Genomic DNA, 55,916 nt, shown 5'->3' with positions numbered 1-55,916 from the left:
GTAGTGGGTTCCCATCGCCTAGCCTCAACCGGGTGATGCACTTGAGGTTAGACAGTGCCAACCAAAGAAAACGCCATAACCGTTTCGAATCAAAAGCCACTATGGGACGGTGCTTGCGCGGGGCTGCTCCGCACAGGCCATCCCTGGCCTGGCTGCGCACGGCCCGCATCCTTGCGGGCCGCCCTTCGGGGCTTCAGGGTGTTCTCGCGAGTTCGATGTGGCGCCTAGCTCTTTACGGCAACGGCAACGGCAACGGCAACTGGCGCCACGGTGGCGACCGGGGCCGCTTGCCGATTTCAAGCCGACCCTCGCCCTTGCTTGCAAACCTGAACGGAAATTCATCCCCGTGCGTGCTATCGTGCCGGCCAGAAGGGGAGTAGCTCCCGCTGTCGTATCGTCATTACGGGTCCACGACCCCGGTGCGACAGGCGTCCCGGCCCATGGCGGCCAGGATGCGAGCAAGACCTTCGCCGCCAGCGGCGAAGGTGCGTCCCCGATCTTTCCGGACGACGTTTCGCGGCTGCGGCCGCGCCGTCACCACTTTCCGGGAGAACCACATGCAAACCATCGGCAGCCCGATGCTCTGGGGCGTCTTTCTCGCCTTCGTCGTCGCCGCGCTGCTCGTCGATCTGGTGCTGATGCGCCATGGCGGGCCGCACAAAGTCACGTTCAAGGAAGCCGCCTGGTGGAGCGCGGGCTGGATCGTCCTGGCCTTGGTGTTCAATGCGGGCTTGTGGTGGTACGTGAGCCGCGAATCCGGCGCTGAAGCGGGCAACCAGATCGGGCTTGAATTCCTCACCGGCTACCTGGTCGAGAAATCGCTCGCGGTCGACAACATCTTCGTGTTCCTGATGCTGTTCTCCTACTTCGCCGTGCCCGAGGAGCAGCGCCAGCGCGTGCTGGTGATCGGCATCCTCGCCGCGATCGCGTTACGCACCGTGCTGATCTTCGCCGGCGCCCTGCTGCTGGCCAAGTTCCACTGGGTGTTGTACGTGTTCGGCGCGTTCCTGGTGATCACCGGCATCAAGATGCTGATGGCCGCAGGCAAGGCGCCCGACCTGGAACGCAATCCGGTGCTGCGCTGGATGCGCGGCCACCTGCGACTGACCGACGAGTACCACGGCGACCGGCTGTCGATCCTGCGCGACGGCAAGCGCTGGTTCACCCCGCTGTTCGCGGTGATCATGCTGATCGGCGTCACCGACGTGATTTTCGCGGTCGACTCGATCCCGGCGATCTTCGCCATCACCTCCGATCCCTTCATCGTCCTGACCTCGAACGTGTTCGCGGTGCTCGGCCTGCGCGCGATGTTCTTCCTGCTGCAGGGCATGGCCGACCGCTTCCACCTGCTGCCCTACGGCCTGGCGATCGTGCTGGTCTTCATCGGCGCGAAGATGCTGCTGATCGACGTGTACAAGATCCCGATCCTGGTCTCGCTGCTGGGCGTGGCGCTGATCATCGGCAGCTCGGTGGTGGCCAGCCTGGTGCGGCCGCCGAAGCAATTGCCGGGTCCGGGCTGAGGCGCGGGCCATGGCGGATCGCGGCGTCGGCCAGTACATTGGCGCCGCGGCCGTCCGGTGACGGTCGCGCAAACCTGACGCCATGGCCAAGACCGCGACCAAGCCAACTCCCGCGTGCAGCGTCCTCCAGCCGGCAGGCGGCGAACGAGCCGCGCGCAAGGCCGCGCAGGCCGCATTCGCTGCGTTGCCCTTGCCGCAGCGGCTGGCCCAGGCGCTCGACGCCTTGCGCGCCGCCGGCAGCGCCGACAACCGCGCCGGCATGGCGCGTTTCGGGATTCCCAGCGAGCGCGCCTTCGGCGTGCCGATGGGGCAGATCCAGGCCCTGGCCAAGCGCCTGGGCCGCGATCGCGCGCTTGCCGCCGCGCTGTGGGACAGCGGCTGGCATGAGGCGCGCCTGCTGGCGGCCTATCTCGACGATCCCGCCGCGCTGAGCTCGGCGCAGATGGATCGCTGGGCGCGCGAATTCGACAACTGGGCGCTGTGCGACACCGTCTGTTCGCAGTTGTTCGAGCCCAGCCCGCTGGCCTGGGGCAAGATCGCGCAATGGGCGCCGCGCCGCGACGAGTTCGTGCGCCGCGCCGCATTCGCCCTGCTCGCGGCCAAGGCCGTGCACGACAAGACCGCAGGCGACGAGACCTTCCTGCGCGGACTGGTCCTGGTCGAGGCGCAGGCCGGCGACGCGCGCAACCTGGTCAAGAAGGCGGTCAACTGGGCCTTGCGCCAGACCGGCAAGCGCAACCCCAAGCTGCGCGACGCGGCGATCGCGGTCGCGACGCGGCTGGCGCAGTCGCCCGACCCCGCGCCGCGCTGGATCGGCAAGGACGCATTGCGCGAACTGCGCAGCGAAGCGGTCGCGCGCCGGGTCGCGGCCAAGGGCTGAGCGGGACGAACGCATTCGGTATGACAGCTGTCGCTGGCGCAGCGGCTGCCGATCCGGTTAGGTTCGAAGCCCCTTGCCGCCGCGTCCGCCATGCACGCCAGCCTCGTCGTCGCCCATCCCAGCCCATCCAGTTTCAGCCATGCCCTCGCCGAAACGGCGCGCCGCGTGCTCCAGGCGCGCGGCTACGCCGTCGCCTGGCACGACCTGTACGCGCAAGGATTCGATCCGGTGCAGCGCACCGGCGAGAGCGGCAACACCGCTTCCGACGACGCTCTGGTCGAGCGGCACTGCGCCGAACTCGCCCGCGCCGATCTGGTCCTGATCTTCCATCCGAACTGGTGGGGCCAGCCGCCGGCGATCCTGAAGGGCTGGATCGACCGCGTGTTCCGGCTCGACACGGCGTACGGCTATCCGCCCGGCACATCCTGGGACGGCGTGCCGGTCGGACTGCTGCGCGCGCGCCATGCCTTGATCTTCAATACCTCCAACACGCCGGCCGAGCGCGAGGCCGCAGTGTTCGGCGATCCGCTGCAGGCGATCTGGGCGCGCTGCGTGTTCGGCCTGTGCGGCGTCGACAGCGTGATCCGGCGCATGTACGGCCCGGTCGCGGCCAGCGACGCGGCGCAACGCGAGGCATGGCGGGCCGAAGTCGAGGCCCTGGTCGCGCAAGCGGCGGACGGGCCGGCCTGAGTCGGAGAATCGGCACCGCAGCGGCGGCGCGGCATCGGCATCGGCAGCGAAGCCGCGTCCGCGCTCAATCGGCCGCGGGTTCGGCGAGCTGGTCGTCCTTGAACAGCGCCACCTGCGGCTCGCCCTTAGCGCCGATCCAGCCGCGGTACATGCCCTCGGTATTGAAAGGCAGGGCGAAGCGGCCGTCGGCGCCGAGCACGATCGCCCCGCCGTTGCCGCCGGCGGCGGGAATGTCGCGGTTGATCACCGTCTCGGCCGCCTCGCGCAGGTCTTGCTTGGCGTAGGCGACGCGGGCGCAGATGTCGTGCGCGGCCACGGCGCGGATGTAGTACTCGCCCCAGCCGGTGCCCGACACCGCGCAGCGCGCGTCGGCGTAGGTGCCGGAGCCGATGATCGGCGAGTCGCCGACCCGGCCGTAGCGCTTGTTGGTCATGCCGCCGGTCGAGGTGCCGGCGGCGAGCCGGCCCTGGGCGTCGAGCGCGACCGCGCCGACGGTACCGAAGTGCTTGGCGGTTTCCACATCGGCATGGGCCTGGCCGGCGTCTTCTTCCTTGAGCGCTTTCTGCAGCTGCTGCCAGCGCTTCTCGGTGCGGAAGTACGACGGGTCGACCAGGGTCAGACCCTGTTCGCGGGCGAAGGCCTCGGCGCCGTCGCCGACCATCATCACGTGCCTGGACTGGTCCATCACCGCGCGCGCCAACGCGATCGGGTTCTTGACCCGATGCACGCCGGCGATCGCGCCGGCGCGCCGGCCGCTGCCGTCCATGATCGCCGCGTCGAGTTCGTTCTTGCCGTCGTGGGTGAACACCGCGCCGCGGCCGGCGTTGAACATCGGCGCGTCCTCGAGCACGGTGATCGCCGCGACCACCGCGTCCAGCGCCGGCTTGCCGGCGGCGAGCTCGGCCTGGCCGGCGCGCAGCGCCTGGGCCAGGGCGGCGCGCGCGGCGTCTTCGTCGGCGCGGTCCATGCCGGCGCGGATCACTCCGGCGCCGCCGTGGATCACCAGCACCGGCCGCACCGGCGCGGGCTCGGCGGCATGGGCCAGGCCCAGCCAGGCGGCCGGAGCCAGCATCAGGGCAAGACAACGGCGGCGGACAGCGGGCTTCATCGGCGGCTCCGGACGGCGCGGGCGGGGACGGCCATCATAGGCCGCCGCGCGCGCTCAGTCCGCGCCGGTGCGCGCGACCGCGAACACGCGCCGGAATTCGAACCAGGTGCTGCCGTCGGCGCGCGCGGGATAGGCCGCGCGCAGGCGCGGCGCCAGTTCGCCGCGGAAGCGCTGCCAATCGGCTTGCTCCAGCGCATTGCGGATCGGCCGCAGCGCGGTGCCGCTGATCCATTCCAGCACCGCGTCGGCGCCGCTCAGGCGCTGTACGTAAGTGGTCTCCCAGGCGTCGACCTCGCAACCGGCGTCGGCCAGCAGTTCGGCGTAATCGCGCGGCGCATCGACCGTGCCGTCGCCGCGCAGGGCCAGGCCGCCCAACCGCGCGGCCCAGGCCGGGCCGGCGGCCACCTCGCGCACCAGCCGATGCGAGGGTGCGTCGAAGTTGCCCGGCATCTGCACCGCCAGCCAGGCGCCGCGCGGCAGTTCGCGCGCCCAGCGCCGCAGCAGTTCGCGGTGTTCCGGCACCCACTGCAGCACCGCATTGGACACGACCACGTCGGTATCGGCCTGCGGCCGCCAGTCGCGCAGGTCGAGCCGTTGCGCGGCGACCCCGGCCGCGCGCGCCGCCGCCACCATCTCCGGCGAGCTGTCGCTGGCTTCCAGTACCGCCTGCGGCCAGCGCGCCGCCAGGGCCAGGGTCAGGTTGCCCGGCCCGCAGCCCAGGTCGACCACCCGCCGCGGTCGCTCGGCGCCGATCCGCCCGATCAGGTCGAAAAACGGCCGCCCGCGCAGGTCGGCGAAATCGAGGTACTTGTCCGGATCCCACATGCGGCGGCTCCATCGGCGGTTGCTTGGCACTATACCCAGACGCTGCCGCGACGCTGGGCCGATGCGGTTGGCCGCTGTGGCGGCCGTTGTCGCGCGCGCTTCGCGTTCCTGCTTACGGACCAGCTCAGGAGTACGCCCATGGAACGGGACGCAGCGCAATCGCAAGCAACCGCCGATGCCGTGGACGGAGCCTGGAGTTCGGTCGCGGACCGGTCGCGGCCGGGTCCGGCGCAACCCGGGATCGGGCACTGGCTGCAGCGCTGGAACGCCGGCGACCGCGATGCGCTGGACGCTCTGTTGCCGCATATCTACGCCGACCTGCGCGCCATGGCCCGGCGCGAGCTGAGCGGCCACCGCGGCCACGACACCTTGCAGGCGACCGCGCTGGTCCACGACGTGCTGCTGCGCCTGCTCGACGCCGAACGCGCGCCGCAGTTCAGCGACCGCCGGCATCTGTTCAATGCTGCGGCGCGGATCATGCGCCAGTTGCTGGTCGATCGCGCGCGGCGGGCGGCCTGCGACAAGCACGGCGGCGGCTGGCGGCGCGACGAGTTCGTCTGCGCGCTGGATCTGCCGATGCCGCAGGACACCGGCTTGCCGGACCTGGACGAAGCTCTGCAAGCGCTGGAGCGGCTGGAGCCGCGGCTGGCGCAGGTGGTGGAACTGCGGTGTTTCGCCGGGCTGACCGTGGCCGAGGTCGCGCGCCTGCTCGAGCTGGAAGAGCGCACGGTGTACCGCGATTGGGCGGCGGCCCGGGCCTGGCTGCGCGATCGCCTGGCCGACTGAGCGACCCGGGCTTGGCCGGTCGCGACGCGGCAGCGCGTTGCCTGCGGCACGTCCCCCGATTCGCGCACTGCGTCCGCCCTCATGTCCGCCGCTTCCGACGATTTCGAACGCCAGGCCCTGCAAGGGCTGCGCGTCTTGCTCGATACCGACCCGACCCAGCGCGCCGCGGCGGTCGAGGCCATCGCCGATCCGGCCTTGCGCGCGCGGGTCGCGGCGCTGCTGGCGCGGGCCGAGACCCAGGCGGCCGCCGCGCGCAACGGCCCGGTCGGAGCGGATCTGGATCCGCTCGGGCCCGGGCATCGGCTCGGCCCGTATCGGTTGCTGGAGCGGATCGGCCGCGGCGGCATGGGCGAGGTGTTCCGGGCCAAGCGTTGCGACGGAGCATTCGAGCGCGACGTCGCGTTGAAGTGTATCTGGGGCGGCCTGGCGCCCTTGGCCGAACGCTTCCAGCGCGAGCGCGAGCTGTTGGCGCAGCTGCAGCATCCGGGCATCGCGCAGTTGTACGACGGCGGGATCGCCGCCGACGGACGGCCGTGGTTCGCGATGGAGCTGGTGCGCGGCGAGCCGATCACCGATTGGTGCGATGCGCGCGAGACCACGCTGGAGCAACGGATCGAATTGCTGATCCAGATCTGCGCCGCGGTCGATGCCGCGCACCGCGCATTGATCGTGCACCGCGACCTGAAGCCGGCCAACGTGCTGGTCGACGAAGCCGGGCGGGTCAAGTTGCTAGATTTCGGCATCGCCAAGCAGTTGCTGCCGGGCGAGGCGGAGCAGGCGCCGACCTTGGCGATGACCCCGGCCTGGGCCGCGCCCGAGCAGCGCGCCGGGCGTCCGATCACCACCGCCACCGACGTCTACCAGCTCGGCCGCCTGCTGCGCGCGTTGCTGATCGGCGTGCCGGAGGCGACTGCGGGCGATGCGTCGCGGCTGGCCGCGGCGTTCCACGCGCTGCGCCAGCGCGACCCGCAGGCGGCGGCGGCCCTGGCCGCGGCGCGGGCGACCGTGCCGGCGCGTTTGCAGGCGCGCCTGCGCGGCGATCTGGACTGCATCCTCGCCCGCGCCTGCGTGGAGGAGCCGGCGCAACGCTACCGCAGCGCCGCCGCGTTGGCCGACGACCTGCAGCGCTGGCTCGCGCATCGGCCGGTGGCGGCGCGCGGCGAGGACCGCGCTTACCGCCTGCGCCGGCTGTTGCGACGGCAGTGGCCGGCGTTCGCGGCCAGCGCAGCCGGCTTGGCCCTGGCCGTTGCAGGCGGCGCCTATCACCTGCACCGGCTGGACCGCGAACTGGCCCAGACCCGCGTCGCCCGCGACGCCGCGGCGACGGCGCAGCGGCGCGCCGAGGCCACCGCCGAGTACTTCGTCGACCTGTTCAAGCAAGCGCGGCCGCGCCAGACCGACGGCGGCGAGGTCTCGGCGCGAGAGTTGTTGTCGGGCAGCCTGGAACAGTTGCTCGGCGATCGCGATCGCGACCCGCGCGTGCGCGCTTCGTTGCTGGCCGCCAACGGGCGCGCCTGGTCCTATCTCGGACGCATGGAAGAAGCCGACCGCGCCGCGGCCGCGGCGATCGGCCTGATGCGGTCCGATCCGGGCGCGGACGCGGAGGCGCTGGTCAAGACCCGCATGCGCCGGATCGGCTACCTGCACCACCTGCATCGCTCCGACCAGGCCCGCCAGGAACTGGACGCGGCCCTGGCGCTGGCCGGCGCGCGGCCGTTGCGCGATCCGGACCTGCGCACCCAGTTGCAACTGTGGCGCGCCAACCTGGCCAGCGAACGCGACGACGCGCCGACCGCGCGCGATGCCTACGGGCAGGTGCTGAAATTGACCGAAGCCGCGCTGCAGCGCCCGGCCGCGTGCCGCCTGCATTACGGCGCGCTCGGCAACCTGGCCATGCTCGATATCGACCAGCACCGTCCCGCCGACGCCGAACGGCGCCTGCGCCGGGCGCTGGAGATGATCGGTCCCTGCGGCATCCGCGACCGCGCCGACGGCTTGATCCTGCGCCGGGTGCTGAGCGTGGCCCTGATCGATCAGGCGCGCCTGGCCGAGGCGCGTACCCTGGCCGATGAGGTGGCGGGGCAGTCGCGCGCGCACTTCGGCGCGGACGACAGCTTTCTGCGCCATGCGCTGTACGTGCAAGCCTTGGTCGAACTGGCCGACGGCCGGCCGCAGGCGGCGCTGGCGCGCCTGCCCGAGGTGATCGGCGGCGACGCCGCGCACTTGCCGGCGCAGGCGCCGGCGCGTCGCGATGCGCAGGGCTTGCAGGCGCTGGCCTGGATCGCGCGGGCGGATGCCGGCGGGCGCGATGCCGGCGAGCGCGCCGCCGCGAGACCCGAGGCCATGTCCGGCCCGGCTGCCGCCGCGGACCTGGCCGCCGCGGTACGCGCCTTGTCGGCCGTCGCCACCGACGCGCCGGGGGCGAAATCCGATCCGGCCACGCGCTTCCATGCCCTCGCGCTGGCGTATGCGCAGTGCCGCCGCGAACCGGATGCGAGCCATCGTGCCGCCTTCGCCGCCGCCCATACCGCGGTCGGCGAGTTGCGCCCCTGGCGGGCGCGTCTGAGTCGCGACTGGTCCCGTCGTTGCGGTACCGCGGGGTAGCAGCGGCGCCAGCCGCGACCGTTGCGGCCGATCGCGCGGCAACGCCAATGGCTGATGACCTCGTCGGCTCCATGCGATGGCGCCGCGGCGGACGCATCGCGGTCGCGGCTCGTGCCGCTGCTACCCCTTGTCGGTCAGAAAGCGGCTAGGCGACCGCCATGTCAGGTTCCGCCGCCTGCGCTCGTACCCCTCGATGCCGCGGCCGGATGCCGCGGTCATCCAACCGAGGAGTCACGATCATGAATCTCAAGCCTACCCCCGCCCCCGTCATCGCTACGCCACCGCGCTGGCGCCGCCAGCTGCCGCTGGCCGCCGCCGCGTTGGCCCTGGCCTGCGCCGCAGTGTGCGCCCCGGCCGCCGCACAGGAGCGTTCCACCTTGTCGTCGTTCGCCCCGGCGGTCTATGCCGACGGCCTGCTGCGCCAATACCTGGTCAAGAACGGCCGCATCTACCTGCGCACCGAGCCGAACTGGAACGACTGGCAGAACATCTCCGCCGCCTTCAACGGCAGCCGCCTGGTCGGCTCGGGCGAGATCACCGCGTTCGACGCCGAGCGCTACGGCGACGGCCTGCTGCGCCAGTTCCTGACCCGCGGCGGCCACGTCTACCGGCGCATCCAGGCCGGCGTCGACAGCTGGCATGCCTGGGAGAACATCGACAGCGCCTTCCCGGGCACCGGCGACGCGCGCATCACCTCGTTCTCGGTCGCGGTCTACCCCGACGGGCTGCAGCGCCAGTTCCTGGTCCGCGGCGGCAGCCTGTATCGCCGCACCCAGACCGCGGCCGGCGGTTGGCCGGCCTGGGAAGACATCAGCTCCGCGGTGTACGCCGCCTGCGGCTCGGAGAGCCCGATCACCTCGTTCCACTCGGCCCCGTACCAGGACGGCAAGCTGCGCCAGTTCGTGGTCTGCGGCAACCAGGTGCTGCGCCGCACCGAGCCGAACTGGAATACCTGGGAAAACGTCAGCGGCCTGTTCGCCGGCGTCGGCCGCTCGGCCGATCCGCGCGTCGACGAGCCGATCCACAAGCGGGTGATGGTGATCGAGTACAACCCGACCATCGAGTACCGCCTGAGCGGCGAGCGCATCGACCTGCCGCTGAACCTGGCGATGGGCTGGCGCGACCCGCGCGTGCTGGAGCAGCAGTACATCGAGTTCCTGGAGCAGGCCAGCGATCGGGTGGTGCAGTACACCGTCGCCGAGCACCTGCGCCTGGACGCTTTCCCCAAGCGCACCGCCAACCCGGTCTATACCGACGAAAGCTACCAGCGCTGCATGGCCGACCGCCCGCACAGTTGCCCGCGCCAGGAGGACTTCGACTATGTCGCCGCGCTGCGCGAGCACGGCGTGTGCGAGCGCGCCAACCGCTACGAGATCGACGAACTGTGGCTGTGGGGCGGACCGTACTTCGGTTTCTGGGAGGCCAACATGACCGGCCCTGGCGCATTCGACACCAACGGCGCGCCGATCCCGCACACCCTGACCGGCTGCAACGTCAAGCTCAACATCATGGGCTTCAACTACGAGCGCGAGCCCGAGCGCATGCTCGAGGACATGGGCCATCGGGTCGAGGGCACGATGGAGCACCGTTTCGGCCAGTGGCGCAACACCTACGGTCCGCCGCCGCAGCAGGCGATCCCCGGGCCGAACCCGCTGGAGCGTTTCACCATGCGCGGCTTCGACGTCGGTACCGCCGCCTGCGGCAACATCCACGGCAGTCTCAACACGCCGGTGTTCGATCCCAACAACTGGTGGGGCTACGACTTCACCAATCCGCATCGCGAGCCGAACACCTGCGACGACTGGGAGCGCTATCCCGATCTGACCGGCGCGACCACGACCAACGACTGCAGCAAGTGGGGCGGCCCCCGCTGCAGCTTCCCCGACGGCTACGCCGCCGCCGACCGCGGCTGGCACCTGTACTGGCTCGGCAAGATCCCCAACTTCGTCGGCAGCTACGGCGGCGCGCACAACGACTGGTGGTGGTACGTGCTGGACTGGGACGCGGCGGTGGCGACCCCGCCGGGGCGCTGAGAAACGCGCCAAAGCGCTTCATCGATCCGGTCCCCGGTCCGGTCCCCGATCCGGCTGCTGCGGCAGCCGGTTCGCCGGCGCCGAATGCATTGCGTCTTCGCATCGGCGCAGCTTGTGCCGATGCGAAGACTGGGATGGAATACCGCGATGGACATCGAGCCCGTCGCCCTTGCCTCCGAGCGAACCGCGCAATCCGCGGCGGCTTCTCGCGAACGCCGCATCCTGGCGCGATTGGCGGGCGTGCTGCGAGCGTTGTGCGAAAGCGAGCCGCAGTCGAAGCCGGACCTGGCGCCCTGGCAGCAGCGAAGCAAGCGCGCCGCGGCCTTGCTGGCGCTGGCCGGAGGCGCAGCCCCGCATTGGCTGTGGCACTACCTGGCCGACGCGGACATCCGGCTCAAAGACGCGGACTACGCGGCGATCCAACGCGAACGGCTGATGGATTGGCTGCGCTCGGTCGAAGGCCACGCTGCGGCCTGAGCGGTTTCGCCGCCTCAGCCGCGCTCCACCAGCGCCGCCAGCTTCTTCGGCGCCAGCGCGCAATAGCTTTCGGCGAGCAGGTCGGCGACCTCGTCCCAATCGGTGCCGGCGTCCAGGGCCAGGCCGACGATGTCGGCGAACCAGACCGGCCGGAAGAACGGCGCGCGCCGGAAGCGCGGCGCGTCGGCGCGCGCCTGCGGCAAGCGGAAGGTCAGCACGGTCAGCGGCCCGGGATGGCCGGCCGCCTGCGCATAGGCCGGCGGCCAGCCGTCGGCGATGGCGACGACATGGGCGAAATTCTTCTTGCCGACCATCCAGCGCGTACCGGTCCAGGCGGGTTCTTCCCAGGCTTCCGGCAGGCCCAGGCAGATCGCCGACAGGCGGGCGACGGTGGCGGCGGCGACTTGCGGGCGCTCGGCCATGGCGGCAGGACCAGGGACGGGGAGTTGGGCGAGCTTAACTCCCTGCGTCCTTGTGGGTGTCGCTACAACTCCTCGGCGGTCGCCTCGCGCGCGCAGCAGTAGCTGTAGAAGCCGGTGCTCATGGCCTTGGTGTACACCAGGTGGCCGTACTTGAGCTGGCTGCCGCCCGCGCAGGTGTAGGTGAACCTGGCCAGCAACTGCTCGTCGCTACCGCGCAGCGTCTGCGTCGATGTGAGTTCCTGCAGCCGGCACCCCGGATAGAGGCGGCCGATGTCCATGTCGACGGCCTTGGCGTCGACCCGGGCGCAGCCGGCGAGCAGGCAGGCGCAGGCGAGCGGTACGAGCATTCGGTCCATGAGTCTGTTCGCTGACGTCGGGCAGGACCGTCGCTTCCGTAACGGCCGCTGGCGAGGGTAGCAGACGGAGTCGCGCACGCGGGCGGCCATGGCGGCCGACCGGGCGCCGCCGGGCCGCGTGGACCGGCGCCCCGGCCGATGCAGGCCGATGCGATTGCGACCGCGGCCCCGCCGGACGCGCGACGCCGCGCGCACAACGCCGCAGGCGGCGCCGGCGCCGATTGTGGTTGCCGCAGGTGCGTGTTCCAGTCGCCGCATGCTCTCCATTCCGGAGGGCTTTCAAGGAGGAAACACGATGAATCGGACGATTCCGACCGCGCTGGCCGCGGCGATGCTGGCAGCGGTTTGCGGCGCGGCCCAGGCCGGCCTGAAGTCCAACGTCCCGGTCACGGTCGAGAACAACGCCCAGGGCAACGCATTCCGCGCCTACGGCATGCTCGGCACCGCGCGCAACAGCGCCGACGGCAACCAGGTGATCGGTTGCGGCATCAGCGTCGTCGGTACCGGCAGCGCGGGCGCGGTGTGCGAGGCGCAGAACTCGGGCGGGCGCTACGTGCGCTGCATCACCTACAACGCCGCCATGATCTCGGCGGTGCAGAGCGTCGAGGCGGATTCCTATATCGAATTCACCTTCGATACCCAGGAAAACTGCACCAGCCTCTATGTCGCCAACAGCTCGTCCAACGCGGTCAAGCAGCCCTGATCCGTGCCGGCGCCGCCGTCCGGCGGCGCCGGCCTTGGCTGCGCTGCCGGCCGCTGCGGTCGCCGCATCCGGCCCGCACGGATGCCGGGCGGAGCCCGTGTCGCCCGCATCAGCACGGGTCGTAAGTCCTCACCTCGATGTTGTGGCCGTCGAGGTCGTGGAAATACAGCGCCTCGCCCCAGCCGCGCGCGCCGTACTGCGCCGCGGTCCGGCCGTCGCGCACGAACGGGCCGCCGCCGTGACCGATGCGCAGCGTGCGCAATCGCGTGCGCACCGCGTCGAAGCCGGCGCGATCGGTGTGCAGGGCGAGAGCGGGGTCCCTGGGCGCCTGCGGCAGCAGATCGATCACGCAGTCCGGCGCCAGGCGCAGGGCCAGGAATACGTTCAGAAGCGGCGACTCGCCGCGCGCTGCGGTCAGCCCCAGCGTGCGCCGGTAGAACTGCGCCGACGCCTCGGGCTCGGCGACGCGCAGGATCAGATGGTCGAGCCGCAACCGGCCGGCCCCATGGTTTTTGTCGATAGAAGCGGACATCGGTCGCATCGGCGGCTTGGTCGGGAGCCGCGGTCGTGACAGTCTAGGAAGCGGCCGCCGCGATCGCAGTCGACGACGCGGCATGCCGGGCCTACGCAAACGCATGAGCGGGTTGGACGATGTCGATCGATTGGGACGACCTCAAGACCGTATTGGCGATCGCGCGCCACGGCACGCTGAGCGCGGCCGCGCGTGCGCTCGGCACCAGCCAGCCCACGGTCGGGCGGCGGCTGGAGGCGCTGGAGCAGCGCCTGGGGGCGAAGCTGTTCGATCGCGAAGCGATCGGGCTGCGCGCCACCGCGCTCGGCCATTCGCTGCTGGAGGGCCTGGAGCAGATGGACTCCGGCGCGTCGGCGGTGCAGCGCCAGGTCGCCGCGCGCGACACCGGCCTGTCGGGCGAGATCCGGGTGACCAGCCTGGACTGGCTCGGCGACGAGGTGGTCGCGCCGATGCTGGCGCGCTTCGGCGCGATGCATCCCGGGCTGGAGATCGAGCTGAGCAACGACACCCGGGTCTACAACCTGGCCCGGCGCGAAGCCGACCTGGCGTTGCGCTTCGGCGCCTTCACCCAGGAAAACCTGATCGAACGCCGGGTCGCCGATGTCGCCTATGCCTTGTACGCCAGCGACGACTATCTGCAGCGCCACGGCCGGCCCGAACCCGGCGACGGTTTCGCCGGCCATGCGCTGGCCTATCTGGACCGCGCCGCCGGCGAGGTGCCGCACGAGCAGTGGTTGCCGCCGCTCGCGCATTCGGCGCGCACGGTGCTGCGCTGCAACGGCCTGCGCGCGCATCTGGCCGCGGTGCGCACCGGCGCGGCGATGGCGGTGCTGCCCTGCCTGCTCGGCGAGCGCGAACCGTCGCTGCAGCGCGTGGCCCTGGCGCAGGCGATGCCGCTGCGCCCGGTGCGGCTGGGCTTCCACTCCGACTTGCGCGACACCCCGCGGATCCGCGCCCTGGTCGACTTCATGGTGGCGCAGTTCGCGGAGCTGGCTGGCGAACTGAATCCCGCGAGCAAAGACGGCACGCAGGGGACCAAGCGCGCTTGACCGCCTGCGCTGCTATGGACGAGCCGATGACCCCGATCGATTTCGGCCCCGACGATCTGGCGCTGCTGCGCGCGCTCAACCGCCTGCGCGGCCGCGGCGCCGCGGCCGAGCGTGAGGCGCTGGAGCAGCGGCTGGAACGCCGCTACGGCGCCGATACGCGCCTGGCGGTGTACGGCACGCTGGCGCCCGGCGAACCGAACGAGCATCAGCTCAGCGCCCTGGCCGGGCACTGGTTCGGCGGCGGCGCGGTGCGCGGGCGCTTCGCCGCGCAGGGCTGGGGCGCCGCGCTCGGCTATCCGGCCCTGGACTGGTCCGAGGACGGGCCGCCGGTGCCGGTGCAGGTGTTCGTCTCGTCCGACTTGCCGCAGCACTGGCCGCGCCTGGACGCGTTCGAGGGCGAGGAATATCGGCGCATCCTGGTGCCGGTGCACGGCGCCGGCGGAGTAGTGGCGGTGGCGAACCTGTATGCCGTGGGGGACGCAGGGAGTTAAGCGCGCTTAGTCCTTCCGCCCTCAGGCCATTGCACTAAGATGGTGCAATGCCCTCCGACCCCCAGCCCGCCCCCGACCTGAGCCTGGACGGCCTGACCACGCCGATGGCCTGGACCGATCCGGCCGGGGCGATCGCCGGCTGCAACCTGGCGTTCTCGCGCTGGTTCGGGATCGGCGCGCGGCGCTTGATCGGCTGGCCGCTGTCGGGCCTGGACGCCGACGACGACGGCCGCCTGGCGCGGGCCCTGGCGCGCGCGGGCGGCGACGAAGCGCCGCTGCGGATGCGCCGGCTGCGCCTGCGTTACGCCGGCGGCGAGGACCGCTTCGCCGATCTGTGGCTGAGCCGGCGCGAGAGCGGCGGTTGGCTGCTGGAGGCGCACCCGGTCGACGAGTTCCCCGGCGACGACCCAGCCCTGCTGCTGCCTTCGGCGCTGTCGGCCTCGCTGAAGGGCCTGGCGCACGAATTGCGCAACCCGCTGGCCGGCTTGAAGGGCGCGGCCCAGTTGCTGGGGCGGCGCATCGACGACAGCGAGGGGCGCGAACTGGTCGAACTGATCGACAGCGAGGTCGAGCGCCTGGCCGCCCTGGTCGACCGGCTGCTGATCGCGACCCCGCCGCGGCCGCACGCGCCGCTCAACATCCATGCGGTACTGGAACGGGTGCTGCGCCTGGCCGAAGCCGATGCCGGCTGGGCGGTGCGGCTGGTGCGCGACTACGACCCCAGCCTGCCGGAGTTCTTCGGCGACGCCGACCGCTTGATGCAGGCGGTGTGGAACCTGGTGCGCAACGCGATCGAGGCCGGCGCCAGCCACGTCCATCTGCGCACCCGGATCGAGCACGGCGTGCGCATCGCCGACGCCGTGCATCCGATCGCCCTGCGCCTGGAGATCGTCGATGACGGCCGCGGCGTGCCGGAAGAACTGGCCGAACAATTGTTCCTGCCGCTGGTATCCGGGCGCGCCGAAGGCAGCGGCCTGGGCCTGGCGCTGGCGCAACTGGTCTCGCGCGAGCACCGCGGTTCGCTGGCCTATCGCTCGCGACCGGGCCATACCGTATTCACCCTGCTGCTGCCGATGCAGATCGACGGCGGCGCCGAGGAGACGCGCCCGTGAGCGCCGCACGCATCTGGGTCGTCGACGACGACCGTTCGGTCCGCTTCGTTCTCGCCACCGCCCTGCGCGCCGCCGGCTACCGCGTCGACGAGTTCGAGAGCGCCGCCGACGCGCTGGACGCGCTGGAGCAACGCGGCGCGCCGCAGCTGTTGTTCACCGACGTGCGCATGCCCGGCGACGGCGGCCTGGTGTTGCTGGAGAAGCTCAAGGCGCGCGCGCCCGCATTGCCGGTGGTGGTGATGAGCGCCTATACCGACGTCGCCAGCACCGCCGGCGCGTTCCGCGGCGGCGCGCAGGAGTTCCTGTCCAAGCCCTTCGATCTCGACGAAGCGGTGGCGCTGGCCGCGCGCACCCTGGCCGCGAACGGCGCGCCGGAACCGGCGCCGGCGGCGGCCGAGGAGACGCCGGCCGACACCCTGATCGGCGACACCCCGGCGATGCTCAACCTGTTCCGCGCGATCGGCCGCCTGGCGCAGGCGCCGCTGTCGGTGCTGATCACCGGCGAAACCGGCACCGGCAAGGAGCTGGTCGCGCGCGCGCTGCACCGCGAATCGCCGCGCTCGGCGCGGCCGTTCGTGGCCCTGAACACCGCGGCGATTCCGTCGGAGCTGCTGGAGAGCGAGTTGTTCGGCCACGAGGCCGGCGCCTTCACCGGCGCCCAGCGCCGCCACATCGGCCGCTTCGAGCAGGCCGACGGCGGCAGCCTGTTCCTGGACGAGATCGGCGACATGCCGTTGCCGTTGCAGACCCGCTTGCTGCGCGTGCTGGCCGAAGGCGAGTTCTTCCGCGTCGGCGGGCGCGAGCTGATCCGGGTCGACGTGCGGGTGATCGCCGCCACCCACCAGGACCTGGAGACGCTGGTCGCGCAAGGCCGCTTCCGCGCCGACCTGCTGCACCGGCTCGACGTGGTGCGGCTGCGCCTGCCGCCTTTGCGCGAGCGCCGCGCCGACGTGCCGCAACTGGCCGAGCGCTTCCTGGCCGCGGCCGCGGCCCGCTTCGCCGCGCCGGTCAAGCGCCTGTCCAAGCCGGCGCTGGAACGCCTGCTGGCCCACGACTGGCCGGGCAACGTGCGCGAGCTGGAGAACGTGTGCTGGCGCTTGGCCGCGTTGGCGCCGGGCGAAACCATCACCCGCGCCGATCTGGACGAGGTGCTGGACGTGGCCGAAGCGCCCGCGCCTGGCGCGGCCGAATGGGAACACCAACTGTCGGCCTGGGCGCGCGCGCAACTGGCCGAAGGCCGCGCCAACCTGCATGCCGACGCGCGCGAGCGTTTCGACCGCGCCTTGCTCGAGGCGGCGCTGGCGCATACCGGCGGACGCCGCACCGAGGCGGCGGCGCGGCTGGGCCTGGGGCGCAATACGCTGACCCGCAAGCTCGGCCCGGGCCGGCGCGGGGCCTGAGCGCGCGCGTACCGCTCCGGTGGCGGATCGCGCACGCGGGTTTACCGTGCTTGGCGGAATGCGAACCGGGTCCGGCCCGGCGCGGCGCGCGCCGACATAATCCAGCCAACCGTTCCGCCGCGGTCGTTGTCGTCGCCGGCAACGCCGGCGTGGCTCCGATGCCTTGTTTCACCGGCGCTGAACCCGGCCGGGACTAGCGTCGGACCTTCCTCTCGCACGCGCGCCGTCCGCGACGGCGCCGACAGGAGCCATTGCATGTCGCCTATCCTGCGTACCGCCACGATCGCCGCCGCCGTCCTCGCGCTCGCCGCCTGCGGCGGCCAGACCGCCAAGCCCACGCCGCCGCCGCCGGGGCCCAAGCCGGTGTCGACCGCGCAGTCGGCGGTCGCGGTGATGGCTTCGGCCTCCGGCAGCCTGGTCAGCGGCAAGCTGAGCCTGCGCCCGATGGGCGACGGCGTGCACCTGACCGGCGAGATCGGCGGGCTCGGCGCCAACAGTACCCACGCCATCCACATCCACGAGAAGGGCGATTGCAGCGCGGCCGACGCCAGCAGCGCGGGCGGCCACTTCAATCCCTCCGGCCAGCCGCACGGCCGGGTCGGGCACGGCGCGCACCACGCCGGCGACATGAACAACCTGGTCGCCGACGGCGAAGGCGTGGCCAAGGTCGACGTGCACGCCAGCGGCGTGACCCTCGGTGGCGGCGCGGCCAACGACGTCGCCGGCCGTGCGGTGATCGTGCACGCAGCCGCCGACGACTACGCCAGCCAGCCGGCCGGCAACGCCGGCGCGCGCCTGGCCTGCGGCATCATCAAGGTCGCGCGCTGAGCGGACCGCGCGCGGCCTCCGCGCCGCGCGTTCGTCGAACCGTCGAGCCGACGGCTGCCGCGGGTCGCGCCGTCGTTCGCCATGCCGTCTTGAGCCTGCTGGCCCGAACATCCCGTCCTGAGCCGCCCGTCCTGAGCCGGTCGTCTTGAGCACGTCGTCTTGAGCACGTTGTCTTGAGTCCGCTATGTTGAGCACACCGTTCTGAGCCTGCCGCCATGAGCCGATTGCGCATTCGCGACGCCGTCGCCGCCGACCGCGACCTGATCGCCGACTGGATGGTCGCGATGGCCTGGGAAACCGAGCACAAGCGGCTCGACCCGCCGACCGTGCAGGCCGGCGTCGGCGCCGGCTTGGCCGATCCGGCCAAGGCGCGCTACTTCGTCGCCATGCGCGAGGCCGAAGTCGCCGGCCGCGAGACCATCGCGGTACCGGCCGGCACCCTGATGCTGACCCGCGAGTGGAGCGACTGGCGCAACGGCGACTGGTGGTGGATCCAGAGCGTGTACGTGGCCGAGGAGCACCGCCGCCAGGGCGTATACCAGGCCTTGCACCGCCACGTCGCGGCCTTGGCCCAGGCCACTCCCGGGGTGGTCGGCCTGCGCCTGTACGTCGAACGCGGCAATGCCGCGGCGCAGCGCACCTACCGGGCGATGGGCATGGACGACGCCGGCTACGACATCTACGAGCAGCACACCTAAGCGCTCGCCGGAGCCGCGGCGTTGCTTCCTGTAGGAGCGGCGTGAGCCGCGACAACCGATGCGATGCAATACCACGCATCCTGCCGAAGACCGTCGCTCCATCGCGTAGCGAACAAAACCGCCGCAGGTCCGGGCTTCGGCTACGGCGCTCGCGTACGTCGCTGCGGTTGTCGCGGCTTACGCCGCTCCTACAGGAGGGTGTGCTTCAGGAGGGCGTGCTTACAGCGCCTCGCGCTCGGCCGGGCCGTCGCAGTGGACGAAGGTGACCGGGACGGCGTGGGCGCCGAGCACGGCCGAGATCTGGCGCAGGCGCGCTTCGAAATGCTGGTAGCGGCGGTTGAGTGCTTGCCGGCATTGCTCGGTGTCGCACGGCGCCTCGGGCGCGTAGCGGGCGTGCCAGGCGGCCGGGGAGAACAGGGCGATGCGCGCCTCGCCTTCGCTGTAATGCACCAGCGGCTCCGGCGGCGCGTCCAGCCACTCCTCGCCTTCCGGCGCCAGCAGGGCGGTTTCCAGCACCGGCCACAGCGGGCCCAGGCCGGCGTGTTCGTACTGCATCGCCATCATCGCGGCCAGGTCGTGCACGGTCAGGTAGCGCGCGTGCTCGACCTGCAGGCCGAACGCGGCCTGCGCGGCCAGGGCCGTGTCGGCGCCGGCCATGCCGCGCTCGAGCAGGTGGCTTTCCAGCAGGTCGCCGACCCGGGCCACGCGCTCGGCGTCGCCGCCGAGCAGGAACGGCACCAGCCGCAGCGGGCCGCCGGCGTAGTCGGGCGAGGGCGCCAGCGCGCCCGGCAACTGGGCGTCGTGGGCGCCGAAGGCGATCACCCGACCGGCCTGCGCGTCGGCGAGGCGCTCGCGCGGCGCGTTCGCGGCCAACTGGTCGAGTTCGCGGTGCAGCGGCCAGCCCGGACGCAGCAGTTCGACCGGGTCGTAATGGGCGCCGACCGTGATCAGGTCCAGCCCGGCGGCCTCGGCGGCGAAGCCGGCCAGGTCGCGCGCGATCTTCTCCGCCAGGGCCCCGGCGTCCTGGCGCGGCAGGGCCGCGCGGTCGACCGCCGCGTCGCCGCGGAGTTCCAGGGCGAGGGCGCCGAGGACGTGCAGGGGCGCGGATCGACCGCTGGCGGAAGGGCTGGCAGGGCTCATGGTCACCGAGGATACGCTGGCGTTTGGTGGAGCGCGTGTGCGGCGCTACACTGAGCCCCATTATGCCCGCTCCGCCACGGCGGGCTGTCCCGAATCCCCCCGCGAGGTGTGCCGATGCGTCCAAACCGTCCCGTCGCCGTGCTCGGTGGCGTGCGTATTCCGTTTTGCCGCCAGAACACGGCCTATGCGGACGTGGGCAACCTGGGCATGTCGGTCCGCACCCTCGGCGCGCTGGTCGAGAAATTCGGCCTGCACGGGCAGCAGCTGGGCGAAGTCGCGATGGGCGCGGTGATCAAGCACAGCAACGACTGGAACCTCGGCCGCGAGGCCGCGCTGTCCTCCGGCCTGTCGCCGCTGACCCCGGGCATCACTCTGCAGCGCGCCTGCGGCACCTCGCTGGATTCGATCATCACCATCGCCAACAAGATCGCGGTGGGCCAGATCGAGGCCGGCATCGGCGGCGGCTCGGACACCACCTCCGACGTGCCGATCGTGTACGGCAAGCAGCTGCGCCGGCGCCTGCTCGAAGCGGCGCGGGCCAAGACCACCAAGGACAAGCTGGCCGCGTTCAAGGGCTTCCACCTGCGCGAGCTCAAGCCCGAGTTCCCCGGCGTGGCCGAGCCGCGCACCGGCAAGAGCATGGGCGACCACTGCGAGGACATGGCCAAGCAGTGGAACATCTCGCGCGATTCGCAGGACGAGTGGGCGCTGTCCTCGCACCAGAAGCTGGCCGCGGCTTACGAGCGCGGCTTCTTCGACGACCTGGTGGTGAGTTTCCGCGGCGTCTCGCGCGACAACATCCTGCGTCCGGACAGTTCGCTGGAGAAGCTGGCGACGCTGAAGCCGGCGTTCGACAAGACCTCCGGCCGCGGCACCCTGACCGCGGCCAACTCGACCCCGCTGACCGACGGCGCCGCGGCCTGCCTGCTGGCCTCGGACGAATGGGCCCAGGCCCATGGCCACGAGGTGCTGTGCTATCTGCGCGACGCGCAGGTCTCGGCGGTCGATTTCGTCCACGGCGAAGGCCTGCTGATGGCGCCGACCGTGGCCGTGCCGGAGATGCTCAAGCGCCAGGGCCTGAGCCTGCAGGACTTCGACTTCTACGAGATCCACGAGGCCTTCGCCGCGCAGGTGCTGTGCACGCTGCGCGCCTGGGAGAGCGAGGACTACTGCAAGAACCGGCTCGGCCTGGACGCGCCGCTGGGCCGGATCGACCCGGCCAAGATCAACCCGAACGGTTCCTCGCTGGCGGCCGGCCATCCCTTCGCCGCGACCGGCGCGCGCATCGTCGCCACCGCGGCCAAGGAACTGAAGCAGCGCGGCGGCGGCCGCTGCCTGATCTCGATCTGCACCGCCGGCGGCATGGGCGTGGTGGCGATTTTGGAGCGTTGAGCCACGGACCACCGGTTTCGCGCCGGATCGATCGCGCAACGCCCCGCCATCGCGGGGCGTTTTCGTATCCATCGCGATGGCCCCGCCCCCTGTAGGAGCGGCGTGAGCCGCGACCGCCGAAGCGGTGCAATACCACGCAGGGGCCAAAGCCGTTGACCTGCATGCGAACGGCGAAGCGCCGCATATCCGTGCTTCGGCGGGCGACGCTTGCGCACCTCGCTGCGGTTGTCGCGGCTCACGCCGCTCCTACAGCTGGGGTTTGGCTTCGCTCGATGACGAAGGCTCAGGGGTCTTCTGCGCGCCCCTAGGTCGCGGCTTACGCCGCTCCTACAGGCGGTCGCCTCGGCGACGCGCTACGCCGGCCCGCCGCGGCTGCGCCCGGGCACGTAGCTCGGCGGCCAGTTCGCCGGCAGCGTGCCCTTGGCCTGCATCTGCGCGACCAGGGCCTGTTCCAGCAGCGACTGCTGCGCGCGGTACGCCGGATCGCCGGCCAGGTTGCGGTCCTGCTGCGGGTCTTGGCGGTGGTCGTACAGCTCCCAGTCGCCGCCCTGGTCCGGCTGGTTTTCCGGCGGCAGGTAGACCGCATAGGTCCATCGCTCGCTGCGGATCGCGCGGATCGTGCTCGGGCCGTCGCCGCCGATGTCGTCGTAGGTGAAATGCACCTCGTCCTGCACCGAAGCCTCGGGATCGGCCAGCACCGGGCTCAGGTCGCGCCCGACCAGGTCGGGGAACTGCTCGGCGACGCCGAGCAGGGCGGCCAGGGTCGGCAGCAGGTCGACCGAACTGGCCAGGGCCTGGCTGCGCTGCGGCCGCGGCCAGGCGACCGGGTTGGAGAACAGCAACGGCACGTGCAAGGCCTCGTCGTAGGCGTTGACGAATTTCTCCACCAGCCCGTGCGAGAGGCCGAGCTCGCCGTGGTCGGCGAAGCGCACGATCAGGGTGTTGTCGAGCTGCTCGCGGCTCATCGCGTCGAGCAACTGCAGGATCTGCGAATCCACGTATTCCAGCAGATAGGCGTAGAAGTCGACGAAGTCCTGTTGCTGCGCGCCGGCCGCCGCCATCGCGCTCCAGGCGTAGCTGGCCTGCGCGCGCGGCTTGCCGGCCAGGTTTTCGTTGGCGTTGTCCGGCAGCGGCGCGCCGCTGGCGCCGTAGACGCAGGCATCGTAGTAAGTCGCGGCCAGGTCGAGAAAGCCCAGGTGCGAGTCGTGCGGATTGACCAGCGACACCACCAGGCAATACGGCGAGGGCGGCGGCGCGGCGAGGAACTTCAGCGCGTCGGCCAGATAGCGCTGGTCGTTCTGGTTCGGCGCCCCCGGCGAGGGTGGGGCGCTGGCCAGGGTGCCGCCGCCCAGGTAAGTCGGGCCCAGGCTGAGCCCGGCGTCGTTCGGGTCCCAGTCGGAAAAGCCCCAGCGGCTCAAATCGTTCGGGCTCCGGCCGGGCTCGTTGCCGCCGAGCAGATGCCACTTGCCGATCCAGTAGCAGCCGTAGCCGGCGGCCTGGGCGACCGTGGCCAGGTTCGGCAGCACGTCGGGCAGGGGCAGCGAATCGGCGCCGGTGGTGGTGCAGCCGGTGACCGCGGGGTACTGGCTGGTGAGGAAGGTGGCCCGGCTCGGCGTGCACATGCAGGCGCCGGTGTAGGCGCGTTCGAAGCTCAGGCCGTTGCCGCTCAGGCGCCGCATCGCCTTGAGCCGGGCGCCCAGCTCGGCGCGGTACGGCGCCGGCCACTGCGCCAGGCTGCGTTCCTGGTCGGTGATGATGAGCAACAGGTTCGGCTGCGCGCCGTAGCGGAACAGATCGCTCAGGGCCATGGGGGCATCGCCTCGGGGAATGTGGGATCAAACGCAGCGGCGCGCGCCAACGGGTCGCCGGCGGGCTGGGGCGGGCCCGGTTTGCGGCAATATGTGCGTGCCGTCACGGCCGGGCGAGGCGCCGTGGGGCGGGCCGCGATGCCGGTCGTCGCCCGACCCCGGTCGGCCCGCTCGCGCGTTTTCTGACCCGTCCACGTCCACTCGCACGACCACGACAAGGAGTCGTCATGTCCCGTCCGTTCGCCCTGTTGTTGCTGGTCCTGGCCGCCGCGCCGGCGCAGGCCCTGACCTTCGCCGACCAGACCCTGGTCTGCCCGATCGACGGCAAGCCTTTCACCAGCCGGGTGATGAGTTCCGGCACCTCGTTCGGGCGCTACTTCGACACCCGCCCGTTCGGCCCGATCGCCGCGCCGGCGCCGCTGCCGGCCTGCCCGGGCAACGGCTTCATCGTGATCGAGCAGCGCGACTACGGCGCCGAGGAACTGGCCAAGCTGCGCGCCTTCGTCGCCTCGGCCGAGTACCGCGGCTGGATCGCCGAAGAAACCCCGTATTACCGCCTCGCCCGGCAGATGGCCTTCGCCGGCGCCAGCGCCGATGCGACCGCCAACGTCTGGCTGCAGGCGACCTGGGAAGCCGGCCCGGAGCGCTATCCGCGCTACGCCGAGCAGGCCCTGCAGGCTTGGCAGCAGCGCGCGCAGCGCCAGGCCGGCAGCGAAGACGGCGTGCATGCGCGGCTGGTGGTCGGCGAACTGCAGCGGCGCCTGGGCCGTTTCGACGCCGCGCGCGCGACGTTCCTGGCCGTGCGCGCCGACCCGGCGCTGGCCGCGCTCGAAGACGTGGAGACCCGCGACTACCTGGGCAAGATCGTCGACGCGCAACTGCAACTGGTCCAGGCGCGCGATCCGAGCAACGCGCGCCTGGACGACGACGGCAAGATCGTCCACTTCTGAGCCAGGCCGCGGCCGCCGAACCGCGCGCCCCGGATCGCCAGGCCGCGGTCGGGTCCGCCGCGCAGGCCAACGCCGCCTGCGCAGCGCGCCGCTTCGGCCTGGGCGCAGCGCCGGCGCACTCGGTCCGTCCTGCCTGAGCGGGGCCGACGCCGTCTTCGGCGGATCGGACAGCACATCCTCGACGCCAGGCCGGACACCGGTTCCGTGACCCGCATCGCGCAGGTTCACGAAAGTCGGTTTCGCAGCCGTTGTAGCGCTTCCATGCGCGATGGTACGGTCGTCCGGCAACACACCATACGCAAACGTATCTATTCGTGCTGGACGGTCCTTGGGAGGGGACGATCTCATGCGCGCAATCCGGTCGTGGCTGTTGTGTCTGTTCCTGTGCGTCGCGGTTTCGCCGGCCTGGGCCGGCGGTTTCACCGGTTCCTACCAGCGCATCGCCGGTTGGGACGGCGCCGAACTCGGCGCCTTCGTGATGGTGCCCAAGGACCAGGGCCCGGGGCCGTTCCCGCTGCTGGTGATGCCGGCCAGCTGGGCGGTGCCGAACCTCGAATACGTCGGCCGCGGCGGCCTGCTCGCCAGCCGCGGCTACGTGGTGGTCAGCTACACCTCGCGCGGGTTCTGGGATTCGCAGGGACTGATCGACATCGCCGGGCCGGGCACGGTGGAGGACGTCAGCGCGGTGATCGACTGGGCGCTGGCGCATACGCCGTCGAACCCGCAGCGGATCGGCGCCAGCGGCATTTCCTACGGCGCCGGAATCAGCCTGCTCGCCGCCGAGCGCGACCCGCGGATCAAGGCGGTGGCCGCGCTCAGCGGCTGGGCCGACCTGGAAGCCTCGCTGTACGCCAACCGCACCGTCAGCAAGCAGGGCACCAGCCTGCTGGTGCTGGCCGGCGCGCTGACCGGCCGGCCCGGACCGGAACTGGCCGGCGCCACCGCCAAGATCGCGCTCGGCGATCACGACGGCGCGGTCGCCGACCTGCTGCCGGTGGTGCCGCAGCGCAGCCCGGCCACCGACGTCGCCGCGCTCAACCGCAACGGCACCGCGGTACTGCTCGCCAACGCCTACAACGACAGCCTGTTTCCGCCGGGCCAGTACATCGATTTCTACGGCCGCCTGACCGGGCCCAAGCAATTGCTGTTCAGTCACGGCGATCACGCCACGGTCGAGGCGCCCGGCGCGCTGGGCCTGCCCAACGACATCTACGATGCGGTCGGGCGTTGGTTCGATCGCCATCTCAAGGGCCTGGACAACGGCGTCGAACGCGAACCGCGGGTGCGGCTGAAATCGCAGGACGGCGATTGGCGCGGCTACGCCGACTGGAACGCGGTGCAAAGCGGCGCGACCGTGTTCGCGCTGACCCGGCCCAGCGGCCTGATCGCGCCGACCGGCGAGCTCAGCGCCGCGCCCAGCACCGGCTGGCGCCACTCGATCCTCACCGGCCTGCCCACCGTCGCCGACTCCGGCATCGCCATGGTCAGCGGCTTCCTGCAATCGCTGCAGGTCGCGCCGCAGGCCTCGATCCCGTTGGTCGCACGCGCCGGCGCGGCGGTCTGGGAGAGCCCGATGCATTGGCTGCCGCGCCAGCTCAGCGGTATGCCGCAGTTGCGCGTCACCGTAACCCCGAGCCAGCCCGACGTCAGCCTGTTCGCCTACCTCTACAGCGTCGACCTGCTCGGCAACGGTTCGCTGCTGAGCCACAAACCGTACTCGTTGCGCGGGGCGACGCCGGGCGTGGCCCAGACCCTGGACCTGCGCCTGGAAGCGACCAGCTGGGACATCCCGGCCGGGCGCCGGCTGGTGCTGGTGATCGACACCGAAGACCCGCGCTACGCCTCGGCCAGCCGCCTCGGCGGCACGGTCAGTTTCAGCTCGCCGGCGGCAAGTCCGTCGACCTTGAGCCTGCCGCTGCGCTGAGCGCATCGCCGGGCCGCGCAAACGAAAACGGCGCCGACCGGCGCCGTTTTCGTTCCTGCCCGTTCGGGTGCGCGCTCACCCGCGCAAGCGCGGCATGCCGAACTCGTCGCGTTCCTCGACCACCGCTTCGTCGAACAGCTTCTGGCGCAGGTCGCGGCCCGGCAGCTCGGTCGCGGTTTCGCCGCGCGCGGCGCGCAGGGCGTTGACGTAGCTGAGCCGGGCGCGGTTCTCGTCGCCGGCCTGGGCGAAGCCGTGGCCGAGTTCTTCCCAGGCCTCGGCGTTCGCGCCCTGGGCCAGGGCGCGGTGCAGATACGCCTCGGCCTGCGGCCATTGGCCCTGGGCGCGGGCGAGGCGGGCGAGGGTCACCAGCAACGCCGGGCTGCCCGGGTGCGCGGCCAGCCAGCGGTCGGCGTGGGCGCGGCGTTCGTCCAGGCGGCCGATCGGCAGGCGTCCGTACAACGCCGCCAGCGATTCGTCCCAGCGCGCGTCCAGAGCCTGCTCCACGCTCTTGGCCGCGGCCTCTTCCCAACGCAGCGCGGCGGCGCGTTCGGCGTAAGCGGCGACCGCGGCCGGCTCGGTCTTGAGCGGCTTGGGCAGGGCTTCCCAGTGGTCGGCCAGGACGTTGGCGTCGGCGGCTTCGCGCAGCGCCGCTTCGGCCCAGGCCGCTTCCAGCCGGTTCAGTTGCTCCGGCGAGTGCACCGCGTGCTGGCGCAGCGCGCCGAGCAGGCCGTAGGCCTCGCCGGCGCGGCCGAGCGCGGCCAGCGCCTGCGCGCGCAGGGCCAGGCCGCGCGGCGGCAGCGGCTGCGCGGCCGGCGCGTCGAGCGCGGCGAGGGCGTCGGCGGGGCGTTGTTCGACGAGCGCGAACTCGGCCACGGTCAAAGCGCGCGCGATCGGGTGATCGACGGCGAGCGCATCCAGGTGCTGCATCTTGGCCGCGGCATCGCCGCGCGCGGCGGCGGCGCGCGCGGCGCCGACTTCGGCCAGCGCGCGCACTTCGGGATTGCGCGCGGCCAGCGCCAGCGATTTCTCGGCGCGGGTCCAGTGACCCTGGTGCAGCGCGTCCAGGCCGTCGAGCAGGCGCGCCCGGGCCTGTTTCTTGCGGTGCCGGCGCATCGCCACGAACGGCAGGCTCAAGGCCTTCCACACCAGCCACAGCGCGAGCAGGCCGCCGATCAGCATCAGCAGCGCCTTGGGCAGGTTGGTCAGGTAGCGGTAGTCGCCGTAGGTGACGACGATCTCGCCCGGGTCCTGCACCAGCAGTTGCGCGACCAACGCACCGACCAGCGCGAGCACGATCCAGAACAGCAGATTGCGGAACAGGTTCATTGCGGCACCTCCTTATCGCGCCGGCGGTCGGGGCGGCCGTTCAGCGGGCCGTGCGCAGCTGGCGCAACTGCTGCAGTGTGGTGCCCAGGGTCGGAACCGAGAGTGAAAGCGGCAGCGCGGCCAGTTCGCGCAACTGCGCGAGCTGGTTGCGCTGCGCCGGCGACGGCGCCGACAGGCGCAGCACCCAGGCTTCGGCGCGCTTGAGCGCGGCGCGGTAACCCTCGACGTCGCGGCGTTCGGCGGCGGCGCGGGCCAGGGTGATTTCCAGTTGCAGCCCGGCCAGCGCGGCGGCGCGGTCGTCGGGGTGGGTGGCGATGCTGCGGTCGCGCGGCTGCACGTCGATCAGCACGCCGAAGGCGCGCTTCCACCACGGTGCGGTGGGCGCCGCGGCCTGCGCCGGCGTCGCCGCCGGCAGGCTCAGGCTCTGCGCCAGCGCGTCGAGCTTGGCCATCGCCTGCACCCGCGGCTCGATGCCCAGCGCCTTGAGCGCGGCCGATTCCTGCAGCAGGGTCTGGCGCAGGCTCAGGTAGGCCGGATCGTCGATGCCGTCGAGCACGCCGCCGGCCAGGGCATAGGCGCGGCGCGCGCCTTCCAGGTCGCCGGCGATCAGCAGGCGCTGCTGGCCCAGGGTCAGCAGCAGCTCGGTCTCGTCCAGGCGCATCGCCTGGGCGCCGTGGCGGTCGGGATCGGCGAGCTTGGACACGCTGTCCTCGATCAGCGCGGCGCGCTGGCCGATGCCGTGCAGTTCGTCGCGCAATACCCGGTTGGTGTTGTCGGCCTGGACCAGGCGGCGGTTGTGCGCGTCCTGGTTGGTGCGCAAGGCGTCCAGGCGCTGGCTCAGCGCGTCCAGGCGCTGGCCGGCGTCGGCTTCGGCGGCGCGCGCTTCGGCCTGGCGGTGTTGCCATTCGCGCCAGCCGAACCAGCCGGCGGCGGCGGCGAGCAACAGCACGACGAGCAGCCAGAACCAGGCGGCGGAGCCGCGGCGCGGCGGGGGAGTCGCGGAAGGGGTGGACACGGTGTCGAGGGGGGAGTTCATGGCTCGGCCATGCTACCGGAAGCGGGCATCAAGACAGCCTTGACGAGGCCTGCCGCGCAAACCGGTCACGGCGCCGGGCGCAGGCCCGGCGCGAGCAATTGTTCCGGCTGCGGGCCGGCGGCGACGGCGACCTCGGCGAAACCCAGTTCGCGCGCCAACTGCGCCAGGCGCGCGCTGGCCGCGCTGACCCGGGCCCGGCGCAGGGCCGCGCCGGCGGCCTCGGGCAACTGCGCGAGCACGCGTTGCAGGGCTTCGCCGCTGGACAGCGCCAGCAGCGTCGGCACGTCCAGCGCGCACAGCCTCCGCGCCTGCGCGGGCGACGGCGCCAGCGCGAGGCGTTCGTAGACATCGGCGCGGATCACCCGCGCGCCGCGCGCGCGCAGCGCCGGTTCGATCAGGCCGCGGCCGCCGGGCGCGGTCAGCAGGGCGAAGTCTTCGCCGTCCAGGTCCTGCAGGTCCGGCAGTTGCAACAGGCCTTCGCTGTCCATTCGCTGCGGCCAACGCACCGGGTCGATGCCGGCGGCGGCCAGCGCTGCGGCGGTGCCGGCGCCGACCGCGTACCAGCGCTGCGTCGCCGGCGCGCGCCAGTCCGGGCGCAGTTGGTGCAGCGCGCGCGCCGCGGCAGGACTGGTCGCCAGCGCCCGTGTCGCGCCGAGCGCGCGGTCGAGCAGCGCGCGCGTGTCGGCGTCGCCGCGGGTGCGCAAGCGCCACGGCGACAAGGCGATCAATCCGCCGCCGTATTGCGCGGCGAGACGACGCAAAGGCGCGTGCTCGCCGCTCGGACGCAGCGAGATCACGTACCATCGCGGCGGTCGACGCGGTGCGCGGCTCATGCGGCCAGCTTGGCACAGCGCAACCGCCCAGGGCAGTGCGACGCTGCCGCGCACGTCCCCCAATCCCCCACCTCCGCTTCGGTTCCGATGACTCACGACGCCGCTTTGCAACGTCTCCACGCGCACTACCAATCGATGCCGCCGGTCGCGGCGATGCGGGTTTCCATCGCCGGCTACGACGGCCGCCGCCTGCGCCTGCATGCGCCGCTGGCCGATCACGTCAACGACAAGGGCTGCGCCTTCGGCGGCAGCCTGGCGTCGATGATGACCCTGGCCTCGTGGGGCGTGGTCTCGCTCGGCATCGAACAGGCCGGCCTGCGCGCCGAGGTGTTCGTCGCCGACAGCCAGATCCGTTACCTCGCGCCGTTGTTCGCCGACCTGGACGTGCACGCCGAACTGGCCGCCGACGCCGACTGGGACAGTTTCCTGGCTACCCTGCGCGAGCGCGGCCGCGCCCGCACCTCGCTGGTCGCGCGCGCGCTGCTGCCGGAGGGCGGGATCGCGACCGAGTTCACGGCGCGCTACGTCGCCATCGCTAAGCCCTGACGCGCCCGGTAGGATGCGCGTCGAACCTCATTCTTGCCGGAGCGCACAGATGCGACCGTTGCTGAAGACCTCATGGGCGGCCCTGGCCCTGCTCGCCTTGCTGAGCCTGGCCGGCTGCCAGACCACCGGCACCCAGAACAACAAGCTGACCGAAGCCCAGTACGCCTACTCGGCGGCGATCCGCTGGGGCGACTTCGAGGGCGCGACCAACATGATCGAGCCCAAGCTGCGCAAGAAGCTGGCGCCGACCCCGTTGCAGCTGGAGCGCTACAAGCAGATCCAGATCTCCGCCTACCACGACGCCGGCAGCGAAGTGGACAAGGAAAAGGGCTCGGCCGCGCGGGTGATCAACATCGGCGTGATCAACCGGCACACCCTGGGCGAGCGCAGCGTGCGTTACGTCGAAGCCTGGACCTGGGACCCGGAAGCCAAGACCTGGTGGCTGATCAGCGGCTTGCCGGATCTGTGGGAAGGGCAGTGACGGCCGGAGGCAGGAAATAGCGGCGAGGAGTGAGCAGCGAGTAAAAGCGCGTTTCCCGTTGCCGCCGCCCGGCTTTTACTCACTCCTCGCTCCTCGCCGCTATTTTCCTCGCCTTTTGCGCCGAAGCCCGCCCTGGGCGACAATCGCCGCCCCGTTCGGGCCCGCAGGGGCCCGTTGAGCGCCGATCCGGAAAGAGTCTGCCGTGAGCTTCGATGAACTGCTGGCGTTCGCCGGCCGCCACATGTACCTGTCGTTGGGCTTCGTCGGCCTGACCCTGGCCATCCTGTACACCGAGATCGCGCGCCTGTTCCGCGGCTACAAGGCCCTGCGCCCGGCCGAGCTGACCGCGCTGATCAACCGCGACAACGCCCTGGTGGTCGACCTGTCGGCCAGCAACGACTTCGAAAAGGGCCACATCGCCGGCAGCCGTTCGGTCCAGCCGAGCCAGTTCGATCCGGAAAGCAAGCTGCTCAACGGCGCCAAGGCGCTGCCGGTGGTCGCCGTGTGCCGTACCGGCCAGGCCTCGGCCGACGCCGCCAAGCGGCTCAAGAAGGCCGGTTTCGAGCAGGTCTATTGGCTCGACGGCGGCATCCAGGCCTGGATGCAGGCCGAGCTGCCCCTGGTCAAGGGCCGCGCCTGAGCTGTCGCAGCCGCGCCATCGGCGCCGGCTAGGCTGGCGCCGGCCCGGTCGTTGTGATCGCGGTCGTGCTGGCCCTTGATTGGCCCCGATCCGCCTCAATCCATAATCCCGGGCCGCCGTGCGGCGGTTTGGTCCGCTCCGGCCGAGCGGGCATAATCGGCTTCTTTTCCGAAACCTTCTTTTCCAACACCTTCTTTTCCAACACATATTCCGCTGGGGGAATCACCCGATGTCCGAAGAAAACGTCAACGGCGCCGTCGCGCCGGCCGAAGAAGCCGCAACCGGCCCCGCGTTCACCGTCGAGAAGATCTACGTCAAGGACGTCTCCTTCGAAGTCCCCGGCGCTCCGGCCGTGTTCGCCGAAGCCGCCCAGCCGCAGCTGCAGCTGAACCTGTCGCAGAATGTGCAGCGCGTCGGCGAGAACGCGTTCGAGGTGGTGCTCGGCATCACCCTGACCTGCGCCGCCAACGACAAGCCGATGTACTTGGCCGAAGTGAAGCAGGCCGGCGTGTTCGGCCTGATCGGCTTCGACGGCCCGACCCTGGACGCGATGCTCGGCACCCACTGCCCGAACGTGCTGTACCCGTACGCGCGCCAGCTGATCAGCGACCTGATCCAGGCCGGCGGCTTCCCGCCGTTCTTCCTCCAGCCGATCAACTTCGACGCCCTGTACGCCGAAGGCCTGCGCCAGCGCTCGTCCCAGGCCGAAGGCGGCCTGGCCGACGCGGAAACCGCCGGCAACGCCTGACCCCGGCCTACGGACCCGTTCGCGCATGACGCACGACCCGTCCGACACGGCGCGCAAGCCGCGCATCGCGGTGCTCGGCGCCGGCTCCTGGGGCACCGCCCTGGCCGCCCTGATCGCCCGGCACGGTCACCCGACCGTGCTGTGGGGCCGCGACGCCGATGTCGCCGCGGCCATCGACGGCCGCCACGAGAACCCGCGCTACCTGCCCGGCATCGCCTTGCCGGCGAGCCTGCGCGCGACCACCGACCTGGCCCAGTCGCTGCAAGACGCCGACCTGGTGCTGGTGGTGACGCCCTCGCACGCTTTCGCCGAAACCCTGCGCGCGCTCGCTCCGCACCGCCCGGCCCGCGCCGGCGTGGCCTGGGCGACCAAGGGCTTCGAGCCCGGCAGCGGCCGTTTCCTGCATGAAGTCGCCGAAGAAGTGCTCGGCGCCGGCGTGCCGCTGGCGGTGGTCACCGGTCCCTCGTTCGCCAAGGAAGTCGCGCAAGGCCTGCCGACCGCGCTGACCGTGCATTCCGACGACGCGGATTTCGCCCAAGCGGTGGCCGACGCCTTGCACGGCCCGGCGTTCCGCGCCTACACCGGCGACGACATGCTCGGCGCCGAGCTCGGCGGGGCGATGAAGAACGTGCTCGCGGTAGCCACCGGCGTCGCCGACGGCATGCAGCTCGGCCTCAACGCGCGCGCCGGCCTGATCACCCGCGGCCTCAACGAAATGCTGCGGCTCAACCAGGCCATTGGCGGTCAGCCCGAGACCCTGATGGGCCTGGCCGGCCTCGGCGACCTGGTGCTGACCTGCACCGGCGACCTGTCGCGCAACCGCCGCCTCGGCCTGGCCCTGGGCCGCGGCCAGTCGATCGAAGACGCGGTGCGCGAGATCGGCCAGGTGGTCGAGTCGGTGCAGACCGCCGACGAGGTCATGCGCCAGGCCGAACGCCACGGCATCGAATTGCCGATCTCCAGCGCGGTGCGCGAAGTGCTGCACGGCCGCATCACCCCGGCCGACGGCCTGCGCAAGCTGCTCTCGCGCGAGCAGAAGCCCGAATACCCGACCGACCTGTTCGGTTGATCCCCGGCCCGCTGCCGCACCGGTCCGCCCGCGACGCATCGCCGCGGCCCGGTGCCGCCGCTGCGCGCCCCCATCCCAAGGAAGGCAGATCATGCGATTTCTTCGTACCGTCCCGTTGTTGCTCTCGACCCTGCTGGCGGCGCCGGCGTTCGCCACGGACGCGCCCTGCGGCACCTACGACAGCGGCGAGGAATACGACGGCACCCTGAGCTTCGACGGCGAACGCGCGATCGCCCACGACCGCGAAGGCTTCGCTTCGGCCCAGGGCCCGTACCGCTACCGCATCGACGGCGACCGGGTCCGGGTGCGCAACGCCGACAGTACCCTCAGCACCGAATACAAGCTGCTGCCGGACGGCGACCTGGAGCGCCAGCCCGGTTTTCTCGATCCGGAGCCCAAGCGCCTGAAGCGGGTCAAGGCCGCGACCTGCGCCGCGCACCGCAACGACGGCGTCGCCTACGCCGCCGGCCAGGACAACGACAGCGCCGCCGATTGCGCCGCCGGCGACGTCCAGTCCTGCGTCGACGTGCTCAGCTACGACCCGGAAGGCAAGCAGCCCGATCGATTGGGCAAGCTCGAGCGTCATTGCCGCGAGGACCGCAGCCCCTACGCCTGCGAGGTCTGGGCCAAGGCACTGACCCCGAGCGATGCGGACGCGCCGCTGGTGATGTTCCGCACCGATGCGCTGAGCCCGGCCTCGATCGCGGCCTTGCGCATCGCCTGCGACGAGATCGGCAGCGGCGGCGCCTGCGAATCGCTGGCCGAGCAGGAGTGGATCGCCGGCCGCTACGCCTCGACGCGCGCGATCTCGCAGTCCACCTGCGACCGCCGGCTGAGCAAGAACGCCTGCGACCGCCTTGCGCGGTGGACCGGCGCCGCGCTGCGCGACGCGCCGCCGCGGCAGCCGCCGCGCCAGCCCTGCGGCTGGTACGTGTCCGACGACGAATCGCTGTTCGGCGGTTTCCGTTTCGACGACGGCAACGCCGCGCTGTCCGAAGACGGCGAGGCCACCATGCCCTACCGCTTGCGCGAGGACGAGGTGCTGGTGCGCCACGACAAGGGCGACGATTTCGTGCTGCGCTGGATCGACGCCGAGACCCTGGTCGGCCAGGACGACTGGACCCGCTACCACGTCTACCGGCTCAAGGCGGCCGGCCGCTGCGCGCCGATCGCGCTGCCCAAGCCGGGCGCCAAGCTGCGCGAAGTGGCGTACAAGGTCGACCAGTGCGCGCTGACCGAACCCGGCGGCGCCCAGGCCTGCTGCGCGCGCGGCTCGATGTCGGCCTGCATGGGCATCGGCCATGTCGCCGCGCTCGGCGGCGACTGGAAGGGCGCGGCCGCGGCCTACGACAAGGTCTGCGCGATGCACGTGCGCGAAGGCTGCGGCAATGTCGTGTCGGCCTACCTCAACAGCGGCGACGACGCGCTGCTGGCCGGCATCCGCAAGGTCTGCGCCGAGCACTCCGATTCGGTGGCTTGCGAGGAGCTGCGCATGGCCACGCCCGAGCGCGCCGCGGAAAAGCAGCTCGAACGCGAACTGGGCGAGCAGTTGCAGCAGGCGCTGCAGGGCGCCGGCGAAGAACCGGTCGACGAGCAGGACTGAGCGTCGCCGGATAGCGCCAGAGCGGCGTGCCGCGCCGGTTTGCCCCGCCGATCGGCCGTCACCGGCGCGTCGGCGCGCCGTACCTTCCGAAGCAAAAAAAGAGCCCGGCCTAGCGGCCGGGCTCATCGCGACGTTTCGGGGGAGAGAGAGAAAGAATCGCGATTGTTGCCGGGTGCTTCCCGGTAGCGCTTTCTTTAGAAGCTGAAGCGCGGGCCGATGAAGAACTCTTTCTGGCCGCCGTCGATGAACTTGGCGTCGGCGGTGATGCCCCAGTTCTGGTTGAACTTCACCTGGGTGCCGATGCGGCCGTAGAACTCGCCGTCGTAGTGCTTGTCGTAATCCTGGTAACCGGCGAAGGCATAGCCTTCCCAGTTCGGGGTCAGGGTGCCGCGCACGCCGGCTTCGACGCTGCCGCCCTTGAGCTTGTCGCTGCCGGACCAGCTGCCGTAATCGACCTTGGTCTGCTGATAGGCGACGCGGGTGACCAGGTCGACGCGCTTGGTCAGTTCGTGGTTGTAGCCCACGCCGACGTTCCACTGGTCGACATCGAAGCTGGGGATGCGGAAGCCGCCGAAGTTTTCCGAATCGGTTTCCTGCTGGGAGTAACCGCCGAACACGTGGAAGTTCGGGTGGAAGGCGTAGGAGCCGTTGATCGCCCAGCCATCGGAATCGGCGAAGCTGTTCTTGGCGTCGGTCTTGGCGTAGCCGGCCTCGACGTAGTTGTAGGACACGCCCTCGGCCGCATTGGCGGCGGCGAACGGCAGGGCGGCGGCGAGGGTGAGGGCAAGCAATGCACGCTTCATAAGGTCTGAGCCTCTTATTGGTTTTATTCCGTATCGCGCGCTTCGGAGTGAAGCGTCCTTGCGATTCGGTGTGCGCAGTATCGTCGCCGCACTTCAATCGAACCTGAATTTTCCGGGGTTTTTATTAGGAACTTAACGTTCTGCGCATGGTCCTTGGCGCGCCGGCGTAGGCCATAAGTCCCGATGGCCTAGGTCATAAGTCCTAGGTTGGAGTGCGCCCGTCGCCGTCTCTTCGCGCCAGTCTGGCTGGCGGCTGAACCCGTCCGCCTCAGGCAAGCGTTGACGGCAAATTCGGCAACATCGCCTTTCGCTCGAAGCGGACGAAACGATTCAGCCCGCAGCAGGATTCGGATAGCGCGCGCGGCGCGAAAACGGATCATGGCCTGACGAAAGTCATGCACGGAGCGCGCCGATGCGCCGAATCTCATCGTTGCCCTTGTTCGCCGCGGAGGACGAGACCGATTTTCGCTGCGCCGCGGACGGCGATGCGCCGATCGCCGCGCGCGCCGCCGCGCAGGACTGGGTCCGGATCGGCGCCGAACTCGACCGGCGCGGCAACGCAGTGCTGCCCGGGCTGCTGACCGCGCGCGAATGCGCGGCCCTGGCCGAGGCCTACGACGACGAGGCGCGCTATCGCAGCCGGGTGGTGATGGCCCGGCACGGTTTCGGCCGCGGCGAGTATCGCTATTACCGCTATCCCTTGCCGGCGCCGGTGCAGGCGCTGCGCACCGCCTTGTACCCGCCGCTGGCCACGACCGCCGCGCGCTGGAGCCAGGCGCTGGGCGAAGCGGCGGACTATCCGCCGAGCTTGGACGAGTATCTGCAGCGCTGCCATCGCGCCGGCCAGCAGCGGCCGACGCCCTTGCTGCTGCGCTACGGCGAGGACGACTACAACTGCCTGCACCAGGACGTGTACGGCGAGCACCTGTTTCCCTTGCAGGTGGCGATCCTGCTGTCCGAACCGGGCCGGGATTTCGACGGCGGCGAGTTCGTCCTGACCGAACAGCGGCCGCGCATGCAGTCGCGGGTCGAGGTGGTGCCGCTGCGCCAGGGCGATGCGGTCGCGTTCGCGGTGCGGCATCGTCCGCAGCCCGGCGCGCGCGGGCACTACCGGGTCGCGCTCAAGCACGGCGTCAGCCGGGTGCGCGCGGGCCGCCGCCACACCCTGGGCCTGATCTTCCACGACGCGTCGTGAGCCGCGCCGCGTCCGGCCGCCGCGCGGCGTTGCAAAAACGAACGCCGCCGCGATGACCGCGCCGGCGCTCGCGCCGCGTTGGCTGGAATGTCGCGGCAGGGCGCCGCGGCGCGCGAGCGCAGCGTCCGGGGCAACCGCGGGCGGCGGGACGTGCGCGCGCAAGGATGCCGCCGCCAGGGAGCGTGTTTCATGGCCTTGCAGGATCAGACGTACGTGCGGCGCGAACTGGAGTTTCCGGGCGCCTTGAGCCAGGGCTCGAACGGCGCGCCGACCAGACGGGTCCAGGAGTGGCTGGGCTATCACGGCAACGGCACCCCGGTGGACGGCAAGTTCGGTCCGGCCACCGGCCGCGCGCTGGCCGAGTTCGCCCGGCGCAAGCAACTGGGCTTCTCCGGCACGCTCGACGAAGCCTTGTGGCAGGCGCTGAGCGAACCGCTGGCGCGGATCGTCGCCCTGCCTGCGCAGGCGCCGGCCAAACCTTACGCGCAGGCGGTGCGCTGGTTCGCCGAGCAGCACCTGGCCGCGCATCCGATCGAACTGGGCGGCGCCAATCGCGGGCCCTGGGTGCGGCTGTACATGAAGGGCAGCCAGGGCGACGCCATGCTGTGGTGCGCCGGCTTCGTCAGCTTCGTCCTGCGCCAGGCCGCCGAGGCCGTCGGCGCGGCGCCGCCGATCGCCGGCAGCTTCGGCTGCGACGAACTGGCCGCACAAGCCAAATCGGCCGGCCGCTTCGTCGCCGGGCGCACGGTCGCCGGCGGGCGCGACATCGCCGCGCCGGGCGGCTGCGGCGTCTTCCTGGTGCGCAAGACCGCCAGCGACTGGATCCATACCGGCTTCGCCTTCGACGGCGACCGCGACAGCTTCCTCAGCATCGAAGGCAACACCGACCGCAAGGGCTCCTCGAACGGCTTCGAGGTCGCGCGCCGCTCGCGCCGCACCTCGGCTAACGACTTCATCCGCCTGCACTAGAGGCTCCCACCGCCGCGCCGGCCCTGCGCTGGCGCGGCCGGCCCGCCAACGACGTCGCAATTCCGGACCGAATCGGCCGGGAGCGTATTGACGCGCGCCCCTCTTGCCCCGTACTGTCGCCGCTCGAATGAAATGTTATATCGTTTCATTCAATGGATCACAGTTCAGCAAGGCGGGGAGTCGCGGTGGGCAGACGCAATCGGGGGCGCCGCACGGCGCAGATCGGCCAGGGCTTGTTGGCAGCCGGCCTGGCGCTGGCCGGGACGGCGACGGCGCAGGAGGCGGGCGGCGGCGCCGCGCCGACCCTGCTCGACAAGGTCACCGTGCAGGGCGCGGCCGGGCTCACCCCGGCTCGCGACACGCCCAGCGCCACCGCCTCGCGGCTGGGCCTGAGCCCGCGCGAAACCCCGGCCGCGATCGAGGTGCTGGACCAGGAACTGCTGCAGGCGCGCGGTCTGCGCGGCAGCGTCGAAGCGCTCAACGCCGCGCCCGGCGTGCTGGCCGGGGCGCTGCCGTCGGCGCCGGGTACGACCTCGATGCGCGGTTTCAGCGGCGGCGCGATCGCCCTGCTGTTCGACGGCGCGCGCCAGACCGCGGCGCCGCTGGTGACCCGCGATTTCGACAGCTGGAGCTTCGAACGGATCGAAGTGCTGAAGGGTCCGGCTTCGGTGCTGTACGGCGAGGGCGCGTTGGCCGGCGCGATCAACCTGGTGCCCAAACGCGCGCAGTTGGGCGAGCGCGAGCTGCAGGCGCAACTGGCCTGGGGCAGCTTCGGCAGCCGTCGCGTCGGCGTCGACGCCAACCTGCCGCTGGGCGAGCGCGCCGCGCTGCGCGCGGTCGCCAGCCACCGCCATAGCGACGGCTACGTCGACGACAACGCCAGCGAGTCGACCTCGGCCAGCCTGTCCTGGCGCTGGCGTCCGCACCAGGACTTCGAATTCGAAGCGGCGCTGGACCACTACCAGGACGAGTACGACGACGCCTACTGGGGCACGCCGCTGCTGCCGCGGGCGCTGGCGCGCTCGCCCAGCGGCCTGGTCCGCAGCGCCGACGGCCGGGTGCTCGACCGCGCCCTGCGCCGGCGCAACTACAACGTCGACAACGCGCTGCAGGACGCGCGCAGCGACTGGCTGCGCACCCGCGCCGACTGGCGGCTCGGCGACGGCCTGCACCTGGTCAACGAGTTCAGCCTGTACCAGGCGCGGCGGCGCTGGTGGAACTCGGAAACCTACCGCTACGACGCGCTGCGCCAGCGCCTGGACCGCAGCAGCACCCGCATCGAGCACGACCACGACTACTGGGTCGAACGCCTGGCCCTGCGCGGCGACGGCTTGTGGGGGGAACGGCGCAACCGCGCCACGCTCGGATTGGAGTTCAGCGACGGCGATTTCGACGTGATGCGCCGCTTCGGCACCGCCACGCCGGTCGATCCGCATGCGCCCGCGCGCAGCAGCGCCGGCTTCGCCGACCTGGCCGCCAACTTCCCCGGCGCCGGCAACCGGGTCGACTTCGACTCGACCACGCGGGTGGCTTCGCTGTTCGCCGAAGACGCGCTCAATCTCAGCCCGCGCTGGCTGCTGCTCGCCGGCCTGCGCTACGACCGGATCGAGCTGAGCCGGCGCATCCTCGATCTCAACACCGGCGTGCGCACCCGCTTCCAGCGCAGCTATTCGCCATTGTCCTGGCGCCTGGGCACGGTGTTCGACCTGGCCGCGCAGACCCAGCTCTACGCCCAGTACAGCGCCGCGGTGGCGCCGGTCGGCAGTCTGCCGTTGCTGTCGGCGGCCAACGCGCGCTTCGACCTGACCCGCGGTCGCGCGCTGGACGCCGGGATCAGGAGCCGGTTGTGGCAGGACCGCTTCGAATGGGGGCTGGCCGGCTATTGGATCGAACAGGACGACATCGTCACCCGCGATCCGCTCAACGCCAATCTGTCGGTGCAGGGCGGGCGTCAGTCCTCGCGCGGGGTGGAGCTGAGCGCCGCGCTGATGCCGCTGCGCGGCCTGCGCCTGGACGCCAGCCTGGCTGCGCTGCGCGCGCGCTTCGACGTGTTGCGCGAAGCCGGCGGCGCCGACCGCGCCGGCAACGTCCCGCCGAACGTGCCCGAACGCATCGCCGACCTGCGCGCCAGCTACCGCTTCTCCGAGCGCCCGCTGACCCTGGCCGCGGGCGCGCGCTACGTCGGCCGCTACTACACCGACAACGCCAACCGGATCCGGATCGGCGCGCGCACCGTCTGGGACGCCTCGATCGCCTACCGGCTGCCGTTCGGCGAGATCGCCCTGTACGGGCGCAACCTCGGCGACGCGCTGTACGCCGACTGGTCCGGCGGCGCCGCCGACCAACCGCTGCTGGCCGCGCCGCGCAGCGTCGAACTGAGCCTGCGGGTGAACCTATGACGCTGTTGCAGAACCATCGCGTCGACGCGTCGGTGCAGGCCCTGCGCCTGCACGGCGTGCGCAAGGACTTCGGCGACCGCCATGCGCTGCAAGCGCTGTCGATCGCGCTGCCGCCCGGCGAGGTCTACGCCTTGCTCGGCCCGAACGGCGCCGGCAAGACCACGACCTTGAACCTGATCCTGGGTTTCCTGAGCCCCGACGCCGGCCACGTCGAAGTCGCCGGCCTGCGCGTGGACCGCGACCCGCTGGCGGCGCGGGCGCGGATCGCCTACCTGCCGGAAACGGTGATGCTGCATCCGCGCCTGAGCGCGATCGAGAACCTGAGCTATTTCGCCCTGCTCGGCGGGCGCCGGCTCGAGCCGGCGCAGGCGCGCGCCTTGCTGAGCGAGGCCGGTTTGCAGGCCGAGGCGCACGAGCGCCACGCGGCCGGCTTCTCCAAGGGCATGCGGCAGAAGGTCGGCCTGGCGATCGCGCTGGCCAAGAACGCGCAGCTGCTGTTGCTCGACGAACCGACTTCGGGCCTGGACGCCAGCGCCGCCAACGATCTCTCGCAAGGCGTGCGCGCCGCGGCCGGGCGCGGCCTGGCGGTGCTGATGGCGACCCACGACCTGTACCGGGTCAAGGATGTCGCCGACCGGCTCGGCATCCTGCGCGGCGGCCGCCTGCTGACCGAACGCGCCACCGCCGACCTGTCGCCGGCGCAGATCGAAGCGCTGTACCTGCAGGCGCTGGCCGCCGCCGAGCCGGAGCCGGGCGCATGATCGTCGCACTGACCGCTTACGAAGGCCTGCTGCTGCGCCGCGACCGGCGCGCCTGGCTGGCCTTGTGGTGCCTGGCCGCGCTGGTGCTGGTCGCGTTCGCGGTCAACCTCGGCCAAGTGATCGACGGCAACGCGGCCAAGCGCGAAGTCGCCGCGGCCGAGCGCGCGCGCTGGCTCGGCCAGGGCGAGAAGGACCCGCATTCGGCCGCGCACTACAGCATCTTCGCGTTCAAGCCTACGCCGTTGCTGGCCGCGCTGGACCCCGGCGTGGAGCCCTTCGTCGGTCAGACCGTGTGGCTGGAAGCGCACGTGCAGAACGACCTGCTGTATCGGCCGCAGGGCGAAGCCTCGGCCTTGCAGCGCGCAGGCCTGACCAGCCCGGCCGGCCTGTTGATCGGGATGGCGCCGCTGGTCGCGTTCCTGCTCGCCTTCACCGCGGTGGCGATGGACCGCGAGCGCGGCACCTTGCGGCTGGCGCTCGGCGCGGCGCTGCGGCCGCGCACGATCGTGATCGCCAAGACCCTGGCGATCTGGTCGATCCTCGCAGCGGCGCTGGTGGCGCCGGTCAGTGCGGCGGCGTTGCTGGCGAACTGGCTCGCCACCGGTTGGGACGGCGACGCGCTGTTGCGCCTGGTCTTGTGGGCCGTGGCGATGACCGCCTACCTGGGCGTGCTCAGCGCGATCGGAGTGGCGGTGTCGCTGCTCGCCGGCAGCGTGCGCGGCGCGCTGGCGCTGTTGTTCGGCTTGTGGATCCTGCTCGCCCTGGCGTTGCCGCGCTGGGCCGGCAGCGCGGTCGAGCAGGCGCGGCCGCTGCCGGCGACGCAGTCGGTGAAGCAACAGCTGCAGGACGAAGCGCCGGCGTACTGGACCGCCGAACAGGCCAGGCAGCGCCGCGCCGAGTTGCTGGCCCGCTACGGGGCCAAGCGCGACCAGGACTTGCCGGTCGACCTGCGCGGCGCCGAGCTGGACCTGAGCGAACGCCATTCGCATGCGGCCTTCGATCGCGTGCTCGGCAATTTCTACGACCGGGTCGAGGCGCAGGACCAGGCCTTCGCCGCGGTCGGCCTGCTGTCGCCGAGCGCGGCGATGCAGACCTTGTCGCCGCTGCTGGCCGGCAGCGATTTCCACCATCACCGCCGCTTCGTCGACGGCGCCGAGCGCTATCGCCGCGAGCTGGTCAATCGGATGAACCGGGAGGTGATGCGGCGTCCCGCCGACGGCGCGGCCAAGTCCACCGGCGACGCGCGCCTGTGGCAGCAGATCCCCGAATTCGTCCATCGTCCGCCGCGGCTGGTCCAGGCCGCGGCCGGCGCCGGCTGGGCCTTGTGGGCGTTGGCGGTATGGACGGCGCTGGCGCTGTGGGCGCTGGCGCGCGCAGCGCGCAGGTTGCGGCCATGAGCGCGACCATGGTTTCGACGCCGGCGGCGGTCGGTTTCGCCGATCTGCTGCGCTGGGAACTGCGCCAGCTCGGCCGCAACCGTTTGTGGTGGACCCTGCTGGCCCTGCTCGGCGCGGCGATGCTGTGGGGCGCGCATAACGGCGCCGCGCTGCACCGCGCCCAGGACGCGGCGATCGAGCGCAGCCGCGCCAGCGACGCGGCCTGGGCGGCGCAGATCCGCGAACGCGCGCAGCGCTACGCCGAGCCTGCGGCCGAGCGCGTGCCGTACTGGCAGGACCCGACCGACATCGCCGGTTTCAGCCGCTACTTCCTTCGCGTCCACGCCGACAAACCGCATCTGCCGCTGTCGCCGCTGGCGGTCGGCGCCAGCGACCTGCTGCCGAGCCGTCTGCCGGTCAAGCTGGAAACGCCGTTCGGGGTCGAGCCGGCCTACGACTTCGAAAATCCGCGCGGACTGGCCCTGGGGCGGTTCGATCTCGGTTTTACGCTGGCGCAGTTGCTGCCGATCGTGGCGATCCTGCTGGTCGGCCTGCTCGCCACCTTCGAGCGCGATCACGGCATGCTGCGCCTGATCGCGGCGCAGCGGGTCGGCGCGCGCGCCTGGCTCGGCGCGCGCATCGCCGCGATCTATCTGTGGCTGGCGCCGGCGACCCTGGCGCTGTCCGCGCTCGCCCTGGCCGTGGCCGGCGCCGATCTGCGCGCCGCAGTGCCCGAACTGGGCGCGGCGGCGGTGTTGCTGCTGGCGTATGTGGCGTTCTGGGTCGCGCTGGGCGGGGTGGTCGTCGCCGCCTGGCCCAGCGCGGCCGGGGCGATCGCCACCCTGGCCGCGCTGTGGGCCTTGCTCGCGGTCGGCGTGCCGATGCTCGGCAGCGCGGTCGCCGAGCGCGCGCGGCCGGCGCCGTCGGCAGTGGCCTATGTCGACGCGCAGCGGCGCCACAACGACGCCATTACCGCGCAGCGCGACGAAATCGTCATCGCGCAACTGCGCCGGCAGGGCCGCGCCGACGCCGCCGAGCGCGCCGGCGGCATCGACTATGCGACCCGGCTGAGCTTCCTGGCGCCGGAACTGGAGCGCCGGCTGGCGCCGTTGCAGCGGCAACGCGAGCGGGCCCGCGACTGGCGCGAACGGGTGTCGGCCGTGGCCGGCTATCTGTCGCCGACCCTGGGCCTGCAGGAGGCGCTGGCGACCCTGGCCGGCACCGATGCGCAGCGCCATCGCGCGTTCGAAGACCAGGTGCGCGCCTACCAGCAACGGCTGCGCGACTGGTTCTATCCGCGCATCCAGCGCGGGATCGGCGCGGCGCCGGCCGACGGCACTTACGGCCGTTTGAACTTCAACGAATACGACGCGATTCCCGCCTGGCGCGGCAGCGAGCCCGCCGCCGTGCAGCGCGCCGCGGCGGTGTGGCCGTTCGCGCTATGGCTGTGGGCCCTGGCCGGCGTCGGCATCGCCCTGGCCTGGCGGCGTTTGCGCGATTGGCCGACGGAGCTGTGAGCATGGCGCTGCGACTGTGGAGCTGGACCCTGGGCTGCGGCTTGCTCGCCTGCAGCGTCGAAGCCGGCGCGCAACGCGCCGGCGACAATGCGGTGACCGCGGCCGAGGACGCGTTCGGCGCCACCCTCGGCAACGAGAGCATCGGCCTGTACAGCAGCAAGCAGGTGCGCGGCTTCTCGCCGGTCGACGCCGGCAACGTGCGCATGGACGGGGTGTACTTCGACCGCCAGGGCACGGTGCCGCCGGCGCTGGTCGAAGGCTCGACCATCCGGGTCGGACTGTCGGCGCTGAGCTATCCGTTTCCGGCCCCGACCGGAATCGTCGACTACCGGCTCAAGAAGGCCGGCGACGAACGGGTGATCAGCGTGCTCGGCGCGCTCAACGCCTACGGCGCGCCGGCGCTGGAGCTGGACGCGCGCTTGCCGATCGTGCCTGGGCGCCTGGGCCTGGCCGCCGGGATCGCGGTCGCCCGCGAGGAGTATTACGACGGCGCCGACGCGCGCTATCTGCGCGCCGGCCTGGTGCCGCGCTGGCGGCCGAGCGACGACGTCGAGATCCTGCCGTTCTGGAGCATCTCGCGCGGCCGCGACGAAGAGGTCGCGCCGACCATCCTGACCTCCGGCAATCATCTGCCGCCGCGGATCGAGCGCCGCCGCCACTTCGGCCAGAGCTGGTCCGACAACGAATACGACAGCCGCAACTACGGCGTGCTCGGCAAGGCCCGCTTCGGCCGCGACTGGGCCTTGTCCGGCGGCGTATTCCGCTCGATCAACCACCAGCCCAGCGGCTTCGCCGAGCTGTTCGCCGGCACCACGCCGGACGGGCGCACCCGCGAGAAGGTGATCGCCGATCCGCGCCAGCGCTACGCCAGCAGCAGCGGCGAACTGCGCCTGAGCCGCAGTTTCGCCGACGGTCCGCGTCTGCACGTGCTGCATGCGGCGCTGCGCGCGCGCCGGTTGCACAACGAATACGGCGGCTCGGCGCCGGCGCTGGACCTGGGCGAGCGCCGGCTCGGCGAAGCGCTGCCGGTGCCGCGGCCGTCGGCGTTCGCGTTCGGCCCGCGCAGCCACGACCGGGTCCGGCAGTGGACCGCGGGCCTGGCCTACGAGGGCCGCTGGCGCGAGGTCGGCGAACTCAACCTGGGCCTGCAGCGCAGCCACTACGAGAAAACCATCGACCAGCCCGGGCTGCCGCGCACCGCCAGCCGCGACGATCCATGGCTGCCGAGCGCGAGCGCGGCGGTGTACCTGAGTCCGCGCCTGGCCGTATACGCCGGCCACACCCGCGGCCTGGAGGAAAGCGGCATCGCCCCGGACGACGCGGCCAACCGCAACCAGGCGCTGGAGGCGATCCGTACGCGCCAGAGCGATGCCGGGCTGCGCTGGAAATTCGGCGACGGCCTGAGCCTGGTCGCCGGCGCCTTCGACGTGCGCAAGCCCTACTTCACCACCGACGAGCGCAACGTATTCGGCGCGGTCGGCGAAGTCCGCCATCGCGGGGTCGAACTGAGCTTGAGCGGACGGCCTTCGGATCGCTGGAGCGTGGTCGCCGGCGCGGTGCTGATGCGGCCGCGCGTGAGCGGCGAAGCGGTGCGCTTGGGGCGGGTCGGCGAGCGCCCGATCGGCCAGGCCGAACGCATGCTGCGCGCCGACCTGGAATACCGCCCGGCGTGGCGGCCGGGGCTGTCGTTCGATCTGGCGATGAGCCATTACGGCGAGCGGGTGGCCTCGCGCGACGGCGTCAATCGGGTGCCGGCGTACACCTTGGTCGATCTCGGCGCGCGCTACCGGTTCCGCCTCGGCCACGCGCCGGCCAGCCTGCGCCTGCTGGTCGCCAACGTGGCCGACACCTACACCTGGAACATCTACGGCCACAACAGTTTCGGCTTGACCGACGGTCGCCGCTTCAGCGCGCAACTGACGGTCGATTTCGGCGGTTGAACCTTCCGACGGGAGACGCGGCGATGCTGCGGCAGGAGCGAACGGCGACACGGAGTGCGGGCGGCCGCGATGCGGCCGAGGCGGCGGCGAGGGGGCAGGGCGCTTCGTCGCCCCGCCGGACCATCCACAGCGGGGTCTGCCACGGCACGCTCGGCGAACTGTTGCAGGGGCCGTGCGAGCACGAGGGCGAGCTGCAGATCGGCATCATTTCGCTGCCGGTGCGGCGCTACAGCTGGATCCATTTCGATCCCGGCGGCGAAGGCGACATCGACGCCGACCTGGCCGGCAAGGACAAATGCCGGCGCGCGATCGAGCTGTACCTGCACCAGCACGGGCGGCGCCTGCCGCCGGGGCGCTGGAGCCACGATTCGGAGCTGCCGCTGGGCAAGGGCATGGCCAGCTCGACCGCCGACATCGTCGCCACCATCCGCTGCCTGGACCGGATCTTCGGCCTGGACACGCCGGCGCCGGCGATCTCGGCCCTGCTGCGCGGCATCGAGCGCTCCGACAGCGTGTTCCTGGAGACCCATGCGCTGTACCTGAGCGGCCGCCAGCAGGTGCTGCACACCTTCGACGCGCCGCTGCGCCTGCATGCCTGCTACATCGACGAGGGCGGCACGGTGGAGACCGAGAAACTGGCCGAACCGCTGCTGAGCCACTATCGGCGGCAGCTGCCGGCCTATCGCGACAACCTGCGCCGGGCGCTGGATGCGTTCGCCGCCCACGATGTCGCCGCGATCTGCGCCTGCGCCACGCGCAGCGCCGAGTTGGCCCAGGGCGTCACCCCCAAACGGCATCTGCACGACCTGCTGCAGCACCGGCTCGAGTTCGGCGCCGACGGCGTACTGGTCGCGCACACCGGCAGCCTGATCGGCTATCTGTACGCGCAGCGTCCCGACGCGCTGCGGATGGGCGCGCTGTCCTCGTTCTTCCGCGGCCTGGGCCATGCCTGCCGCTTCATCGAGACGGGTGTGCGATGAGCGTGCACGCCCACATCGCCGATGCGATCAAGGCGCCGGACCTGATCCGGCTGGAGCGCAATCTCTACGTCGCCCGATTCGAGACCATGAAGGTCTACTCGACCCTGGCCGCGGTGCAGGGGCTGCTCGACAGCGGCCGGATCGGCGCGGACGCGACCCTGATCGACAGCTCCAGCGGCATCTACGCCTACGCTCTGGCGCTGGCCTGCCACAAGTTCGGCCTGAAGTGCCACATCGTCGGCTCCAAGACCGTCGACCGCAGCCTGATGCTGCAGCTGCGCATCCTCGGCGCGACGGTCGAACAGGTCGAGCCGCAGCCGACCCTGAAGCTGGACCAGAGCCTGCGCGTGGCGCGGATCCGCGAGCTGCTCGCCGCCGATCCCAGCCTGCACTGGATGCAGCAGTATCACGACGATATCCATTACGACGGCTACGCGCCGGTCGCGGCGCAGATCGTCGCCGGCCTCGGGCCGGCACCGCTGAGCGTGGTCGGCGGGGTCGGCTCGGGCTGTTCCACCGGCGGCCTGGCGCGCGCGCTGCGCGCCGCCGAGCCGCAGACGCAGCTGATCGGCGTGCAGCCGTTCGGCAGCATGACCTTCGGCTGCCAGCACATCGAGGACCCCGGCATCATCATCGCCGGCATCGGCAGCTCGATCCCGTTCCGCAACGTCCGCCACGCCTTGTACGACCAGGTGCACTGGGTCTCGTTCGATTACGGTCTGTCGGGCGCGGTCGCCCTGCTGCGCGAACACGCCGTATTCGCCGGCCTGTCCAGCGGCTGCTGCTACCTGGTCGCGCGCCATCTGGCGCGGCGCGAGCCGCAGCGCAAGGTGCTGTTCCTCGCCGCCGACACCGGCCACCGCTACGTCGAGGGCGTGTTCGCCGAGCACGAACGCGCGCTCGAACCCGACGCGCTGGCGCCGACCGCGATCGAGTCGCTGGAGCAACTGCGCCTGCCGTGGTCGGCGATGGCCTGGAACCGCGCCGAGTACGAACCCGCCGCGCCGAGCCCGGCGCCGGCCGAGCCGGCGCTGGCCGTCTGACCCGCACCCAACCCTTACCTCCAGGAGACCTGCGATGGCGCACCTGTTGATGATCGAAAGCTGGGTCGGCGGCACCGGGCGGATCTTTCCGCCGGCGATCGCCCGGCTCGGCCACCGCTATACCTTCGTCACCCGCAACCGCGACCACTACCGCGACACCCGCTCGCGCGAGATCCATCCGGCGATCGAGCACGCCGAGCACGTGCTCAGCGCCGAGACCAACGATGTGCCGGCGCTGATCGAATTCCTGCGCGCCCAACACGCGATCCTGAAGTTCGACGGCGTGGTCACCATCTGCGACTACTACATCGACACCGTGGCGCAGGTGGCGCAGGCGCTGGGCCTGCCGCAGGCGTTCTCGGCCAACGTGGTCGAGGAGCGGCGCAAGGACCGGGTGCGCGAGGCGATCGAGCGCGCCGGGCTGCCGAATCCGAAGTTCGCCGTCACCGCGTCCTGGGACGAGTGCCGGCGCGAGGCGCGAAGGATCGGCTACCCGCTGATCGTCAAGCCCACCGACCTGGCCTCCAGCGCCTTCGTCCGCCTGGTCCGCGACGATGAGGAGCTGTGCGCGGCGTTCGACGCGCTGGAGCAGTTCCCGCGCAACTTCCGCGACCAGGCGCGGGTGCCGCTGCTGCTGCTGGAGGAGTACCTGCACGGCGAGGAAGTCAGCGTCGAGGCCTGCACCTACCGCGGTACGACCACGGTGATCGGGATCACCGACAAGAGCCTGACCGGCTTCCCCTATTTCGTCGAAGACGGGCACATGTTCCCGGCCCGGCTCGACCCGACCCAGGCGCGCGCCGTGGAGGACCTGGTGCGCGGCGCACTGGCCGCGGTCGGCCACGACCACGGCCTCAGCCATACCGAGGTCAAGCTGACCGCGCAGGGGCCGCGCATCGTCGAGATCAATCCGCGCCCCGGCGGCAACTACATCGCCGAGCTGATCCAGCGGGTGACCGGCATCGACCTGCTCGATGCGCAGATCGAGCTGGCCCTGGGCCGCGAGCCCGATCTGCAGCGGCGCGACACCGGCGTGGCCAGCGCGGCGATCAAGTTCCTGGTGCCGCCGCGCGCCGGCAAGGTCGCGGCCCTGGACGGCAGCGCCGGGCTCGATGCCGATCCGAACATCGAGCGCTGGAGCCTGGCCGCGGTCGCCGGCACCGACGTCTCCGCGCCGATCGACAACGCCTGCTACCTCGGCCACGTGATCGCCAGCGACCGCGACGGCCTGCAGGCGCGCGCCTACGCCGAGCGCGCGCTGTCGCGCCTGGCCCTGACCTATGCCGATTCGGCTTCCAGTTCCGCCGCCTGAGGATCCGCCATGTCCATCGCTTCGACTATCGCACCGGCCGACGTCGCCGAACTCACCCAGGCCGTGCTGCGCGGCGATTACGGCCCGGATCCGGCCGGCCTGCACGCGGTCGGCGCGTTCTGGGTGCGGCAGAGCACCCAGTTCCCCGGCACCGACACCAAGTACCGCAACCACTATCTGGTGCTGCGGGTCGAATCGGCGTTCGGCGGCTGCTGCGTCGAACGCGACCAACTCGATCCGGCGGTGGCCGAGGAACTGTCCGGCCGCGCGGTCGCCGAACTGCTGCGCGATCCGCGCACGCCGGTGCGGATCGCCGCGCTCGACGCCTACCTGGCCCTGGTCCGGCCGCATCGCGAACAGGCCGGGGCCGAGCCGCGCCTGCTGCCGCACGGCACCCCGCTGCAACGCGCGCAGGCGCGCGACGCGGCGATCGCCAGCCTGCTGCGGATCGCGCCCGGCATGCGGGTCGGCCTGATCGGCGTGGTCAATCCCCTGGTCGAGGCGATCCGCGCCCACGGCGGCGTGTGCCTGCCGTGCGACTTCAATCTGGAACGCACCGCCGACGGCACCGAAGTCGCGCGCGACATGCATCCGGTGCTGGCCGAGGCCGATCTGGTCATCGCCACCGGCATGACCCTGAGCAACGGCACCTTCGACCAGATCCTGACCACCTTGCGCGCGCGCGGCGTGCCGCTGGTGGTCTACGCCCAGACCGGCAGCGCGATCGTGCCCCGCTTCCTCGGCCGCGGCGTGGCCGCGGTCTCGGCCGAGCCGTTCCCGTTCTCCCAGTTCAGCGCCGACCCGACCCCGATCCATCTGTACCGCGCGGCCGACATCGAGCGCGGCGATGCGCGCGCGGCCTGAGGCGCGGCGATGAGCGCGCTCGACGCCGCCGCGGCGCCGCTGCCGGCCAGCGAGGCCGAGCGCCGGCGCGGCCTCAACGGCCTGCTGGTCTACACCTTCTTCATGGTGACCGGCTTCGCCATGCTGATGCCGCTGGTCGCGGTGCATTTCGTCGACCGGCTCGGCCTGGCCGCGGCCGCGGTCGGCGCCGCGCTGGCGCTGCGCCAGGTCGCGCAGCAGGGCTTGGCCCTGATCGGCGGCGTGCTCGCCGACCGCTACGGCGCGCGGCGGATGATCTGCCTGGGCGTGCTGCTGCGCGCGCTGGGCTTCGCCAGCCTGGCCTATGCCACGCAATTGCGCTGGCTGATGCTGGCGATGCTGCTGGCCGCGCTCGGCGGCGCCTTGTTCGAGGCGCCGTACCAGGCCTCGATCGCCGCGCTCACCGACGAGCGCAGCCGGCCGCGCTATTACGCGCTCAGCAACTGGATCGGCGGCGCCGCGACCACGCTCGGCCCGCTGCTCGGCGTGGCCCTGCTGCGCTACGACTTCGCCCTGGTCTGTCTCAGCGCCGCGGCCTGCTTCGCCGCCAATTTCGTCATCGCCGCGCGCTTGCTGCCGCGGGTGCCGGCGCCGGCGCGGCCGCCGCCTTGGCGCGACGGCCTGCAACGGGTGTGGCGCAACCGGCCGTTCCTGATCCTGGTCGGGCTGCTGATGCTGTACTGGTTCGTCGCGGTGCAGATCAACCTGAGCCTGCCGTTGCTGGCGCAGCGCCTGACCGGCAGCGCCGACAGCGTCGGGATCATGTTCGCGCTGAGCGCCGGGCTGACCCTGGCTCTGCAGTACGTCCTGGTGCGCTGGCTGCAGCGCTGGCTCAGCAGCGCGCAGATGCTGGTGCTGGGCACGACGCTGATGGCGCTGGCGATCGGCGCCTTCGCCCTGGTCGGCAGCTTCGCCGCGTTCCTGGCCTGCGTGGCCGCGTTCGCGATCGGCGCGGTGCTGACCCGGCCCAGCCAGCAGACCTTGATCGCCGACCTGTCCGACCCGCAGGCGCTGGGCAGCTTTCTCGGCGTGAGCTCGCTGAGCCTGGCGGTCGGCGGCGGGCTCGGCAGCCTGGCCGGCGGCGGCCTGATCGACTTGGCCGCGGCGCTGCGCCTGCCGTGGCTGCCGTGGGCGACGTTCTGCGCGGTCGGTCTGCTCGGCGCGCTCGGCCTGGCCTGGGCTACGCGCGGTGCGGCGCGCGCCCCGGCGACCTCTCCCTGAGTGGACTTGCTCCCCCGGCGCGATCCGACGCCCGGGGGAGTCTTTTTCGTCGGCCCGTCCGGCGCGCTCAGGCGCCGCCGTCGAAACCGTGCTGGCGCCAGGCTTCGAACACCACCACCGCGACCGAGTTGGACAGGTTCAGGCTGCGGTTGTCCGGCCGCATCGGCAGGCGCAGACGGTGCTCGGCCGGGATGCGTTCAAGCACGTCTTCGGGCAGGCCGCGGGTTTCCGGGCCGAACAAGAACGCATCGCCGGGCGCATAGGCGACGCGGTCGTAGCGCACCTGGCTGCGCGTGCTCAACGCGAACAGCCGCGGCGGCGCGATCGCCTGCAGCGCCGCGTGCAGGCTTTCGTGCACCTGCAGGCTGGCGTATTCGTGATAGTCCAGCCCGGCGCGGCGCAGTTGCTTGTCTTCCAGGCTGAAGCCCAGCGGCGCGACCAGGTGCAGGCGCGCGCCGGTGTTCGCGCAGAGGCGAATCACATTGCCGGTGTTGGGCGGAATCTCGGGCTGGTACAGGATGACGTCGAACATGCCGCCATTATGCGGCGCGCAACGCAGCGGCGCGGCCTACCCCCTGTGACCGCCGGCCCATGCCGCTGCGGCCGCTTCGGCCTAGGATGCGGCTTTCGTCCGCGCACGGACGCCCGACCGGAGCCCGCCCATGTCCTCGTCCCCGACCCGATCCCTGCCGCGCGCCGCCGCGCTCGCCCTGGCCCTGGGCGCCGCGCTCGCCGGCGCGGTGTGCGCCCCGGCCCTGGCCGCGCCGCGCGCCGAAGTCTCGATTCCCTACCAGGAATTCACCCTGCCCAACGGCCTGCGGGTGATCGTGCACACCGACCGCAAGGCGCCGATCGTCGCGGTCAACGTCTGGTACCACGTCGGCAGCAAGAACGAGCAGCCCGGCCGCACCGGCTTCGCCCACCTGTTCGAACACCTGATGTTCCAGGGCTCGGAGAACCACAAGGGCGAGTTCTTCGCCCCGTTCGAACTGGTCGGGGTGACCGACCAGAACGGCACCACCAACGTCGACCGCACCAACTATTTCCAGAACGTGCCGACCACCGCGCTGGACATGGCGCTGTGGATGGAGTCCGACCGCATGGGCCACCTGCTCGGCGCGATCGACCAGAAGACCCTGGACGAGCAGCGCGGCGTGGTCCAGAACGAAAAGCGCCAGGGCGAGAACCAGCCCTACGGCCGCCGCATCAGCGCCAAGCTCTACGAGGCTTTGTACCCGGCCGATCACCCCTACAGCTGGCAGACCATCGGCTCGATGGCCGACCTCGACGCCGCCTCGCTCGACGACGTCAAGACCTGGTTCCGCAGCTGGTACGGCCCCAACAACGCGGTACTGGTGCTGGCCGGCGACATCGACCTGGCTACCGCCAAGGAAAAGACGCTGCGTTATTTCGGCGACATCCCCGCCAGCGCCACGGTGCCGAAGATGGCCGCGCGCGTGCCCAAGCGCAGCCGCGACACCGAGGAGGTGGTGCCCGACCGGGTGCCGCAGGCGCGCGTCTACCGCGCCTGGGCGGTGGCCCCGTTCGGCGCCCGCGACGGCGCCGACCTGGAACTGTTCGCGCAGATCCTCGGCGGCAGCGCCGCTTCGCGCCTGGACGCGCGCCTGGTCCACCGCGACCGCATCGCCGACAGCGCCAGCGTGTCGATCAACGACGCCGAGATCAGCGGCACCCTGGTGGTGGTCGCCAACGTCAAGCAGGGCGTGGATCCGGGCAAGGTGCGCGCGGCGATCGACGAAGAGATCCGCCGCCTGATCGAGCAGGGCCCGACCGCGCAGGAACTGGAGCAGGCGCAGACCTCGCTGCGCGCCGACTTCGTCCGCGGCATCGAGCGCATCGGCGGCTTCGGCGGCAAGTCCGACGTGCTGGCGCGTTGCGCGGTGTTCGCCGGCAAGCCCGACTGCTTCGGCGAGGACCTGGCGCGGATCGCCGCCGCGACCCCGGCCAGCGTCCAGGCCGCCGGCCGCACCTGGCTCGGGGTCGGCTCGCACACCTTATTGGTCCAGCCCGGCGACCAGCCGGCCTCGTCGCTGCCGGAAACCGCGCGCGCCGCGCCGGCCACCCGGCCCGCCGCGATTCCGGCCGCCGACCCGCGCTACAAGACCGTGGCCTCCGACGTCGATCGCAGCGCCGGCGTGCCCAGGACCGAGCGCTTCCCCGAGCTGCGCTTCCCCACGCCGCAGCGGGCGACGCTGAGCAACGGCACCGAGGTGGTGCTGGTCGAGCGCCGCCAGACCCCGGTGGTGCAGTTGTGGATGGAGTTCCCGGGCGGCTTCAGCGCCGACCTCGGCCACCCGGTCGGCACCGCCAGCTTCGCCATGGCCATGCTCGACGAGGGCGCCGGCGAGTACGGCGCGCTGGCGCTGTCGGCGCGCAAGGAAGCGCTGGGCGTGGAGCTGTCCTCCAGCGCCAGCCTGGACAGCGCCAACGTCGCCATGTCGGCGCTGACCGACAAGCTCGACGACGCGCTGGACCTGTTCGCCGACGTGATCCGCCGGCCGCGCTTCGAGGAGGGCGAGATCGAGCGCGTGCGCGCGCAATGGCTGGCCGGGATCAAGCAGGAAAAGGCGCGGCCGCAGACCGCGGCGCTGCGGGTGCTGCCGCCTTTGCTGTACGGCGCCGGCCACGCCTATGCGATTCCGTTCACCGGCACCGGCACCGAGGCCTCGATCGCCGGACTCAAGCGCGAAGAACTGATCGCCTTTCACCGCGATTGGCTGCGTCCGGATCGGGCGCGCCTGTTCGTGGTCGGCGACACCAGCCTGGCGCAGATCGTGCCCCAGCTCGAGCGCCGCTTCGGCGACTGGAAGCCGGGCGCCGACGCGCCGGCGCTGCCGGCGCTGAGCGCGGTCGCTCGGCCCAAGGCGCCGCGGGTATTCCTGGTCGACCAGCCGGGCGCGATCCAGTCCAACATCTACGTCGGCCAGTTGATCCCGCCGACCGGCGATGCCGGCACGATCGATTTCGACTTCGCCAACGGCGTGCTCGGCGGCGAGTTCAGTTCGCGCCTGAACATGAACCTGCGCGAGGACAAGCATTGGGCTTACGGCTCCTACAGCGGCTCGGGCAACGCAAAGGGCCAGCGGCCGTGGATCGCCCAGGCCGCGGTGCAGTCGGACAAGACGGTCGAGTCGCTGGCCGAGCTCAAGCGCGAGATCGCCAGCTTCGCCGACGGCAGCGCGCCGGTGACGCAGGCCGAGGTGGCCAAGATCCGCGCCGCCAACACCCTCAGCCTGCCGGGCGCCTACGAGACCAACGACGCGTTGATGGCGCAGATCAGCGCCGACCAACGCTACGGCCGTCCGGCCGACTACATCCTCAAGTACAAGGCGCGCAACGAGGCGATGACCCCGGCGCTGGCCCAGGCCGCGGCCCGGGCGCTGGACCCGGCGGCGCTGACCTGGGTGGTGGTCGGCGATCTGTCCAAGATCGAGCAGCCGATCCGCGGCTTGAAGCTGGGCGAGGTGAAAGTGATCGACCACGACGGCAAGCCGGTGCGGTGAGGGTGTAGGGCGACAGCAGCGGCGACGGCAAATCCCCCCTAGCCACCTTTTTCAAAGGTGGGAATGCCAGGGGGCTTGCAGGGTGGGCCGCGTCTTCGACGCGGCCCTTGTCGTTGGCGCGGACAGGTGGGGCCGGCGCGCAAACGATGCAGGCGATCAAGCGCGCTCGATCCCTGCCGCCGCGAAGCGTTCCTATCGCGCTCAGCCGAATCCGGCGACAATGCGCGCGATCGAATCCTGAGCGAGGTCCGCATGCGCGCATTGGCAATCCTGTCCCTGGCCCTGACCGTTTCGGCCTGCACCTGGGTGCAGATGGCGCCGGGCGCGCAGGCTGTGCGCGTGCTCTCGGCGGGTGCCGCGCCGGCCTGCGAAAAGCGCGGCGAGGTGGTGGTGGCGGTCAAGCACAACGTCGCCTTCTACGAGCGCAACGAGCTGCGCGTGCGCGAGGAACTTGAGACCCTGGCCCGCAACGAGGCGCCGGGCCTGCAGGCCGACACCATCCAGCCCCTGGCCGCGCCGGCGCAGGGGCAGCAGCGCTTCGCCGCTTACCGCTGCGGCGCCGCCGCGGCGGCCCCGGCCGCGCAATCGGCGCCCGCCAGCAGCGCACAGACCTACCCGGTCGGCGGCTGAAACGGCAAATCCGGACGCCGGCGTACGGCTTTCGAATGGCACATTTTCGAGCCAAGTTATTGATCGAAAAGGCTTAACTGGCTTTCGGGGCGGTGCGCGTACGGTTCAGGGGCCGTTCGGAATGGGTGCATGGGGGGCGTGAAGGCGCTAACCTGTCGCACTTTTCCGCCTAGGGTTCGCGCCCATGCTGTTCCAACACGTCGCCATCGCCGGGCTCGCCCACGTCGATGCTCCGCGCAAGCTGACCTCCGACGAGATCAACGCCCGCCTCAAGCCGACTCTCGATCGCCTCGGGATCAAGGTCAACGTGCTGCAGGACGTGGCCGGCGTGCACGAGCGCCGCCTGTGGGACGGCGAAGTGCGCGCCTCCGACGCCGCCACCCTGGCCGCGGTCAAGGCGCTCGCCGATGCCGCCGTCGATGCCGACCGCATCGGCCTGCTGGTCAACACCTCGGTCAGCCGCGATTACCTGGAGCCGTCCACGGCCAGCATCGTCGCCGGCAACCTGCGCCTGGGCGAGAACTGCCAGAACTTCGACGTCGCCAACGCCTGCCTGGCCTTCATCAACGGCATGGACATCGCCGGGCGCATGATCGAGCGCGGCGAGATCGACTACGCCCTGGTGGTCGACGGCGAAACCGCCAACCTCGCCTACGAGAAGACCCTCGAGCGCCTGAGCCGCGCCGACGTCACCGAAGCGCAGCTGCGCGACGAGATGGCGACCCTGACCCTGGGTTCGGGCGCCGCGGCGATGGTGCTGGCGCGCAGCGAGCTGGCGCCGGGCGCGCCGCGCTACCGCGGCGGCGTGACCCGCTCGGCCACCGAGTGGAACCAGCTGTGCCTGGGCGACCTGCATCACGACCGCATGGTCGCCGACGGCCGCATGCTGATGATCGAAGGCCTCAAGCTCGGCCAGAAGACCTTCGCCGCGGCCAAGGCCGCGCTGGGTTGGGCGGTCGAGGAGCTGGACGAGTTCGTCATCCACCAGGTCAGCCGCGCGCATACCCAGGCTTTCCTCAAGGCCTTCGGCATCGACCCGAACAAGGTCATGACCATCTTCGGCGAGCACGGCAACATCGGCCCGGCCTCGGTGCCGATCGTGTTGAGCAAGCTGCGCGAGATGGGCCGCCTGAAGAAGGGCAACCGCGTCGCCCTGCTCGGCATCGGTTCGGGTCTGAACTGCTCGATGGCCGAAGTGGTGTGGTGATGCGCGGCTGAGCCTTGCGGCTCGCCGACGACGAAAGCCCGGTGCGCGAGCATCGGGCTTTTTTTTGGGGGGCACTGTCTAACCTCAAGTGCATCACCCGGTTGAGGCTAGGCGATGGGAACCCACTACAGCCATTTCAGTGCGGAA

At 71.6% G+C, this 55,916-nt stretch carries 49 protein-coding genes and 1 pseudogene; 38 read left to right on the top strand and 12 right to left on the bottom strand.

Annotation, left to right across the window (positions count from 1 at the left end; all coding sequences use genetic code 11):
* Positions 1–557: 557 nt before the first annotated feature.
* From AC3A57_RS22705 to AC3A57_RS22695, 3 genes are all read left to right on the top strand, one after another.
* Entirely contained in the window at positions 558–1,520 is a 963-nt protein-coding gene (locus tag AC3A57_RS22705; protein ID WP_487580974.1) for a TerC family protein, read from the top strand.
* Positions 1,521–1,602: 82 nt separating this feature from the next.
* Entirely contained in the window at positions 1,603–2,400 is a 798-nt protein-coding gene (locus tag AC3A57_RS22700; protein ID WP_487580973.1) for a DNA alkylation repair protein, read from the top strand.
* Positions 2,401–2,490: 90 nt separating this feature from the next.
* Complete coding sequence (locus AC3A57_RS22695; protein WP_487580972.1) at positions 2,491–3,090, top strand: NAD(P)H-dependent oxidoreductase; 600 nt, start codon at positions 2,491–2,493, stop codon at positions 3,088–3,090.
* Between the two features lie 64 nt (positions 3,091–3,154).
* Here AC3A57_RS22695 and AC3A57_RS22690 read toward each other — a convergent pair whose 3' ends face one another.
* Together AC3A57_RS22690 and AC3A57_RS22685 are read right to left on the bottom strand one after the other, a co-directional pair.
* On the bottom strand, positions 3,155–4,198 hold the full coding sequence (locus AC3A57_RS22690) for an isoaspartyl peptidase/L-asparaginase family protein (RefSeq protein WP_487580971.1): 1,044 nt from the start codon (positions 4,196–4,198) through the stop codon (positions 3,155–3,157).
* Between the two features lie 54 nt (positions 4,199–4,252).
* Positions 4,253–5,023: a trans-aconitate 2-methyltransferase gene (locus AC3A57_RS22685; RefSeq protein WP_487580970.1), complete on the bottom strand. Its 771-nt coding sequence runs from the start codon at positions 5,021–5,023 to the stop codon at positions 4,253–4,255.
* 138 nt (positions 5,024–5,161) lie between these two features.
* On the opposite strand from AC3A57_RS22685, the gene AC3A57_RS22680 reads away from it, so the two are divergent.
* The 4 genes from AC3A57_RS22680 (at position 5,162) to AC3A57_RS22665 (ending at position 10,923) form a co-directional block, all read left to right on the top strand.
* Positions 5,162–5,809: an ECF-type sigma factor gene (locus AC3A57_RS22680; protein ID WP_487580969.1), complete on the top strand. Its 648-nt coding sequence runs from the start codon at positions 5,162–5,164 to the stop codon at positions 5,807–5,809.
* Positions 5,810–5,890: 81 nt separating this feature from the next.
* Positions 5,891–8,413 (top strand): serine/threonine-protein kinase, encoded by a 2,523-nt coding sequence (locus AC3A57_RS22675; RefSeq protein WP_487580968.1) that lies wholly within the window; start codon positions 5,891–5,893, stop codon positions 8,411–8,413.
* 239 nt (positions 8,414–8,652) lie between these two features.
* On the top strand, positions 8,653–10,446 hold the full coding sequence (locus tag AC3A57_RS22670) for a PLL family lectin (protein ID WP_487580967.1): 1,794 nt from the start codon (positions 8,653–8,655) through the stop codon (positions 10,444–10,446).
* Between the two features lie 147 nt (positions 10,447–10,593).
* Positions 10,594–10,923 carry a hypothetical protein gene (locus tag AC3A57_RS22665; protein WP_487580966.1) on the top strand — a complete coding sequence of 110 codons (330 nt, stop codon included), beginning with the start codon at positions 10,594–10,596 and terminating at the stop codon, positions 10,921–10,923.
* 14 nt (positions 10,924–10,937) lie between these two features.
* Here AC3A57_RS22665 and AC3A57_RS22660 read toward each other — a convergent pair whose 3' ends face one another.
* The gene (locus tag AC3A57_RS22660) at positions 10,938–11,345 is read right to left on the bottom strand and encodes an MmcQ/YjbR family DNA-binding protein (RefSeq protein WP_487580965.1); all 408 of its coding nucleotides are present in this window, start codon (positions 11,343–11,345) and stop codon (positions 10,938–10,940) included.
* A 62-nt stretch (positions 11,346–11,407) separates the two neighbouring features.
* A complete protein-coding gene (locus AC3A57_RS22655; protein ID WP_487580964.1) occupies positions 11,408–11,701 on the bottom strand; it encodes a hypothetical protein in 294 nt (97 codons plus the stop codon).
* Between the two features lie 295 nt (positions 11,702–11,996).
* Here AC3A57_RS22655 and AC3A57_RS22650 point away from each other — a divergent pair, with 295 nt between their 5' ends.
* Positions 11,997–12,404, top strand: a complete 408-nt coding sequence (locus AC3A57_RS22650) for a hypothetical protein (RefSeq protein WP_487580963.1) — start codon at positions 11,997–11,999, stop codon at positions 12,402–12,404.
* A gap of 109 nt (positions 12,405–12,513) precedes the next feature.
* On the opposite strand, the gene AC3A57_RS22645 is transcribed toward AC3A57_RS22650, so the two are convergent.
* Positions 12,514–12,936 carry a VOC family protein gene (locus tag AC3A57_RS22645; protein ID WP_487580962.1) on the bottom strand — a complete coding sequence of 141 codons (423 nt, stop codon included), beginning with the start codon at positions 12,934–12,936 and terminating at the stop codon, positions 12,514–12,516.
* A 119-nt stretch (positions 12,937–13,055) separates the two neighbouring features.
* Here AC3A57_RS22645 and AC3A57_RS22640 point away from each other — a divergent pair, with 119 nt between their 5' ends.
* The 6 genes from AC3A57_RS22640 (at position 13,056) to AC3A57_RS22615 (ending at position 18,514) form a co-directional block, all read left to right on the top strand.
* The gene (locus AC3A57_RS22640; RefSeq protein WP_487580961.1) at positions 13,056–13,985 is read left to right on the top strand and encodes a LysR family transcriptional regulator; all 930 of its coding nucleotides are present in this window, start codon (positions 13,056–13,058) and stop codon (positions 13,983–13,985) included.
* Between the two features lie 26 nt (positions 13,986–14,011).
* Positions 14,012–14,476 carry a gamma-glutamylcyclotransferase gene (locus tag AC3A57_RS22635; RefSeq protein ID WP_487580960.1) on the top strand — a complete coding sequence of 155 codons (465 nt, stop codon included), beginning with the start codon at positions 14,012–14,014 and terminating at the stop codon, positions 14,474–14,476.
* Between the two features lie 47 nt (positions 14,477–14,523).
* Positions 14,524–15,588, top strand: coding sequence for a two-component system sensor histidine kinase NtrB (locus AC3A57_RS22630; protein WP_487580959.1), 1,065 nt, complete (start codon positions 14,524–14,526; stop codon positions 15,586–15,588).
* Positions 15,585–16,988 (top strand): nitrogen regulation protein NR(I), encoded by a 1,404-nt coding sequence (gene ntrC / locus AC3A57_RS22625; protein ID WP_487580958.1) that lies wholly within the window; start codon positions 15,585–15,587, stop codon positions 16,986–16,988. The genes AC3A57_RS22630 and ntrC overlap by 4 nt, the downstream gene beginning before the upstream one ends.
* A 255-nt stretch (positions 16,989–17,243) precedes the next feature.
* Complete coding sequence (locus AC3A57_RS22620; RefSeq protein WP_487580957.1) at positions 17,244–17,816, top strand: superoxide dismutase family protein; 573 nt, start codon at positions 17,244–17,246, stop codon at positions 17,814–17,816.
* 215 nt (positions 17,817–18,031) lie between these two features.
* Positions 18,032–18,514, top strand: a complete 483-nt coding sequence (locus AC3A57_RS22615) for a GNAT family N-acetyltransferase (RefSeq protein ID WP_487580956.1) — start codon at positions 18,032–18,034, stop codon at positions 18,512–18,514.
* Between the two features lie 219 nt (positions 18,515–18,733).
* Here the strand turns inward: AC3A57_RS22615 and AC3A57_RS22610 are convergent, their stop codons facing one another.
* Positions 18,734–19,654, bottom strand: coding sequence for a hypothetical protein (locus tag AC3A57_RS22610; RefSeq protein ID WP_487580955.1), 921 nt, complete (start codon positions 19,652–19,654; stop codon positions 18,734–18,736).
* A gap of 114 nt (positions 19,655–19,768) precedes the next feature.
* On the opposite strand from AC3A57_RS22610, the gene AC3A57_RS22605 reads away from it, so the two are divergent.
* Positions 19,769–21,046 (top strand): acetyl-CoA C-acetyltransferase, encoded by a 1,278-nt coding sequence (locus AC3A57_RS22605; protein ID WP_487580954.1) that lies wholly within the window; start codon positions 19,769–19,771, stop codon positions 21,044–21,046.
* A 353-nt stretch (positions 21,047–21,399) separates the two neighbouring features.
* Here the strand turns inward: AC3A57_RS22605 and AC3A57_RS22600 are convergent, their stop codons facing one another.
* Positions 21,400–22,854, bottom strand: a complete 1,455-nt coding sequence (locus AC3A57_RS22600) for a sulfatase family protein (RefSeq protein WP_487580953.1) — start codon at positions 22,852–22,854, stop codon at positions 21,400–21,402.
* A gap of 227 nt (positions 22,855–23,081) precedes the next feature.
* On the opposite strand from AC3A57_RS22600, the gene AC3A57_RS22595 reads away from it, so the two are divergent.
* Together AC3A57_RS22595 and AC3A57_RS22590 are read left to right on the top strand one after the other, a co-directional pair.
* Positions 23,082–23,804 carry a hypothetical protein gene (locus tag AC3A57_RS22595; protein WP_487580952.1) on the top strand — a complete coding sequence of 241 codons (723 nt, stop codon included), beginning with the start codon at positions 23,082–23,084 and terminating at the stop codon, positions 23,802–23,804.
* Between the two features lie 346 nt (positions 23,805–24,150).
* Entirely contained in the window at positions 24,151–25,728 is a 1,578-nt protein-coding gene (locus tag AC3A57_RS22590) for a CocE/NonD family hydrolase (RefSeq protein ID WP_487580951.1), read from the top strand.
* A gap of 75 nt (positions 25,729–25,803) precedes the next feature.
* Here AC3A57_RS22590 and AC3A57_RS22585 read toward each other — a convergent pair whose 3' ends face one another.
* The 3 genes from AC3A57_RS22585 to AC3A57_RS22575 all read right to left on the bottom strand — a co-directional run bounded on the left by AC3A57_RS22585 (position 25,804) and on the right by AC3A57_RS22575 (position 28,923).
* Positions 25,804–27,054 (bottom strand): heme biosynthesis HemY N-terminal domain-containing protein, encoded by a 1,251-nt coding sequence (locus tag AC3A57_RS22585; protein ID WP_487580950.1) that lies wholly within the window; start codon positions 27,052–27,054, stop codon positions 25,804–25,806.
* A 40-nt stretch (positions 27,055–27,094) separates the two neighbouring features.
* Entirely contained in the window at positions 27,095–28,090 is a 996-nt protein-coding gene (locus tag AC3A57_RS22580; protein ID WP_487580949.1) for a uroporphyrinogen-III C-methyltransferase, read from the bottom strand.
* Positions 28,091–28,155: 65 nt separating this feature from the next.
* The gene (locus tag AC3A57_RS22575; RefSeq protein ID WP_487580948.1) at positions 28,156–28,923 is read right to left on the bottom strand and encodes a uroporphyrinogen-III synthase; all 768 of its coding nucleotides are present in this window, start codon (positions 28,921–28,923) and stop codon (positions 28,156–28,158) included.
* An 87-nt stretch (positions 28,924–29,010) separates the two neighbouring features.
* On the opposite strand from AC3A57_RS22575, the gene AC3A57_RS22570 reads away from it, so the two are divergent.
* The 6 genes from AC3A57_RS22570 to AC3A57_RS22545 all read left to right on the top strand — a co-directional run bounded on the left by AC3A57_RS22570 (position 29,011) and on the right by AC3A57_RS22545 (position 34,010).
* Positions 29,011–29,469 (top strand): YiiD C-terminal domain-containing protein, encoded by a 459-nt coding sequence (locus tag AC3A57_RS22570; RefSeq protein WP_487580947.1) that lies wholly within the window; start codon positions 29,011–29,013, stop codon positions 29,467–29,469.
* Positions 29,470–29,518: 49 nt separating this feature from the next.
* Positions 29,519–29,950 carry a hypothetical protein gene (locus AC3A57_RS22565; RefSeq protein WP_487580946.1) on the top strand — a complete coding sequence of 144 codons (432 nt, stop codon included), beginning with the start codon at positions 29,519–29,521 and terminating at the stop codon, positions 29,948–29,950.
* 202 nt (positions 29,951–30,152) lie between these two features.
* Positions 30,153–30,590: a rhodanese-like domain-containing protein gene (locus AC3A57_RS22560; RefSeq protein ID WP_221670936.1), complete on the top strand. Its 438-nt coding sequence runs from the start codon at positions 30,153–30,155 to the stop codon at positions 30,588–30,590.
* Positions 30,591–30,819: 229 nt separating this feature from the next.
* Positions 30,820–31,338, top strand: coding sequence for a protein-export chaperone SecB (secB, locus tag AC3A57_RS22555; RefSeq protein WP_221670937.1), 519 nt, complete (start codon positions 30,820–30,822; stop codon positions 31,336–31,338).
* Between the two features lie 25 nt (positions 31,339–31,363).
* The gene (locus AC3A57_RS22550) at positions 31,364–32,407 is read left to right on the top strand and encodes an NAD(P)H-dependent glycerol-3-phosphate dehydrogenase (RefSeq protein WP_487580945.1); all 1,044 of its coding nucleotides are present in this window, start codon (positions 31,364–31,366) and stop codon (positions 32,405–32,407) included.
* 91 nt (positions 32,408–32,498) lie between these two features.
* Positions 32,499–34,010, top strand: coding sequence for a hypothetical protein (locus tag AC3A57_RS22545; RefSeq protein ID WP_487580944.1), 1,512 nt, complete (start codon positions 32,499–32,501; stop codon positions 34,008–34,010).
* Positions 34,011–34,204: 194 nt separating this feature from the next.
* On the opposite strand, the gene AC3A57_RS22540 is transcribed toward AC3A57_RS22545, so the two are convergent.
* Positions 34,205–34,813, bottom strand: a complete 609-nt coding sequence (locus AC3A57_RS22540; protein ID WP_487580943.1) for a porin — start codon at positions 34,811–34,813, stop codon at positions 34,205–34,207.
* A 412-nt stretch (positions 34,814–35,225) separates the two neighbouring features.
* On the opposite strand from AC3A57_RS22540, the gene AC3A57_RS22535 reads away from it, so the two are divergent.
* The 12 genes from AC3A57_RS22535 to AC3A57_RS22480 all read left to right on the top strand — a co-directional run bounded on the left by AC3A57_RS22535 (position 35,226) and on the right by AC3A57_RS22480 (position 50,408).
* Positions 35,226–36,008: a 2OG-Fe(II) oxygenase gene (locus AC3A57_RS22535; RefSeq protein WP_487580942.1), complete on the top strand. Its 783-nt coding sequence runs from the start codon at positions 35,226–35,228 to the stop codon at positions 36,006–36,008.
* 189 nt (positions 36,009–36,197) lie between these two features.
* Positions 36,198–36,977, top strand: coding sequence for a peptidoglycan-binding domain-containing protein (locus AC3A57_RS22530; RefSeq protein WP_487580941.1), 780 nt, complete (start codon positions 36,198–36,200; stop codon positions 36,975–36,977).
* Between the two features lie 185 nt (positions 36,978–37,162).
* Entirely contained in the window at positions 37,163–39,376 is a 2,214-nt protein-coding gene (locus AC3A57_RS22525) for a TonB-dependent receptor (protein ID WP_487580940.1), read from the top strand.
* Positions 39,373–40,137 (top strand): ABC transporter ATP-binding protein, encoded by a 765-nt coding sequence (locus AC3A57_RS22520; protein ID WP_487580939.1) that lies wholly within the window; start codon positions 39,373–39,375, stop codon positions 40,135–40,137. Before AC3A57_RS22525 ends, AC3A57_RS22520 begins: the two co-directional genes overlap by 4 nt.
* Entirely contained in the window at positions 40,134–41,534 is a 1,401-nt protein-coding gene (locus AC3A57_RS22515) for an ABC transporter permease subunit (protein WP_487580938.1), read from the top strand. Before AC3A57_RS22520 ends, AC3A57_RS22515 begins: the two co-directional genes overlap by 4 nt.
* Positions 41,531–43,030, top strand: coding sequence for a DUF3526 domain-containing protein (locus AC3A57_RS22510; protein ID WP_487580937.1), 1,500 nt, complete (start codon positions 41,531–41,533; stop codon positions 43,028–43,030). The genes AC3A57_RS22515 and AC3A57_RS22510 overlap by 4 nt, the downstream gene beginning before the upstream one ends.
* Positions 43,031–43,032: 2 nt before the next feature.
* Positions 43,033–44,970 (top strand): TonB-dependent receptor, encoded by a 1,938-nt coding sequence (locus AC3A57_RS22505; RefSeq protein ID WP_487580936.1) that lies wholly within the window; start codon positions 43,033–43,035, stop codon positions 44,968–44,970.
* Positions 44,971–44,993: 23 nt separating this feature from the next.
* Positions 44,994–45,950 carry a GHMP family kinase ATP-binding protein gene (locus tag AC3A57_RS22500; RefSeq protein WP_487580935.1) on the top strand — a complete coding sequence of 319 codons (957 nt, stop codon included), beginning with the start codon at positions 44,994–44,996 and terminating at the stop codon, positions 45,948–45,950.
* Positions 45,947–46,993, top strand: a complete 1,047-nt coding sequence (locus AC3A57_RS22495; RefSeq protein ID WP_487580934.1) for a pyridoxal-phosphate dependent enzyme — start codon at positions 45,947–45,949, stop codon at positions 46,991–46,993. Before AC3A57_RS22500 ends, AC3A57_RS22495 begins: the two co-directional genes overlap by 4 nt.
* Positions 46,994–47,027: 34 nt before the next feature.
* On the top strand, positions 47,028–48,305 hold the full coding sequence (locus AC3A57_RS22490) for an ATP-grasp domain-containing protein (protein ID WP_487580933.1): 1,278 nt from the start codon (positions 47,028–47,030) through the stop codon (positions 48,303–48,305).
* A gap of 9 nt (positions 48,306–48,314) precedes the next feature.
* Entirely contained in the window at positions 48,315–49,169 is an 855-nt protein-coding gene (locus AC3A57_RS22485) for a Rossmann-like domain-containing protein (RefSeq protein ID WP_487580932.1), read from the top strand.
* 9 nt (positions 49,170–49,178) lie between these two features.
* Positions 49,179–50,408 (top strand): MFS transporter, encoded by a 1,230-nt coding sequence (locus AC3A57_RS22480; protein ID WP_487580931.1) that lies wholly within the window; start codon positions 49,179–49,181, stop codon positions 50,406–50,408.
* A gap of 67 nt (positions 50,409–50,475) precedes the next feature.
* On the opposite strand, the gene trmL is transcribed toward AC3A57_RS22480, so the two are convergent.
* Positions 50,476–50,940, bottom strand: coding sequence for a tRNA (uridine(34)/cytosine(34)/5-carboxymethylaminomethyluridine(34)-2'-O)-methyltransferase TrmL (trmL, locus tag AC3A57_RS22475; RefSeq protein ID WP_487580930.1), 465 nt, complete (start codon positions 50,938–50,940; stop codon positions 50,476–50,478).
* Between the two features lie 130 nt (positions 50,941–51,070).
* Between trmL and AC3A57_RS22470 the strand changes: the two genes are divergently transcribed.
* The 3 genes and pseudogenes from AC3A57_RS22470 to AC3A57_RS22460 all read left to right on the top strand — a co-directional run bounded on the left by AC3A57_RS22470 (position 51,071) and on the right by AC3A57_RS22460 (position 55,769).
* Positions 51,071–53,932 carry a M16 family metallopeptidase gene (locus AC3A57_RS22470; protein WP_487580929.1) on the top strand — a complete coding sequence of 954 codons (2,862 nt, stop codon included), beginning with the start codon at positions 51,071–51,073 and terminating at the stop codon, positions 53,930–53,932.
* 252 nt (positions 53,933–54,184) lie between these two features.
* A pseudogene (locus tag AC3A57_RS22465) lies at positions 54,185–54,487 on the top strand (DUF4156 domain-containing protein); the annotation flags it as partial.
* Positions 54,488–54,746: 259 nt separating this feature from the next.
* Positions 54,747–55,769, top strand: a complete 1,023-nt coding sequence (locus AC3A57_RS22460) for a 3-oxoacyl-ACP synthase III (protein ID WP_487580928.1) — start codon at positions 54,747–54,749, stop codon at positions 55,767–55,769.
* The last annotated feature ends 147 nt before the right edge of the window (positions 55,770–55,916 follow it).

The sequence above is a fragment of the Lysobacter sp. Soil_C_15 genome (genome assembly GCF_057657315.1).
This window is presented reverse-complemented; position numbering and strand designations above follow the sequence as displayed.

Coding starts and splice junctions, on each gene's coding strand:
- AC3A57_RS22705 (WP_487580974.1), top strand. CDS start 558: ATGCAAACCATCGGCAGCCCGATGCTCTGGGGCGTCTTTCTCGCCTTC.
- AC3A57_RS22700 (WP_487580973.1), top strand. CDS start 1,603: ATGGCCAAGACCGCGACCAAGCCAACTCCCGCGTGCAGCGTCCTCCAG.
- AC3A57_RS22695 (WP_487580972.1), top strand. CDS start 2,491: ATGCACGCCAGCCTCGTCGTCGCCCATCCCAGCCCATCCAGTTTCAGC.
- AC3A57_RS22690 (WP_487580971.1), bottom strand. CDS start 4,198: ATGAAGCCCGCTGTCCGCCGCCGTTGTCTTGCCCTGATGCTGGCTCCG.
- AC3A57_RS22685 (WP_487580970.1), bottom strand. CDS start 5,023: ATGTGGGATCCGGACAAGTACCTCGATTTCGCCGACCTGCGCGGGCGG.
- AC3A57_RS22680 (WP_487580969.1), top strand. CDS start 5,162: ATGGAACGGGACGCAGCGCAATCGCAAGCAACCGCCGATGCCGTGGAC.
- AC3A57_RS22675 (WP_487580968.1), top strand. CDS start 5,891: ATGTCCGCCGCTTCCGACGATTTCGAACGCCAGGCCCTGCAAGGGCTG.
- AC3A57_RS22670 (WP_487580967.1), top strand. CDS start 8,653: ATGAATCTCAAGCCTACCCCCGCCCCCGTCATCGCTACGCCACCGCGC.
- AC3A57_RS22665 (WP_487580966.1), top strand. CDS start 10,594: ATGGACATCGAGCCCGTCGCCCTTGCCTCCGAGCGAACCGCGCAATCC.
- AC3A57_RS22660 (WP_487580965.1), bottom strand. CDS start 11,345: ATGGCCGAGCGCCCGCAAGTCGCCGCCGCCACCGTCGCCCGCCTGTCG.
- AC3A57_RS22655 (WP_487580964.1), bottom strand. CDS start 11,701: ATGGACCGAATGCTCGTACCGCTCGCCTGCGCCTGCCTGCTCGCCGGC.
- AC3A57_RS22650 (WP_487580963.1), top strand. CDS start 11,997: ATGAATCGGACGATTCCGACCGCGCTGGCCGCGGCGATGCTGGCAGCG.
- AC3A57_RS22645 (WP_487580962.1), bottom strand. CDS start 12,936: ATGTCCGCTTCTATCGACAAAAACCATGGGGCCGGCCGGTTGCGGCTC.
- AC3A57_RS22640 (WP_487580961.1), top strand. CDS start 13,056: ATGTCGATCGATTGGGACGACCTCAAGACCGTATTGGCGATCGCGCGC.
- AC3A57_RS22635 (WP_487580960.1), top strand. CDS start 14,012: ATGACCCCGATCGATTTCGGCCCCGACGATCTGGCGCTGCTGCGCGCG.
- AC3A57_RS22630 (WP_487580959.1), top strand. CDS start 14,524: ATGCCCTCCGACCCCCAGCCCGCCCCCGACCTGAGCCTGGACGGCCTG.
- AC3A57_RS22620 (WP_487580957.1), top strand. CDS start 17,244: ATGTCGCCTATCCTGCGTACCGCCACGATCGCCGCCGCCGTCCTCGCG.
- AC3A57_RS22615 (WP_487580956.1), top strand. CDS start 18,032: ATGAGCCGATTGCGCATTCGCGACGCCGTCGCCGCCGACCGCGACCTG.
- AC3A57_RS22610 (WP_487580955.1), bottom strand. CDS start 19,654: ATGAGCCCTGCCAGCCCTTCCGCCAGCGGTCGATCCGCGCCCCTGCAC.
- AC3A57_RS22605 (WP_487580954.1), top strand. CDS start 19,769: ATGCGTCCAAACCGTCCCGTCGCCGTGCTCGGTGGCGTGCGTATTCCG.
- AC3A57_RS22600 (WP_487580953.1), bottom strand. CDS start 22,854: ATGGCCCTGAGCGATCTGTTCCGCTACGGCGCGCAGCCGAACCTGTTG.
- AC3A57_RS22595 (WP_487580952.1), top strand. CDS start 23,082: ATGTCCCGTCCGTTCGCCCTGTTGTTGCTGGTCCTGGCCGCCGCGCCG.
- AC3A57_RS22590 (WP_487580951.1), top strand. CDS start 24,151: ATGCGCGCAATCCGGTCGTGGCTGTTGTGTCTGTTCCTGTGCGTCGCG.
- AC3A57_RS22585 (WP_487580950.1), bottom strand. CDS start 27,054: ATGAACCTGTTCCGCAATCTGCTGTTCTGGATCGTGCTCGCGCTGGTC.
- AC3A57_RS22580 (WP_487580949.1), bottom strand. CDS start 28,090: ATGAACTCCCCCCTCGACACCGTGTCCACCCCTTCCGCGACTCCCCCG.
- AC3A57_RS22575 (WP_487580948.1), bottom strand. CDS start 28,923: ATGAGCCGCGCACCGCGTCGACCGCCGCGATGGTACGTGATCTCGCTG.
- AC3A57_RS22570 (WP_487580947.1), top strand. CDS start 29,011: ATGACTCACGACGCCGCTTTGCAACGTCTCCACGCGCACTACCAATCG.
- AC3A57_RS22565 (WP_487580946.1), top strand. CDS start 29,519: ATGCGACCGTTGCTGAAGACCTCATGGGCGGCCCTGGCCCTGCTCGCC.
- secB (WP_221670937.1), top strand. CDS start 30,820: ATGTCCGAAGAAAACGTCAACGGCGCCGTCGCGCCGGCCGAAGAAGCC.
- AC3A57_RS22550 (WP_487580945.1), top strand. CDS start 31,364: ATGACGCACGACCCGTCCGACACGGCGCGCAAGCCGCGCATCGCGGTG.
- AC3A57_RS22545 (WP_487580944.1), top strand. CDS start 32,499: ATGCGATTTCTTCGTACCGTCCCGTTGTTGCTCTCGACCCTGCTGGCG.
- AC3A57_RS22540 (WP_487580943.1), bottom strand. CDS start 34,813: ATGAAGCGTGCATTGCTTGCCCTCACCCTCGCCGCCGCCCTGCCGTTC.
- AC3A57_RS22535 (WP_487580942.1), top strand. CDS start 35,226: ATGCGCCGAATCTCATCGTTGCCCTTGTTCGCCGCGGAGGACGAGACC.
- AC3A57_RS22530 (WP_487580941.1), top strand. CDS start 36,198: ATGGCCTTGCAGGATCAGACGTACGTGCGGCGCGAACTGGAGTTTCCG.
- AC3A57_RS22520 (WP_487580939.1), top strand. CDS start 39,373: ATGACGCTGTTGCAGAACCATCGCGTCGACGCGTCGGTGCAGGCCCTG.
- AC3A57_RS22515 (WP_487580938.1), top strand. CDS start 40,134: ATGATCGTCGCACTGACCGCTTACGAAGGCCTGCTGCTGCGCCGCGAC.
- AC3A57_RS22510 (WP_487580937.1), top strand. CDS start 41,531: ATGAGCGCGACCATGGTTTCGACGCCGGCGGCGGTCGGTTTCGCCGAT.
- AC3A57_RS22505 (WP_487580936.1), top strand. CDS start 43,033: ATGGCGCTGCGACTGTGGAGCTGGACCCTGGGCTGCGGCTTGCTCGCC.
- AC3A57_RS22500 (WP_487580935.1), top strand. CDS start 44,994: ATGCTGCGGCAGGAGCGAACGGCGACACGGAGTGCGGGCGGCCGCGAT.
- AC3A57_RS22495 (WP_487580934.1), top strand. CDS start 45,947: ATGAGCGTGCACGCCCACATCGCCGATGCGATCAAGGCGCCGGACCTG.
- AC3A57_RS22490 (WP_487580933.1), top strand. CDS start 47,028: ATGGCGCACCTGTTGATGATCGAAAGCTGGGTCGGCGGCACCGGGCGG.
- AC3A57_RS22485 (WP_487580932.1), top strand. CDS start 48,315: ATGTCCATCGCTTCGACTATCGCACCGGCCGACGTCGCCGAACTCACC.
- AC3A57_RS22480 (WP_487580931.1), top strand. CDS start 49,179: ATGAGCGCGCTCGACGCCGCCGCGGCGCCGCTGCCGGCCAGCGAGGCC.
- trmL (WP_487580930.1), bottom strand. CDS start 50,940: ATGTTCGACGTCATCCTGTACCAGCCCGAGATTCCGCCCAACACCGGC.
- AC3A57_RS22470 (WP_487580929.1), top strand. CDS start 51,071: ATGTCCTCGTCCCCGACCCGATCCCTGCCGCGCGCCGCCGCGCTCGCC.
- AC3A57_RS22460 (WP_487580928.1), top strand. CDS start 54,747: ATGCTGTTCCAACACGTCGCCATCGCCGGGCTCGCCCACGTCGATGCT.